The sequence below is a fragment of the Paraferrimonas sedimenticola genome, from assembly GCF_002282855.1.
Lineage (GTDB): Bacteria > Pseudomonadota > Gammaproteobacteria > Enterobacterales > Shewanellaceae > Paraferrimonas > Paraferrimonas sedimenticola.
In genome coordinates this window covers 115344-172461 of sequence record NZ_NRIR01000005.1, presented here as the reverse complement: position 1 = coordinate 172461, position 57118 = coordinate 115344, and the positions used below count along the sequence as shown (strand labels likewise).

Annotated in this window: 57 protein-coding genes, 2 tRNA genes and 1 pseudogene (1 of these 60 running past the window's edge); 16 read left to right on the top strand and 44 right to left on the bottom strand. The window is 51.1% G+C overall.

Going from position 1 to position 57118, the window contains the following annotated elements; translation table 11 throughout:
* Window positions 1-1479, bottom strand: partial view of a TonB-dependent receptor gene (locus CLC93_RS10380; RefSeq protein WP_095505895.1) — the 5' portion only. It extends 1200 nt beyond the left edge of the window; the window shows 1479 of its 2679 coding nt (coding positions 1-1479); the start codon lies at window positions 1477-1479; the stop codon falls past the left edge of the window.
* Between the two features lie 441 nt (window positions 1480-1920).
* Here CLC93_RS10380 and CLC93_RS10375 point away from each other — a divergent pair, with 441 nt between their 5' ends.
* The 6 genes and pseudogenes from CLC93_RS10375 to CLC93_RS10350 all read left to right on the top strand — a co-directional run bounded on the left by CLC93_RS10375 (window position 1921) and on the right by CLC93_RS10350 (window position 10172).
* Window positions 1921-2931, top strand: a complete 1011-nt coding sequence (locus CLC93_RS10375; RefSeq protein WP_095505894.1) for a LacI family DNA-binding transcriptional regulator — start codon at window positions 1921-1923, stop codon at window positions 2929-2931.
* Window positions 2932-3076: 145 nt separating this feature from the next.
* Window positions 3077-3152: transfer RNA gene (locus CLC93_RS10370), tRNA-Phe, on the top strand.
* 5 nt (window positions 3153-3157) lie between these two features.
* Window positions 3158-3244, top strand: a tRNA-Leu gene (locus tag CLC93_RS10365).
* Window positions 3245-3812: 568 nt separating this feature from the next.
* Window positions 3813-5921: pseudogene (locus CLC93_RS17970) on the top strand (S8 family serine peptidase); the annotation flags it as partial.
* Window positions 5895-8846, top strand: coding sequence for a GlyGly-CTERM sorting domain-containing protein (locus CLC93_RS17965; RefSeq protein ID WP_425439850.1), 2952 nt, complete (start codon window positions 5895-5897; stop codon window positions 8844-8846). The pseudogene CLC93_RS17970 and the gene CLC93_RS17965, both read left to right, overlap by 27 nt.
* A gap of 129 nt (window positions 8847-8975) precedes the next feature.
* On the top strand, window positions 8976-10172 hold the full coding sequence (locus CLC93_RS10350) for an EAL and HDOD domain-containing protein (protein ID WP_095505892.1): 1197 nt from the start codon (window positions 8976-8978) through the stop codon (window positions 10170-10172).
* On the opposite strand, the gene CLC93_RS10345 is transcribed toward CLC93_RS10350, so the two are convergent.
* From CLC93_RS10345 to CLC93_RS10330, 4 genes are read right to left on the bottom strand one after another with little or no spacing between them, the layout of a single operon-like run.
* Window positions 10169-10573, bottom strand: a complete 405-nt coding sequence (locus tag CLC93_RS10345; protein ID WP_095505891.1) for a CBS domain-containing protein — start codon at window positions 10571-10573, stop codon at window positions 10169-10171. The genes CLC93_RS10350 and CLC93_RS10345 overlap by 4 nt on opposite strands.
* Window positions 10570-10920: a P-II family nitrogen regulator gene (locus CLC93_RS10340; protein WP_095505890.1), complete on the bottom strand. Its 351-nt coding sequence runs from the start codon at window positions 10918-10920 to the stop codon at window positions 10570-10572. Before CLC93_RS10340 ends, CLC93_RS10345 begins: the two co-directional genes overlap by 4 nt.
* On the bottom strand, window positions 10905-11711 hold the full coding sequence (locus CLC93_RS10335) for a DUF1538 domain-containing protein (protein WP_095505889.1): 807 nt from the start codon (window positions 11709-11711) through the stop codon (window positions 10905-10907). Before CLC93_RS10335 ends, CLC93_RS10340 begins: the two co-directional genes overlap by 16 nt.
* Window positions 11711-12442, bottom strand: coding sequence for a DUF1538 domain-containing protein (locus CLC93_RS10330; RefSeq protein ID WP_095505888.1), 732 nt, complete (start codon window positions 12440-12442; stop codon window positions 11711-11713). Before CLC93_RS10330 ends, CLC93_RS10335 begins: the two co-directional genes overlap by 1 nt.
* A gap of 141 nt (window positions 12443-12583) precedes the next feature.
* On the opposite strand from CLC93_RS10330, the gene pncB reads away from it, so the two are divergent.
* From pncB to CLC93_RS10315, 3 genes are all read left to right on the top strand, one after another.
* Window positions 12584-13819, top strand: a complete 1236-nt coding sequence (gene pncB / locus CLC93_RS10325; protein ID WP_095505887.1) for a nicotinate phosphoribosyltransferase — start codon at window positions 12584-12586, stop codon at window positions 13817-13819.
* A gap of 22 nt (window positions 13820-13841) precedes the next feature.
* Window positions 13842-14699, top strand: a complete 858-nt coding sequence (gene nadE, locus CLC93_RS10320; RefSeq protein ID WP_095505886.1) for an ammonia-dependent NAD(+) synthetase — start codon at window positions 13842-13844, stop codon at window positions 14697-14699.
* A 118-nt stretch (window positions 14700-14817) separates the two neighbouring features.
* On the top strand, window positions 14818-15354 hold the full coding sequence (locus CLC93_RS10315) for a porin family protein (protein ID WP_169902964.1): 537 nt from the start codon (window positions 14818-14820) through the stop codon (window positions 15352-15354).
* A gap of 597 nt (window positions 15355-15951) precedes the next feature.
* On the opposite strand, the gene der is transcribed toward CLC93_RS10315, so the two are convergent.
* From der to CLC93_RS10265, 10 genes are all read right to left on the bottom strand, one after another.
* A complete protein-coding gene (gene der, locus CLC93_RS10310; RefSeq protein ID WP_095505884.1) occupies window positions 15952-17403 on the bottom strand; it encodes a ribosome biogenesis GTPase Der in 1452 nt (483 codons plus the stop codon).
* A gap of 90 nt (window positions 17404-17493) precedes the next feature.
* Window positions 17494-18681, bottom strand: a complete 1188-nt coding sequence (bamB, locus tag CLC93_RS10305; RefSeq protein ID WP_095505883.1) for an outer membrane protein assembly factor BamB — start codon at window positions 18679-18681, stop codon at window positions 17494-17496.
* A 10-nt stretch (window positions 18682-18691) separates the two neighbouring features.
* Window positions 18692-19312, bottom strand: a complete 621-nt coding sequence (locus tag CLC93_RS10300; RefSeq protein ID WP_095505882.1) for a YfgM family protein — start codon at window positions 19310-19312, stop codon at window positions 18692-18694.
* Window positions 19313-19340: 28 nt separating this feature from the next.
* On the bottom strand, window positions 19341-20615 hold the full coding sequence (gene hisS / locus CLC93_RS10295) for a histidine--tRNA ligase (RefSeq protein ID WP_095505881.1): 1275 nt from the start codon (window positions 20613-20615) through the stop codon (window positions 19341-19343).
* 126 nt (window positions 20616-20741) lie between these two features.
* Window positions 20742-21854 (bottom strand): flavodoxin-dependent (E)-4-hydroxy-3-methylbut-2-enyl-diphosphate synthase, encoded by a 1113-nt coding sequence (gene ispG, locus CLC93_RS10290; RefSeq protein ID WP_095505880.1) that lies wholly within the window; start codon window positions 21852-21854, stop codon window positions 20742-20744.
* A 1-nt stretch (window position 21855) separates the two neighbouring features.
* On the bottom strand, window positions 21856-22812 hold the full coding sequence (locus CLC93_RS10285) for a RodZ domain-containing protein (protein ID WP_095505879.1): 957 nt from the start codon (window positions 22810-22812) through the stop codon (window positions 21856-21858).
* Window positions 22812-23585, bottom strand: a complete 774-nt coding sequence (gene pilW / locus CLC93_RS10280; protein WP_095505878.1) for a type IV pilus biogenesis/stability protein PilW — start codon at window positions 23583-23585, stop codon at window positions 22812-22814. The genes CLC93_RS10285 and pilW overlap by 1 nt, the downstream gene beginning before the upstream one ends.
* Before the next feature lie 32 nt (window positions 23586-23617).
* A complete protein-coding gene (gene rlmN, locus CLC93_RS10275; RefSeq protein WP_095505877.1) occupies window positions 23618-24736 on the bottom strand; it encodes a dual-specificity RNA methyltransferase RlmN in 1119 nt (372 codons plus the stop codon).
* Window positions 24737-24843: 107 nt separating this feature from the next.
* Window positions 24844-25854: a LysR family transcriptional regulator gene (locus CLC93_RS10270; RefSeq protein ID WP_095505876.1), complete on the bottom strand. Its 1011-nt coding sequence runs from the start codon at window positions 25852-25854 to the stop codon at window positions 24844-24846.
* Between the two features lie 111 nt (window positions 25855-25965).
* Entirely contained in the window at window positions 25966-27534 is a 1569-nt protein-coding gene (locus tag CLC93_RS10265; protein WP_095505875.1) for an ammonia-forming cytochrome c nitrite reductase subunit c552, read from the bottom strand.
* Between the two features lie 373 nt (window positions 27535-27907).
* Here CLC93_RS10265 and CLC93_RS10260 point away from each other — a divergent pair, with 373 nt between their 5' ends.
* Window positions 27908-28957 (top strand): CNNM domain-containing protein, encoded by a 1050-nt coding sequence (locus CLC93_RS10260; RefSeq protein ID WP_095505874.1) that lies wholly within the window; start codon window positions 27908-27910, stop codon window positions 28955-28957.
* 51 nt (window positions 28958-29008) lie between these two features.
* Here CLC93_RS10260 and CLC93_RS10255 read toward each other — a convergent pair whose 3' ends face one another.
* A complete protein-coding gene (locus tag CLC93_RS10255) occupies window positions 29009-29269 on the bottom strand; it encodes a hypothetical protein (protein ID WP_095505873.1) in 261 nt (86 codons plus the stop codon).
* 3 nt (window positions 29270-29272) lie between these two features.
* Entirely contained in the window at window positions 29273-29911 is a 639-nt protein-coding gene (locus CLC93_RS10250; RefSeq protein ID WP_095505872.1) for a hypothetical protein, read from the bottom strand.
* A gap of 276 nt (window positions 29912-30187) precedes the next feature.
* On the opposite strand from CLC93_RS10250, the gene CLC93_RS10245 reads away from it, so the two are divergent.
* The 3 genes from CLC93_RS10245 to CLC93_RS10235 are packed head-to-tail and all read left to right on the top strand — an operon-like array spanning window position 30188 to window position 34154.
* Window positions 30188-32422 (top strand): efflux RND transporter permease subunit, encoded by a 2235-nt coding sequence (locus CLC93_RS10245; RefSeq protein ID WP_095505871.1) that lies wholly within the window; start codon window positions 30188-30190, stop codon window positions 32420-32422.
* Window positions 32419-33108, top strand: a complete 690-nt coding sequence (locus CLC93_RS10240) for a hypothetical protein (protein ID WP_095505870.1) — start codon at window positions 32419-32421, stop codon at window positions 33106-33108. The genes CLC93_RS10245 and CLC93_RS10240 overlap by 4 nt, the downstream gene beginning before the upstream one ends.
* On the top strand, window positions 33105-34154 hold the full coding sequence (locus CLC93_RS10235) for a 3-oxoacyl-[acyl-carrier-protein] synthase III C-terminal domain-containing protein (RefSeq protein WP_095505869.1): 1050 nt from the start codon (window positions 33105-33107) through the stop codon (window positions 34152-34154). Before CLC93_RS10240 ends, CLC93_RS10235 begins: the two co-directional genes overlap by 4 nt.
* A gap of 17 nt (window positions 34155-34171) precedes the next feature.
* Here the strand turns inward: CLC93_RS10235 and CLC93_RS10230 are convergent, their stop codons facing one another.
* The 13 genes from CLC93_RS10230 to CLC93_RS10170 all read right to left on the bottom strand — a co-directional run bounded on the left by CLC93_RS10230 (window position 34172) and on the right by CLC93_RS10170 (window position 43106).
* Window positions 34172-36436 (bottom strand): S9 family peptidase, encoded by a 2265-nt coding sequence (locus tag CLC93_RS10230; protein ID WP_245837141.1) that lies wholly within the window; start codon window positions 36434-36436, stop codon window positions 34172-34174.
* A gap of 69 nt (window positions 36437-36505) precedes the next feature.
* On the bottom strand, window positions 36506-36931 hold the full coding sequence (locus CLC93_RS10225) for a GFA family protein (protein WP_095505868.1): 426 nt from the start codon (window positions 36929-36931) through the stop codon (window positions 36506-36508).
* A gap of 22 nt (window positions 36932-36953) precedes the next feature.
* Window positions 36954-37340 (bottom strand): glutaredoxin family protein, encoded by a 387-nt coding sequence (locus tag CLC93_RS10220; protein ID WP_095505867.1) that lies wholly within the window; start codon window positions 37338-37340, stop codon window positions 36954-36956.
* Window positions 37341-37343: 3 nt separating this feature from the next.
* Window positions 37344-38168 (bottom strand): SDR family oxidoreductase, encoded by an 825-nt coding sequence (locus tag CLC93_RS10215; protein ID WP_095505866.1) that lies wholly within the window; start codon window positions 38166-38168, stop codon window positions 37344-37346.
* Between the two features lie 71 nt (window positions 38169-38239).
* On the bottom strand, window positions 38240-38851 hold the full coding sequence (locus CLC93_RS10210) for a LysE family translocator (protein WP_141237378.1): 612 nt from the start codon (window positions 38849-38851) through the stop codon (window positions 38240-38242).
* A gap of 18 nt (window positions 38852-38869) precedes the next feature.
* Window positions 38870-39367 carry a DM13 domain-containing protein gene (locus CLC93_RS10205; RefSeq protein WP_211286851.1) on the bottom strand — a complete coding sequence of 166 codons (498 nt, stop codon included), beginning with the start codon at window positions 39365-39367 and terminating at the stop codon, window positions 38870-38872.
* A gap of 94 nt (window positions 39368-39461) precedes the next feature.
* A complete protein-coding gene (locus CLC93_RS10200) occupies window positions 39462-39794 on the bottom strand; it encodes a cupin domain-containing protein (protein WP_095505864.1) in 333 nt (110 codons plus the stop codon).
* Entirely contained in the window at window positions 39787-40203 is a 417-nt protein-coding gene (locus tag CLC93_RS10195) for a GFA family protein (protein WP_095505863.1), read from the bottom strand. The genes CLC93_RS10200 and CLC93_RS10195 overlap by 8 nt, the downstream gene beginning before the upstream one ends.
* Window positions 40196-40711, bottom strand: coding sequence for a GNAT family N-acetyltransferase (locus tag CLC93_RS10190; protein ID WP_095505862.1), 516 nt, complete (start codon window positions 40709-40711; stop codon window positions 40196-40198). Before CLC93_RS10190 ends, CLC93_RS10195 begins: the two co-directional genes overlap by 8 nt.
* A 106-nt stretch (window positions 40712-40817) precedes the next feature.
* The gene (locus CLC93_RS10185; protein ID WP_095505861.1) at window positions 40818-41897 is read right to left on the bottom strand and encodes a dienelactone hydrolase family protein; all 1080 of its coding nucleotides are present in this window, start codon (window positions 41895-41897) and stop codon (window positions 40818-40820) included.
* Window positions 41898-42031: 134 nt separating this feature from the next.
* Window positions 42032-42445: a hypothetical protein gene (locus tag CLC93_RS10180; protein WP_095505860.1), complete on the bottom strand. Its 414-nt coding sequence runs from the start codon at window positions 42443-42445 to the stop codon at window positions 42032-42034.
* Between the two features lie 13 nt (window positions 42446-42458).
* Entirely contained in the window at window positions 42459-42920 is a 462-nt protein-coding gene (locus tag CLC93_RS10175) for a GNAT family N-acetyltransferase (RefSeq protein ID WP_095505859.1), read from the bottom strand.
* 6 nt (window positions 42921-42926) lie between these two features.
* A complete protein-coding gene (locus CLC93_RS10170; protein ID WP_095505858.1) occupies window positions 42927-43106 on the bottom strand; it encodes a DUF1272 domain-containing protein in 180 nt (59 codons plus the stop codon).
* 203 nt (window positions 43107-43309) lie between these two features.
* Here CLC93_RS10170 and CLC93_RS10165 point away from each other — a divergent pair, with 203 nt between their 5' ends.
* Window positions 43310-44368 carry an MBL fold metallo-hydrolase gene (locus CLC93_RS10165; protein WP_095506025.1) on the top strand — a complete coding sequence of 353 codons (1059 nt, stop codon included), beginning with the start codon at window positions 43310-43312 and terminating at the stop codon, window positions 44366-44368.
* A gap of 6 nt (window positions 44369-44374) precedes the next feature.
* Here the strand turns inward: CLC93_RS10165 and CLC93_RS10160 are convergent, their stop codons facing one another.
* From CLC93_RS10160 to CLC93_RS10140, 5 genes are all read right to left on the bottom strand, one after another.
* Complete coding sequence (locus CLC93_RS10160) at window positions 44375-45397, bottom strand: serine hydrolase domain-containing protein (RefSeq protein WP_169902962.1); 1023 nt, start codon at window positions 45395-45397, stop codon at window positions 44375-44377.
* A 17-nt stretch (window positions 45398-45414) separates the two neighbouring features.
* Window positions 45415-46164, bottom strand: coding sequence for an SIMPL domain-containing protein (locus CLC93_RS10155; RefSeq protein WP_095505856.1), 750 nt, complete (start codon window positions 46162-46164; stop codon window positions 45415-45417).
* A 19-nt stretch (window positions 46165-46183) separates the two neighbouring features.
* The gene (locus CLC93_RS10150; protein WP_095505855.1) at window positions 46184-46930 is read right to left on the bottom strand and encodes an SGNH/GDSL hydrolase family protein; all 747 of its coding nucleotides are present in this window, start codon (window positions 46928-46930) and stop codon (window positions 46184-46186) included.
* Window positions 46931-47128: 198 nt separating this feature from the next.
* Window positions 47129-47521 carry a DUF2784 domain-containing protein gene (locus CLC93_RS10145; RefSeq protein WP_245837140.1) on the bottom strand — a complete coding sequence of 131 codons (393 nt, stop codon included), beginning with the start codon at window positions 47519-47521 and terminating at the stop codon, window positions 47129-47131.
* Between the two features lie 104 nt (window positions 47522-47625).
* On the bottom strand, window positions 47626-48870 hold the full coding sequence (locus tag CLC93_RS10140) for a cation:dicarboxylate symporter family transporter (RefSeq protein WP_169902960.1): 1245 nt from the start codon (window positions 48868-48870) through the stop codon (window positions 47626-47628).
* A 108-nt stretch (window positions 48871-48978) separates the two neighbouring features.
* On the opposite strand from CLC93_RS10140, the gene CLC93_RS10135 reads away from it, so the two are divergent.
* The gene (locus tag CLC93_RS10135; RefSeq protein ID WP_095505853.1) at window positions 48979-50262 is read left to right on the top strand and encodes a hypothetical protein; all 1284 of its coding nucleotides are present in this window, start codon (window positions 48979-48981) and stop codon (window positions 50260-50262) included.
* A gap of 101 nt (window positions 50263-50363) precedes the next feature.
* Here CLC93_RS10135 and CLC93_RS10130 read toward each other — a convergent pair whose 3' ends face one another.
* The 8 genes from CLC93_RS10130 to CLC93_RS10095 all read right to left on the bottom strand — a co-directional run bounded on the left by CLC93_RS10130 (window position 50364) and on the right by CLC93_RS10095 (window position 55362).
* Window positions 50364-51356: an alcohol dehydrogenase catalytic domain-containing protein gene (locus CLC93_RS10130; RefSeq protein WP_095505852.1), complete on the bottom strand. Its 993-nt coding sequence runs from the start codon at window positions 51354-51356 to the stop codon at window positions 50364-50366.
* 83 nt (window positions 51357-51439) lie between these two features.
* Window positions 51440-52045 (bottom strand): class I SAM-dependent methyltransferase, encoded by a 606-nt coding sequence (locus CLC93_RS10125; RefSeq protein ID WP_095505851.1) that lies wholly within the window; start codon window positions 52043-52045, stop codon window positions 51440-51442.
* 51 nt (window positions 52046-52096) lie between these two features.
* The gene (locus CLC93_RS10120) at window positions 52097-52561 is read right to left on the bottom strand and encodes a pyrimidine dimer DNA glycosylase/endonuclease V (RefSeq protein ID WP_095505850.1); all 465 of its coding nucleotides are present in this window, start codon (window positions 52559-52561) and stop codon (window positions 52097-52099) included.
* 73 nt (window positions 52562-52634) lie between these two features.
* Window positions 52635-53234, bottom strand: coding sequence for a DUF2238 domain-containing protein (locus tag CLC93_RS10115; protein ID WP_095505849.1), 600 nt, complete (start codon window positions 53232-53234; stop codon window positions 52635-52637).
* 213 nt (window positions 53235-53447) lie between these two features.
* Window positions 53448-53771, bottom strand: a complete 324-nt coding sequence (locus CLC93_RS17960) for a GNAT family N-acetyltransferase (protein ID WP_095505848.1) — start codon at window positions 53769-53771, stop codon at window positions 53448-53450.
* Window positions 53772-53784: 13 nt separating this feature from the next.
* Entirely contained in the window at window positions 53785-54048 is a 264-nt protein-coding gene (locus CLC93_RS10105) for a hypothetical protein (RefSeq protein WP_095505847.1), read from the bottom strand.
* Between the two features lie 214 nt (window positions 54049-54262).
* Window positions 54263-54871 carry a MarC family protein gene (locus tag CLC93_RS10100; protein WP_095505846.1) on the bottom strand — a complete coding sequence of 203 codons (609 nt, stop codon included), beginning with the start codon at window positions 54869-54871 and terminating at the stop codon, window positions 54263-54265.
* 176 nt (window positions 54872-55047) lie between these two features.
* Window positions 55048-55362, bottom strand: a complete 315-nt coding sequence (locus CLC93_RS10095; protein ID WP_095505845.1) for a hypothetical protein — start codon at window positions 55360-55362, stop codon at window positions 55048-55050.
* 252 nt (window positions 55363-55614) lie between these two features.
* On the opposite strand from CLC93_RS10095, the gene CLC93_RS10090 reads away from it, so the two are divergent.
* Entirely contained in the window at window positions 55615-56079 is a 465-nt protein-coding gene (locus CLC93_RS10090; RefSeq protein ID WP_425439849.1) for a fasciclin domain-containing protein, read from the top strand.
* Between the two features lie 49 nt (window positions 56080-56128).
* Here the strand turns inward: CLC93_RS10090 and CLC93_RS10085 are convergent, their stop codons facing one another.
* Complete coding sequence (locus CLC93_RS10085) at window positions 56129-56980, bottom strand: SDR family oxidoreductase (protein WP_095505843.1); 852 nt, start codon at window positions 56978-56980, stop codon at window positions 56129-56131.
* Window positions 56981-57118: the final 138 nt, after the last annotated feature.

Below are 57118 nucleotides of genomic sequence, written 5' to 3'. Positions count from 1 at the left end.
GAAAATTTCGTTCATATAATCGGACATTGGGTCGCCAGTCATTGACGTACCTGGGCCGTGCCAGCTGTAGGCTTGACGACCTTGAGTGCGGTCGTGGTCACGATACTTGATACCCACATCAATTGAGGTAAATACAGAGGCATCAACTGGGAAGTTAAAGTCCAGCTGACCGTACTTCTCTTCGTCTGTGGTTGGTTTGTTACCACCCCAGGTCCAGTTTTGCGCCCACAGGGTACCGTCGGTTGGATCCACGTTGATATTTACGCTTGGCTTGCCGCGCAGGTCAAAGGAATAACCAGTATCCGCCGAATCAACATCAAGTTTGTTGGGGTTCGGCACGAAACTCCAAGAAGTCTCGTTGTAGGTGCCGCCTTTGGCTTTGGTGTAACCCACTTGAGCGTGGGCGCTAAAGCTGTCACCCGTGAAATTGATGTCTAAATCGTAGGCTGCGGTCTCGGTGCGCGATTCGCGGTTGATGAAATCCCACTCGTAGGAGCCGGCTGATGCAACCTCACCAGCGACAATATTGCCGTCGCCATCTTCAACCGTATTAACCAATTGATCCAAATTGTTTTGCGGACGGATCAGCAAGTTGACGTTGGCGTTGTCTGAATCCATTTTTGAATTCAGGACATTGAAAGTGAAATCCCACTCGTTGCTTGGTGCGAATTGAACACTTCCGAATAAGGTGGTGCGCTTGCGCTCTTGCATGAAGAGTGGGTTACCAATATCCCGTGGTGCGCGCTTGCCCATATCATCTTTAGGCGTCCAACCCAGTACTTCGATGCCTTCGCGTTGTACGAAGCGCTCCTGACGGTGGGCGCTAAGTAACACACCGAAGTTTTCGTCATCGTTTTTCCACGAGTAAAGGCCATCGAGAATTGGGTCGGTCTTTTTAGAAACGTCAGAGTAGACACCCTTCACACCAAAGTTAAAGGTGTTGGCATCCAGCTCTAGTGGTCGGCGAGTTTTCATTGAAACCGTACCACCGATTGAGCCTTCGTCTTGCTTGGCAGTAGGTGATTTACTCACTTCCAAGGCGCGTACCAAACTGGACGGCAACAAGGTGAAATTAAAGCCACGCGAAGGGTTATCTAGAATGAACCAGTCGGCTGTGGCCACGTTTTGGCCATTCAGCAAGGTACGGTTTTGATTCGGACCTGAGCCACGAATAGTAATGCGCTCGCCTTCACCGAATTCACGGCTTACCGACACACCGGTAATACGGCTTAGTGATTCGGCGACGTTCTGGTCGGGGAACTTACCAATGTCTTCTGCGGTAATGGCATCAACCACGTTATCCGCAAATCGTTTGGCGTTTAGGTTGGCTTTCAAAGAAGCGCGGATACCGCGTACTTCAATGGTCTCAATATCTTGTGCGCTGGCTGCCTCGTCGGCGACAGCTGGCATCGCAATACTACCTAGTAGCAGAGCTACATTTGCGGCGATCAGGCTCGGTTTCATGGCTGGTGCTCGCATTAACTTCCCTTCCCTATGAACTGTTGTTTTTATTCCTCATCGACCTTGTTGACCTACAAAATGACAACGCTGTCATGAGTTGAACAAAACATACACAAGTTTTCGATGGTGCGCCACACCTTTTAAAAGTTTTATTTGCATTTCGTTTACATAAAAATTTTGTGAAACCGCTTACAAAAATACGTAAATAATTGTTTTAAATAGATTAAAGCTCAGATAGTCACCATTCTAAATTAGGCTGTTCGAATTTTTGAAATAGTGATCCGTTCCCTATCCACCTAGGTCTAAAACCAACAAATCGCTAAAATTTCGCTCATTTTTTCAACGAATGAAAAATTGCAAACGTATGCAACTTGCGTTTGCCATATCGGCTTTTAATACTGTACGGTTACAGCTCGACACCACTTTAAATAGCTCAGCCAAAGGAAATGCAAAGCGGCTATGAAAGTCACCATTAATGACGTTGCCAAACAAGCCGGCGTCTCAATTAAAACCGTCTCTCGAGTCATCAACCAAGAAGCGGGAGTAAAGCAGGCCACCTATGACAAAGTGATGGCTGCCGTTTCAGAGTTGAACTACCAACCCAATGTAGCGGCGCGCAACCTAGCTAGCTCTAGCGCCTTTGCCATCGGTTTTGTTTACGACAACCCAAACGCTTACTACGTGATTGATATGCAGGTGGGCTTGCTGTCGGTTTGTCAGTCTCAGGGATACGAGTTGGTAATTCATCCTTGTCACTCGTCTGAGCCAGATATTGTCACCAGCATCTGTGAGTGGGTCGATCGCAGTCGCTTAGCCGGTGTGGTGCTTACCCCTCCCCTGTCGGAGCGCGAGGACATGATAAGCGCGCTTGAGGCCAAAGGGGTGAGCTTTGTACGAATTGTGTCAGGCGACGGCGAGTTGGCTAACACAGTTTTCATTAACGACCGTCAAGCAGCAGCGGACATTACTCAGCATTTATTACAACAAGGCCATCAGCGCATTGGTTTTTTAAGTGGTGGCCAGCAACACAAATCCACCACTGAACGTCATCGCGGCTATCTCGACGCATTGGCTAGCGAACAGATCGAAGCTTGTACCGAGCTAGCGATCGACGGTGACTACAGCTTTGAATCTGGGGTTGCCGGTGCCAAAGCACTTCTGGCCCTAGATAATCCGCCAACGGCTATTTTTGCCTGTAACGACGAAATTGCTGCAGGAGCCTTATTTGCCGCGCGATTACAACAAGTGGAAATTCCCAAACAGCTGGCGATTGCAGGCTTTGAGGACAGTCCCTTCTCGCGTCAAACCTGGCCAAAGCTCACCACTGCCCACCAGCCCAATCAGAAAATTGCCCAGCACGCTGCTGAACTATTGCTGGCCAATCGCCGCGCCAAAGCCACGCCAGAACAAACCTGCTTTACCCCGGAACTGGTAGTGCGTGCTAGTTCGTGTGACGGTGCTGAGCCATAGTACCGAATCATAGCTTTGGGCCTTTTACATTCGCTTTGACGCAAAAACACCCAATCAAACAGAACAGGATAAGTTTTTGCAGAAAACGGTTGACCTCAAGGGCTAAAAACCGTTTAATAGCGCCCGTTGTCAACGACAACACCTTGCCCGGATAGCTCAGTCGGTAGAGCAGAGGATTGAAAATCCTCGTGTCGGTGGTTCGATTCCGCCTCCGGGCACCACTTTTGCAGATGTGGTGGAATTGGTAGACACGCTAGCTTCAGGTGCTAGTGCCTTCACGGGCGTGGGAGTTCAAGTCTCCCCATCTGCACCACATCAGAAAAGCCAACCTTCGGGTTGGCTTTTTTCGTTTTGGGACAAGTAGAGATATCTTCATCTAGTTTGCCAAGCTACCACGGGCGTGGCCTCAGAAAAATAGCGAACCCAGACACTTCTTTAGTTTTGCCCTTCTCAAGCCAGAGCACTTACTTTAATTTGTTAACTATTTGTGACAACAACGCGAAGAAAGGCTAGTTTCAGACTCAACATCAGAAGAATTAGAATATTTATTCAGTCCCATTTTATAAGAATTTTGACTAATTTTTTTCCCAACCTGGCTAAAACCTCTTTATTGGAAACCTAAAATACAAAGCGCACAAACGTAACCCCATAAAGATAAAAAGTCTTTAAAATCAGAACTTAATTAGATTCACAGTAAAGCAATAGTGCCTAATTCACCGGCTTTCCTGCAATTAGGATTCATCTACTATGCAAGAAATGCATGACTAGTTGATGAAATATGCATTTGAATAATAATTCTCTCGCTTGTAACAATGATAACGCCAACAAAGGTGGAACAATTATACCTATAAATATCAACAAGGCAGTTACAGGGAAATCCAATGAAACTAACCCGAGTCAGTGCCGTGATCTCTGCAGCGCTCTACGCGACTGGTGTCGCTGCTGCAGCGTCTTCGAGTGCCCCGACCCTTTCGGATGCGCGCGTACTCAAGCCGGCCTATCAACCTATCAAGGCCTCGGCTGTCCAAAGCCAGGCGACCAATTCAATCGATACTAGCAAGCTTCAGTCCATCGGCGGTGTTAACCAAATCATCGCTCAACCAAAGCAGAAGTTCGTATGGGAAAACGGACTGTCTGGCGAGCATAGCTACATTGTGCGTCTCAAGCAGCAACCGGTAGCCAGTTACACTGGTGGATTAGCGGATGCGCCAATATCCACTCAAGCGGCAATTCAAGCCAACCAATTATCTAGCATTAAGACCAGTCTGAAGCGCAACAGCGCTGTACAACAGTACCGCAGCGTACTTGAGCAACAACAGACTCAGGTAATATCCAAAGCCGCAGCCCTAGGCGTGTCGGTTGAAGTGGAGCAGCGATACACCTACGCCACCAACGGTTTCAGCGCTCGCATGACCCAAGAGCAAGCCCAGCGCCTAAGTCAGCTTGGCGAAGTGGAGTTTGTGCAACGTGCCAAGCCAATCCAAATTTCAACGGACGTGGGTCCGCAGCACATCGGCGCTGAATCAGCCTGGTTGGGCGACAACGACCACGGCTTGGCGTTCAAGGGTGAAGGCATTATTGTCGGTGTACTTGATACGGGTATTAACACCCAACACCCAGCGTTCGCCGCCACAGGTGACGATGGCTACACGGTGAAAAACCCCTATGGCGAAGGGGTCTACGTAGGTGATTGCGCTATCGAGGGATTTGAGCACCTGTGTAACTCTAAGTTGATTGGGGTACGCAGCTACTCGGATATCACTAGTTACTACGACGGCATTGCACCGGAAAACGGCGAAGATTACCAAGGTCATGGCTCACACGTGGCAGGTACCGCGGCAGGTAACGTGCTGCATCAAGTACCTTATGTCGTGCCTGAAATTGGCCAACAAGGCGATGGTATTAATACCGGTCTGGAGATGGGTACCATCTCTGGCGTAGCGCCTCATGCCAACATCATTTCTTACCAGGTGTGTTTCGCCCAAGGGCTAATCAATGCTTGTGATACTCCGACAGTTTTGAAAGCGATTGATGACGCGATCGCCGATGGTGTTGATGTCATTAACTTTTCCGTTGGTGGTGGCGAGATGCTGCCATGGATCGACGCGACAGAGATGGCTTTTCTCGCTGCTCGTGAAGCAGGTATCGTAGTTGCAGCCGCCGTGGGTAACGACGCCCACCTTCGAGCTGATCACTCTTCGCCTTGGTTGATGGCTGTAGCGGCTTCAACCCATAGCCGCAGTATTTCTGCCGGCGAAAAGCTGCTTTCTAACCCTACCTCAAGCGGTGAAGCCTTTCCCGAGTCAAAATTACACTACTTAACTCAAGCCAAAGGCGTCAGTGATGGTATAACCGGTAAGTTGGTTTACGCTGCTGATTATGGCAATCAATACTGTATTGACGATTTTGCCGAGAACACCTTCGCTGCCGATGAAATTGTGTTGTGTGAGCGCGGCTACGAGCTAGCCAACAATATTGCCCGTGTTGCCAAAGCCGACAAGGTTATGAAAGCCGGTGCCGGCGGTTTCTTGCTGTTCAACAGTGAATCTATCCAAGACTTGTACGACGACTTGTTCCCACTACCAGGTGCCAACATCAGCTATGAAGCTGGAAATGCTCTGGTGAGCTGGAAGCAGACGGCAATCGATCCGCAGATCACTATTGAAGCCAACGCTATGGAGCGTCATATCGACGAATCTAATGCCGATAAGCTGGCCCAATTCTCCTCTCGCGGACCTTCAAGAACTTACGTAGGTAATATATTCCCAAGCCTTACCGCGCCTGGGGTTAACATCTACGCGCCAGACACCCAATCTATGCCATTTGCCGACCCGGGCATGGTTGGCGAGTATAGCTTATAGTCAGGTACGTCGATGGCCTCGCCTCACGTGGCTGGTGCAGCCGCTTTGATTCGCCAAGCCAACCCTGATTGGACCCCTACCCAAGTACAGTCAGCGATTCTGATGACAGCCCAAGCCAAACTCAAATCGGTTAACGTGTTTGGCCAAGAGTTTGATGCGGTTTCCGCAGAGCAAGGTCATGGCTTGATTAACATCGAAGCCGCTTTGAACCCTGGCCTAGTGATGGATGAAACCATTCAGCGCTTTGTCGACGCCAACCCAGAAAACGGCGGTGTAGTAAGCGGTCTAAACCTTCCTCACTTGATCAACTACGAGTGCAACGGCACCTGTACCTGGCTGCGCACGGTAACGGCTACAGAAGACGGTAGCTGGACCGCCGAGACGGATATCAGCGAAGTCAGCTTGGACATTAAAGTAAACCCTTCAAGCTTCTCGCTGAAAAAAGGCGAGTCTCAAGTGGTTACTGTGACCGCATCGGTGATCAACAGTCACTCGCAATCCCATGACATGGAAATTGCAGTGGTCGGCAATGTGTCACTGGTACCTGACCAAGCCCACTTGCCAACCCTAAACTGGCCAATGGAAATGCAACACAAAGCCGTTGCGCTGCCATCGGACCTAAATCTGAGCTTGAATCGCGACTCGGGCAACTATCAGTTGCCAAGAACTCGCTTAGGCTCGATTTCTGAGTTTAACAGCCGTGTGATGGAGCCTGTATTGGCCAATCGCACCGAGATTGTGCTTAAACAAGAAGCAGCGTGGGACAAGAAGGCGCTTAGAGATCCTGAAGCCTTATCCCCTGAATCAAGCTTTGAGTACTGGCTAAGCGTCGGCAGCGATGCAACCCGTGTGGTAGCGGAAATCCAAGAGCGTTTGAGCTCTACCGCCGACTTCATGGGTGGCGAAGCCTATGGTAAGCCGCAACTCTTTATGGGTATTGATAAGAACCAGGACGGAGTCATCCAGTTTGATGACGAAGTAATTTGTGCTTCAATCTCATCTACTGCTGAGAACTTCTGTTCAATCAACTATCCAGACGCCGGTGACTATTGGGTGTTAATCCATAGCCCGTTAATGGGTGTACAAGGTGGTGCCACCGAGTCCTTTGCATTGCTTAGCGGCGTGGTTAGCAACACCGAAACCTCCGACTTCTGGCTAGAAGGCCCTGCGGTAGCCAACTCTTACCAAGAGTACGAAATGCTGTTCAATTGGGATTTCCCAACCAAAGACAGCGAAGTTTACTACTCAATGCTAGACATCGGCAGCGACGCGCAAAACCCAGGTAATATTGGCTTTTCTGCTTTGCGTCTAGAACGCGATGGCAATGATGTCAGCGTTACCCCTTCTCAGTCGGTAGCGCGCCCTGGCGACATTCTCGACTTTGAAGTTAAGGTTGCACCAAACCTAAGTGGCATGGATCGCGCCCTATCGGTACAAGCTCAATTAAGCGATGGTTTGTACTTAATCGAAGAGTCGATTCAAGCGCCAATGGCTTTAGCCGAAAACATCAGCGTGCTAGACGGTACCTTGAGTATCGACACCGAGCAGTTGAACTCTCGCGACTGGGAACGTCGCTATGAGATGACCACCAACGAGAACGACCCTCTGTGTCGCGTGCCCAACTTTGGTCAGTCAAACGCTGAGCAAGGTACTTACATCGATTTCATTACCGACGCTCGAATCTATCCGGACATCGACGGCTCTTGGAACCCTGGCCCTGCGGGCTATAGCGCCAATCCGTATATCGTCTTGTCTGACTACTTTGACAAGCCTCTGGCGATGTACGGTAACTTCGACGCTCGCCCTGCGCTTACCGTCAGTTTCTTAGGCAACGGTTGGTTAGATTTAACCGGCACCAACACTCATGCAACTGTGGGTCCGCGACATTTCGCACTGCATCAACAGCGCAACTTCCCGTTGGACTTGATTGCTCTAAACTGGACAGGCTTCTACAGCGAAGAGCTAGACAGTAGCTATGATCCAGGTGGTGATGATGGACTGATCATCATGCCAATGAACGACCTAATCATCGGCCCACCGGTAACGAGCAGCTACCACTACGCTCACTACACACCGCTTGATACCTTCGAAAATACCGGTATCACAGTGTTGGGGCTGGGTGACTACTTGATTGTCGACTATCGCGGCATGACCACAGCCAAGTTAGCCAACAGCAGCACAGATCCAGAAACTGGTTACTCACTGTGGAACTGGGAAAAAGCCTTTGACGACAACTACAATGCACAAGCATTGGTTCGCATTGGCGAATACGGCTACGGCGATGGTGAGTACGAAATCGTAATGGCGTACAACGATATCGACTTTGCCGATGCTCAACCTAATGGTGTTGTAGGGGTTCGTGGTGTACACGGCTACGTAGGTCCATACGGTCCGCTTGATGGCGAGTTCCGCAGTACCACTTATGCCTATGACAACTTAAACGAGCAACTGAAAGACGACCTAGTTATCTGTTACGACTACGTGGGTCCTGAGTCTTCTCAATTCACGGTTAAGTTTAAAGCGGCGGTACTAGAAACTGCGGTCGGCGACACTCAGTCGGTGACGGTTAATTCTGAGGCGGCAAACCTAGAGTCTGAAACCACCTTGGTGGAGGTACAGGTACCTAGCAACATTCACGTTGGCGAGATGGCCAATCAACAAGTGATGCAAGGCCACACCCTCGAAGGATTGGTGGTTCAGTTTGCTGACTTCAAGAACACCAACAACTCACTAACGGTCACTGGTGACTATATCAGCGCAGAGGTTGTCGAAGTGACGCACGACCAGGCGGTGTTTAACCTGACCGCCGATGCCGATTACACGGGCGAAACCATGGTCACTGTGTCTATTGCTGACAAAGCGCACCCAAGCGATAAGGCGTCAGTGGAGTTCGTGTTGGACATTTTGGTAGACGAGAACAAACCGGCCCCAGCACCTGAGCCTGAGCCTGAGCCTGAGCCAGAAGTCGAACAGCCTTCTTCCGGTGGTTCGCTGGCTTGGATGAGCTTATTCTTGTTAGCCTGCTGTGCGATTCGTCGTAAAGCATTGAAATAAAATAGGTTAATTCCGATCCTTTTAGCCCTCCTAACTGGAGGGCTTTTTTTGTGGTAAAACTCTGGCTAGCGAGCGCTATTGTTCCTCGGTATACTCGATTGCGAGAGTCCAGAAATAATAAGAGTCGCCATGACCGCACTGTGCCAAGCATCCCCTATTCTCGATAAACGTGGTAATACACTTGCCACCGAAATGCGAACGTCAGACAAGCTGGATCGCATCGCTGAACAATGCCCAGACCAAAGTTTTGTCGCCTATATCGAGCGCTTAAAACTGCTCGCTCAAGACAAAAAACTAATGGTTAGTGGTGGGCTGAGCAAAGCGGCTCGCCCCCTGCTCAAAGGCTGGCAAAGCGGCCAGTTAATCCATGGTTTTAGCCTGTCGCAAAGCCCAACAGACGAGCGCATCGAGCAGTTTAAAAAGCTCAAGCAACTGGGCCTGAGTGTGATGGTGGATAAAGTCGCCGTGGATCGCGACTGGCAGCCACTGTACACCCATTTGGATTACGTGCGCTTGGCGGCCGATTCGGTCTCCGGCGAGCGACTGCAAGAAATCATCAATGAGTTTCACCCAGGCCAACCCACTAAGTTGGTGATCACCGGCGTGAACGATTACACCAGCTTTCATCAATTAAAAAGCATGGGTGCTCGCTATTTTCAGGGGCGCTTTTATCTGACCCCAGACAGCGCTAACCCGTCGGAGCTCAATCCCACCCAAACCGTTTTGGCCGAGCTGCTATTTGAAACCAGCCAGGCGAGCTTGGAGCTGAGCAAGATTGTGTCAATTGTCGAGCGCGACGTGGCACTGTCGGTGGCTTTGCTCAAATACGCCAACTCGGCGGCCTTTGCTCGAGAGGCCAAGGTTAATTCGATTCGACAAGCCGCGGTGATGTTGGGGCAGCGAGAGATTAAGCGCTTTTTAACCCTGCAGTTTGTTCTGGCCTCCACCACCGGTAAGCCAACAGCGCTTCTGCATCACTGCCTGACTCGCGCCAAGTTCTGCGAAACTTTGGCGGACTCTATTAACGGCGGTAACGCCACCAGTGCTTATCTGGCTGGCATGCTGTCCTTGATTGATGCAGTGATGGACCGCCCGCTCGAAGAGGCCCTGCAAGGGCTGGGATTGAACGAAGATATGGAGCAGGCCTTGTTGCACAAACACGGTCCGCTCGCCGAACTGCTTGAGTTAGTCTGCGCCTTTGAAAACGGTCAGTGGAACCAATGCGCCCAACAAGCGGCATTGATGCGCTTATCTGTGGTTCAAGTCGCTGATGCCCACACTAAGGCTTACGTGTGGGCTAGCGAGCAAATAAAGGGCAGCCGTTAACGGCTGCTCATTCCCTTAAGCACGATATCCTGGTAGTTCACCACCCCTTGGATCTGATCCTCATCGATCACAGGCGCGGTGTGAATGCCAAAGCGCTCAAATAAGCGCGCACAATAGCGCACGTCCATTCGCCCGCGTACCGACAATACTGGCTTTATCATAATTTCGTAGACATTGACCCGCTCTGGCGCTCGGTCTCTAGAGACCACTTGCTTAGCGATGTCGCTCATTAGCACCATGCCAAACTCGTCGTCCTCGTGGCGTTTATTGACCAACAGCACTTGTACATTGGCTTTACTGGCCACTTCAATCGCTTCAGCGATGGTGTTCATGCCATCCACCAAGGCATAGTCTTGGCTCATGACTTCTAGAACTCTCACTAGGTTCTCTGACTGGTTCATAATTGCTCCTCAATGGATTTGCGCAGACTGGCGACTTGGTGGCTAACGCCCACCGCATCTTCCACCCCAATTTGAATGGCGATCCCTTTGCCCGAACCCGTTTCAAAACCGCCGGTTTGTTCGATGACCTCAAGAATACCCCGTGCTAGGTGCTCCTCTACCACGAACAAAATCACGTCGCGAGCTAGGTCTAATTCCAACCCAAAAAACGACTTGTGCGGGGTAATGCCCTCACCTCTGGCGTGATTGATCACCGTAGCCCCGGTGGCTCCGGCTTTACGGGTAGCATCAATCACAGCCTCGGTATCGGCCTCTTCGACAAAGGCCAAAATTAGCTTGAAGCGCATTGCGAGTCTCCTTGCTCTTCTTGTTTGCGACGACGGCTTAGCCACTGACTAATTTGGGCATAGGTCATCACACTGATAATGGGAAACAGACAGGCGAAGGCAATTAAGCCAAAGCCATCAATAAGCGGGCTGCGCCCTTCGACACTGGACGCCAAGCCCAGCCCAAGCGCTGCCACCAAAGGCACAGTCACCGTCGATGTAGTGACACCACCGGAATCATAGGCCAAGGGTATGATCATTTTAGGCGCTCGTGAGGTTTGGATAATCACCACCACGTAGGCGGCAATAATGTAGTAATGAATAGGGTCACCCACCACAATCCGGTAGCAGCCCAGAGCGATGCCAATCGCAGCACCGATGGCTACTGAAATTCGCAGGCCAGTGACGCTAATTGCCCCTGCCGAAACTTGATTGGCCTTGATGGCTACCGCCAATAACGCTGGCTCAGCAATCGTGGTGCTAAAACCAATGGCTGCAGCAAACAAATAAACCCAGTAGTAATCGGCCCAGTCCAACTGATCCGCCAACACGCCGCCTGAGGTATCAATGAAGTCCGGCGCGGTGAGCTGCTTGGCCATGGTCTCGCCAAGGGGGAATAAGGCCATTTCCAGCCCAACCAGAAACAAGGACAGGCCAATAATCACATACACAAAACCCAATACAACTTTGGGCCAATTCGGTATGCCCTGCTTGAGTACACCCAACTGGAAGGCGAACATCACGGTGACAATCGGCAACACATCCACACAAGTAGAGGCGAAACTGGTGAGAATTCTAGCGAGTACTTCCATCAGCGCAGCATCCCGAAAATCAGCACGAAAATCATTGGCGTCAGACTGGCAAAAGCAATTAAGCCAAAGCCATCTAGCATGGGGTTACGCCCTTTAATACTGCTGGCCAAACCTACGCCAAGCGCGGTAACCAAGGGCACTGTGATAGTCGAAGTGGTCACAGCTCCCGAGTCGTAGGCGATACCAATGATGCTCTTGGGCGCGAAAAAGGTCAGAACAATCACCGCCACATAACCACCGATGATCATCAGATGTATCGGCCAGCCTTTAATGATGCGCAACACCCCAAGCACAATGGCCACCCCCACTGATAGAGCAACGGTTAATCTCAAGCCCCAGGCATAGCTGGATTTGGCTTGGGTATTGTCCGCCACATCTCCGGCAGCAGCCGCCACACTGGCGGCTTTACTGGCGATAGCAGTGAGAGCAGGCTCGGCGATGGTGGTGCCAAACCCCAGTAAAAACGCAAAGGTAAACAGCCAAAACAAGCTGCCTTTTCGAGCCAGCGCTTTGGCCAAGGTCTCGCCAATGGGAAACAGGCCCAGATTCAAACCGAACACAAACAGGGTCAGGCCCATGGCCACCAGCAGCAAACCGATGAGCATAGAAGCTAGCTGAGGCATGGGTTGGTCGAGAACCACCAGCTGAAAGAAGGCAACCACCAAAATGATGGGAAGGAGATTTTTAAAACTCGAGAAAAACGCGCGAATAAAATTCAATAACGCGGGCATCGACAACTCCGATTTGGCGACCACCTAGGCCCGATAGGGAACACTTCTAGACTGAACTGAATTGGCAACCTAGACAACAATTTAATAACATGTATTGCATGCTATGTGAGCCATGTCACGAGCCCATGCTTGGAGGCCATTATGCGCGGTCAATTTCGCCCTGGACGCATTATCCAATCTCTGTTGGATACCGACCTATATAAGCTGTTCACTCACCAGGCTATCTTTGAGTTATTCACCGATACCGAAGTCGCGATGCAGTTTCAGGTGCGTAGCGACGAAGACTTTAGCCCTTACGTTGCTGAAGTACGCGCCGAGGTCGAGGCGCTGTCGGACTTGCGTTTTAGCCAATCGGATATCTGGTACTTGCAGTCGCTGGGGCGTCAACCCGGCGACAAATGTGGCTACTTTAAGCCAGCCTTTATCAACTACCTCAGCCACTACAAGCTCAACCCTCGCCTGTGCCAAATCAGCGTCAACAATCAAGCTCAGCTTGCCATTGAGGCTAAGGGCAGTTGGCTAGACGTGATTCACTTCGAGGTATTTGTACTCACTATCGTCAGTGAGATTCGCCACCGTCATTGCTTTCCTGAGGCCAGTATTGAGCAGCAAAAAGAGTGTATGGCCCACAAGGTTGCTGATTTTTTAGACAAAGCCAAAGCCATGGATTTGGACTTGTCTGGGTTGCAAGTTTTCGATTTTGGCACGCGCCGTCGGGTTAGCTACACCGCACACTGGGAGATGATAAATTACCTGCGTCGCGCCCTACCTAAAGACGTGTTTGCCGGCACATCAAACATGCATATTGCTCGCGAGATGCAGCTCGACTCCTTTGGCACTCAAGGCCACGAATGGTTTATGGCGCATCAGCAGTTGGCGGTGCTGCACAAATTCCAACGCAAAGCCCTGCGCAATTGGATCCGCGTGTATCAGGGCGACCCCGGTTATGCACTAACCGATACAGTGGGGATGGACGCGTTTTTCAGAGACTTTGACCGATACTCGGCCAAGCTCTACGACGGGCTCAGACAAGACTCTGGTGACCCAGCTCTGTTTGCTAAAAAGGCCATTGCTCATTACCAGAGATTGGGAATCGATCCGCGCACCAAAGCCATTATTTTCAGCGACGCACAGGATTTGAATCAGGAGCTTCTGAACTTGTATCAGGAATTTGGCCAACAAGTTCAAGTGCAGGTGGGCATAGGTTCCAAATTTAGTGCGGATATTCCCGGTTGTAATGTGCCATCCATCGTGATGAAATTGGTGCAAACCGACGGCTATCCGGTAGCGAAGTTGTCCGATTCTCCGGAAAAATCCAGCTGCCTCAGTCAAGCCTTCGAAACCAACCTAAAAGAAACCTTTAACTACCCCAAATAGCGGGCAAAAGGACTGGAGTATTATGTCTGACACGCAAGCGCTTGCGGCAGAGATCGCTGCTATTCAAGCAGAAATGCAAGTAAAACCGGAAATCGACCCAGCTGCCGAAGTGCAGCACCGCGTTGATTTTATTAAGACCCAACTGCTTAACTCTGGCTTAGATTGTCTGGTACTTGGGATCTCCGGTGGCGTGGACTCCTCCACTTGTGGCCGCTTGTGCCAAATCGCGGTAGACCAGCTCAATGCCAGCATAGACGAGAAACGCTATCGCTTTATCGCGGTACGCCTGCCCTACTCGGTGCAAGCCGACGAAGACGACGCTCAACGCGCACTGGCCTTCATTCAACCAGACGTCACTTTGACCATTAATGTGCAAGCCGGCGCTGATGGCATTCACCAATCGGTCATGTCAGCTTGTGCCGATGCCGGACTTGAGAGCGTCGCTGAGTCTCACGCTGATTTCTGTAAAGGTAATACTAAGGCTCGAATGCGTATGGCAGCGCAATTCCAAGTCGCGGGTCTGTATCGCGGTTTGGTACCAGGTACTGACCACAGCGCTGAAAACATCATGGGCTTTTACACTAAGTTCGGTGATGGCGCTTGTGACTTGGCCCCGCTGTTTGGTTTGAGCAAACGTCAAGTGCGTGCGCTAGCTGACCACTTAGGTGCCTGTGCCGAAACCGTTGGCAAGGTGCCTACAGCCGATCTCGAAGACAACCAGCCTCAACTCGCAGACGAGCAGGCCTTGGGTGTAACGTACGACCAAATTGACAATTTCTTAGAAGGTCGTGAGGTTGAGGCGGATGCCCAGCAGGTGATTTTGGCCACCTATCGCCGCACTGCTCACAAGCGCGAACCCATTCCGGTACCAAGCGCTTAATACCTTTCCGGGCAACTCATAGAGTTGCCCTTTTTGTTTGCCTTCCTCATTCGCACTGGCCTAAATAGAGTTATTTCGACTAAGTTTTAGCCATAGTGTTTGCTTTAAGGAGCCTCCTGTGAACAGAATCAATAGCGTCCTTTTGCTTGCTAACTTGTTGGTATCCACCAATGTGCTTGCCAACCCTGCCGAGAAAAACCGCATCGGATTTCGCGCCGAAGCCAGCTATGTTGAAACCCACACCGACCAGCTTAAAACCGCGCGAGGCTATGGCATTGGTGTCGCTTACGACCTGCATAAATACTTTGCTGCGTACGGACGTCTCACTGAAGTCACCGCGAAAGAATCTGGCTTTGATTTGGATTTACGCGGGATTAATTTGGGTGTTCAAGTGGGCTACGATTTTCCACTCGCCACCGACACCTACTTAAAACCCTATCTACACGCAGGCTACTTATTCCCTAAGCTGTACGCCAAAACCAGTGGTAGCAAGGAGTCTATTAGCATTACTCAAGCCCCCATTTACGGGCTTGGCTTGCGCCTAGATGTTAGGAAGTTCACAGTAGCACTAGAATACGCACGCTTTGATTTCAAGCCAGAAGATCTCAAGCTGAAATCGGATCAAATGATGGTGAGTTTGGGGTGGGCGTTTTAGGTCACTTAAACCACTAACGAATTCAATGGAAGGATACGAGAGATGAGACAGCTGCACCGGATTGCTTTGCTAACCGCTTTGATATTCACGGCCACCTATTGTTACTTAGTTGGTTCGATGACCAAGGCGATATCCGTGTTACTCATTGGAGCAGGAATAGAACTCTTGTTTTGGATAAAGCTGTTTAGTGCTGACAGAAAGGAGTGAGTGAATGCTTAGTTTACTCGAAAGCCCTTTCGCGCTCTTAGACTCTATGCGGCGCTCAAAAACACTGACCATTATGATCATTATTCTGGTAATACTGTTTGGCAGCTTTTTTCTTTTTCTCTATTACATGGCCGGTAAGCAAGCTTAACGAAAAATCCCGCTTAAGAGCGGGATTTCATTTATGTGCTTCAGTCATTTAAGTTTCGTCGTCCTCGTCATCCTCAGCTTGACTGGGGATCTAGCAACTTGCCTATGGCGGTTGGCTAGATTCCCGCTTTCGCGGGAATGACGGGCCTGGGCGGGAATGACCGGCCTAGGCGGGAATGACGGGCCTAGGTGGGAATGACGGGCCTGGGCGGGAATGACAGCCTTGGGCCATTGGCGCAGCTGTTAGCGACGACCTTTGGCCGCGCGCAAAGCGCGACGACGCTTGTGCTGTTGCGCTAAAGTCAGCTTCTCTTTCTTGCCTTCAAACGGGTTATCGCCTTCTTGGAATTGAATTCGAATCGGGCTACCAACAATCTGCAGCGAACGACGGAAGTAGTTCATCAGGTAGCGCTTGTAGCTGTCTGGTAGCGACGATACCAAGTTGCCGTGTACCACTATGATTGGTGGGTTATAACCACCGGCGTGGGCGTATTTAAGCTTGATACGACGACCTTTGGCCATTGGTGGCTGGTGATCGTCTGACGCCATCTTCAGAATACGAGTCAGCATGGCGGTGGATACGCGCTTGGTCGACGAATCGTAAGCTTCTTCTACCGACTCGTACAAGTGACCAACACCTGTGCCGTGTAGCGCTGAGATGAAGTGCAGCTTGGCAAAGTCGATAAAGCCCAAACGACGGTCCAACTCGCTCTTAATGCGATCTTTGGCATCAGTGTCCATGCCGTCCCACTTGTTGACCGCAATCACCAGTGCGCGACCGGCGTTAAGCGCATAGCCCAACAAGCTTAGGTCTTGGTCTGAAATGCCTTCTTGAGCATCGATAACCAACAAGACTACGTTGGCATCTTCAATGGCTTTAAGGGTCTTAATCACCGAAAACTTCTCGACAACGTCATGCACCTTACCGCGGCGACGAACCCCAGCAGTGTCAATCAGCACATAGTCGCGATCTTCACGGCTCATCGGAATGTAAATCGAGTCACGGGTGGTGCCTGGCATGTCATAAACCACCACGCGGTCTTCACCCAAAATGCGGTTGGTCAGGGTAGATTTACCCACGTTTGGCTTGCCAATGATGGCCAGCTTAATTGGCAGGTTCGCCAAGCGCTCGGCTTCGTCTTCCGCTTCTTCAACGGTTGCCAGTGCTTTTTCTACCGCTTCAAGCTCGGACTCGCTTTGAGCTTCTAGCATCTCACCAATGGAGTGCTCCAGCAACGCGTTAACCCCGCGACCATGAGCGGCAGCGACTTGGTGTACTTCGCCCAAACCTAGCGACCAAAAATCCGCTGCGGCAGAGTCAGCATCAATCCCGTCGCACTTGTTAGCCACCACATAAGTAGTCTTCTCACGGGTACGCAAGTGCTGGGCAATAGCTTCGTCAGCAACAGTCAAACCGGCGCGAGCGTCGGTCATAAACAGTACCACGTCCGCTTCTTCAATCGCCGCCAGCGATTGCTCGGCCATCTTAATTTCGATGCCCTCTTCGGTGCCGTCGATACCACCGGTATCAATCAGAATGAACTCTTTGCCGCCAAGCTCCGCCTGACCGTACTTGCGGTCACGGGTTAAGCCCGGAAAATCCGCCACTAGGGCGTCGCGGGTGCGAGTTAAGCGATTGAATAGGGTTGACTTGCCAACGTTTGGACGGCCAACCAAAGCCACCACTGGAATCATGTTACTGCCTCAACTGTTGCCTATCTCTAGGCCAAAATAAAAAAGCCCCTGGAATCACTTTCCAAGGGCTTGGCAAAGTGCGAATTCGGCTTACTGGATTTCGATCTCGGCGACCTTACCAGCACGGGTTTGCAGAATCAACTTTCCGTCCATTACAAGCGGTTGCGCGTAAAGCCCAGAATCGTCAACTTGCACTCGACCAACGATTTCACCGTCAGCCTGATTAAACACGTGTAAGTAGCCTTCAAAGTCACCGGCAACTACATAGTTGCCAATGGCTTGCGGCGCGGTTAGCGAACGGTTGGTCAGCTCAGAGTTACTCCAAAGCTCCAGACCGTTGCGACGATCAACCGCATAAACGCGACTAAAATCATCGACTAAGAACAAAGTGTAGCCGTCCATCGCCAATTCGTTAAAGCTCGAATACTGACGCGCCCACTTAACTCGACCGGTGCGAAGCTCTAACGCTGACAAGTTACCGTTGTAACCGACAACATAAAGGGTATCGCCAACAATCAGTGGCTTAACGTCAATATCGGCCACTCTGTCTAGCTCGTTGTTACCCTTTACTTGCAAAGTGGGTACTTCCCAAGCGACTTGACCGTTGTTCACCACCAACACAGAAACTTTGCCATCGGCGCTGCCGACAAACACACCGCCTGAATCGTAAGAAGGCGAGCTAGTACCGCGCAAGGTCAGCGGCGGAATCTGCGCTTCGTACTTCCAAGCTTCTTCACCATTATCGACGTTCAAAGCCACAATACTGCCAGCACCAGTGTGAACAATCACCAATCCTTCGGCCACTAGCGGCTTCGACAAGAGTTCGCCATTAACACGGGCCAGCCATTGGTTTTCGCCAGTTTCTTGGTCAAACGCGGCTAAATAGCCAGATTCGTTCCCAATAAACACCTTGTTGCGGGCAACCGTAATGCCCGCAGCCACTTTGGCGCCTTTGTTTTTTGCCAATGGAGAGTCGCGAAATACTTCGGAGAAGTCTTTTTCCCAAAGGGTATCGCGGGTCTCCTTGTCAATTGCTCGCAGCTCACCAAAACGGTCAGCTACAAAAATCTTGCCGTAACGCACTGCGGGTCGCAGACGGGAATAATAGTCCTCTACGCCATCACCAATACTGGTGTCCCAAAGGATTTTAGCCTCTACCTTTGCGTCAATTTCTTGCAGCTCGGCAATCGGCTCTTCTTCCACATCATTCGATGAACATGCGGTTAGGGCCGCAACTGCGACCATAGCCCCGACTAGGGGGTTACGCCAAAACTTCATGCGCTACTCCTTAGCCAGCAACGTTTAGATTGTCCAATTTCATCTGTAAGCTCGCTGCCGACATAGTTCCTGCGTCGATCGCTGCTTGATAAGCTTTTGCTGCCTCTTCAGTATTGCCTTGGCGAACCAAAATGTCGCCGCGCACTTCCGCAACCTTTGCGTCAAAAGACTCAGCCTTAACGCCGTCTAGTGTGGCCAGAGCGCCATCTAGTTCGCCTTGCTGGGCTTGAATACGGGCGTAGCGAATAGATGCTACTTCTGGCAAGCCGCCGCCCACTTTAGAGTCCATTACTTGTTTTAGTGCCGTCTTAGCTTTGTCCAAATCGCCATCAGCTACCGCGGCTTTGGCGGCAAGCAGTTGCAATAGTGCGTCGTAGCCAGGTTCCTTGTGCTCGGCAGCAAAGGTCTCAGCGGCGCTGACAATGGCAGCATCTGAGGCTGAGTTGGTTACGATTTGTTGGTAGGCGGCAGAGGCCGCTTCAGCAGAAGCCTGCTGACTGTCGGTGTAATAGTTCCAACCGAACAGACCGCCCAAACCCAGAGCGGCACCCAATACGATAGAGCTACCGTACTCTTTCCAAAATGTCTTGATCGCTTCGACTTGTTGTTCTTCTGTACTGTGTATTTCCACTTGGAAATTCCTTCTTAAAGTCTAATTCTTAAATACTGTCTTTGATGACCTGAGCCACTTCGCTCAAAGCCACCGAACGCTGAGCTTCGTCGCGACGCAATGGCTTAACCATCACTTCGCCGCGGGCGATTTCGTCTTCGCCCAAAATCAGCGCCACTCGCGCACCGCTTTTATCAGCGCGCTTCATCTGTTTCTTAAAGTTGCCACCACCGCAATGACTCATCACCTTAAGCTCTGGCGCTTCATCGCGCAATTGTTCGCTTAGGGCAAACGCCGCCGCTTGACTGCCTGCACCCATCGCCGCAACGTACACATCGGCAATCGCGGGCTCTGACTCAACCAGCTCCAGTTCTTGCAGCAACAATACCAAGCGCTCCATACCTGAGGCAAAGCCAACTGCAGGGGTTGGTTTACCGCCAAGCTGGTTAACTAGACCGTCGTAACGGCCGCCAGCCAGCACTGTCCCTTGAGCGCCAAGGCTTGAGGTTACCCATTCAAAAACGGTGCGATTGTAGTAGTCCAAACCGCGCACCAAACGAGGATTTACCACGTATTGGATGCCAGCTTGGTCCAACAGTTCACACAATCCAGAAAAATGGGCTTTAGTGTCTTCGCCAAAGAAGTCCATCAGCTTGGGCGCGTCACCCAACAAAGCCTGTGTTTTAGGGCTTTTGCTATCCAGTACACGCAGTGGATTGGAGTACATACGACGTTGGCTGTCTTCGTCCAACGACTCTTTGTGCTGTTCTAGGTAAGCCACCAACGCATCGCGATAGGCAGCACGCTCGTCGCTATCACCTAGGGTGTTTAGCTCTAGGGTCACGTGTTCGGCAAGGCCGAGTTTTTTCCAAAGGCGCGCTGACATTAGCAGCACTTCGGCATCAATATCAGGGCCGTTCAAGCCGTAGACTTCTACCCCAAATTGATGAAACTGACGATAGCGGCCTTTTTGCGGGCGCTCGTGACGGAACATAGGCCCCACGTACCACAGGCGCTGCTCTTGGTTGTACAACAAGCCGTGTTGATTGCCCGCGCGCACGGTAGACGCGGTACCTTCGGGGCGCAATGTCAGGCTATCGCCGTTGCGGTCTTCAAAGGTGTACATCTCTTTTTCAACGATGTCGGTGACTTCGCCAATGGAGCGTTTAAATAGGTCGGTACTTTCGACAATTGGGGTGCGAATTTCGCTGTAACCGTAACTGGCGGTCAACTCGCGAATGGCTTGCTCCAATTTGTGCCAGGCTGGCGTTTGAGACGGCAGAAGATCGTTCATGCCGCGGATTGCCTGAATTTGTTTGGCCACGTTGAGTCTCTAATTCAAAGGTTTATGTAACGCTGATGCGCCATTATAGGGGCTGGCGTTACAAACGTAAAACCCAAGCCAAGCGCCGTCGCTCAAGGGCTCGGCGCAGTTGTGCTTGGGTCACAATTATTCGGGTTTTAAGGTAGCGATGGTTTGCTGTACCTGTTCCGCTTTGGCGCGGATTTTGGCTTCTAGCTGGTCTACCATTTGCTCGTTGTCGATGCGCTCTTTTTGACGCTCGCCATCCACGTAGAAGCCGGACTTGCGGTTACCGCCGGTCAAGCCCACATGCGACACCAAGGCTTCACCGGGACCGTTTACCACACAGCCAATAATCGACACGTCCATTGGAGTGGTAATGTCTTCTAAGCGTTCTTCTAGCGCGTTAACCGTGTTGATCACGTCGAACTCTTGGCGCGAACACGACGGGCAGGCGATAAAGTTGATACCGCGACTGCGAATGCGCAGCGACTTTAAGATATCAAAGCCTACCTTCACTTCTTCCACTGGATCGGCGGCAAGGGATACGCGTAGAGTATCACCGATACCTTCGGACAACAGCATTCCCAAACCAATCGCCGATTTCACCGCACCAGAGCGGAAACCACCGGCTTCAGTAATGCCTAAGTGAAGCGGCTGCTCGATTTGCTTGGACAGCAAACGATAAGACTCTACCGCTAAAAAGACGTCAGAGGCTTTTACACTGACCTTAAAATTGTCGAAGTTAAACTTGTCCAGGTAATCCACGTGACGCATTGCCGATTCCAACAAGGCTTCGGGCGTTGGCTCGTGGTACTTTTCCATGATGTCGCGCTCTAGCGATCCACCATTTACTCCAATGCGAATTGGAATGTTCTTGTCTTTGGCGCAATCCACTACCGACTGAATACGGCTAAGGTTACCAATGTTACCTGGGTTAATACGCAGGCAATCGGCGCCGTATTCTGCGACTTGCAGTGCAATGCGATAGTCGAAGTGAATGTCAGCGACTAGCGGTACATTCACTTGCTGTTTGATTTGTTTAAACGCCTCGGCGGCATCCATGGTAGGCACAGATACGCGAACGATGTCGGCACCTACGTTTTCCAGATCCTTAATTTGCGCCACAGTGGCGGCCACGTCCGTGGTGCGAGTATTGGTCATCGACTGCACAGAAATCGGCGCATCGCCACCAACCGCAACAGAGCCAATCTGAATCTGTTTGGTTTTACGACGTACAATCGGATTTTCGCTAAACATGTTAGGACTCACTTTGTGGGTAGCTAAAGCGCGCTACCGTATCTTGATAACTTGAAAGATCGACGGTCTCACCATCGATACTCAGGGACACGGCTTGTGGTGCCCCAATAACGAATTTTAGCGGGGTCTTGGCCGCTAGTTCGATCTCATGACCGCTCTTCTTTAGTCCGTTGACTATCATAGCGCCATCAGCATCGCTAATTTGCATCCAGCAATCAGCCAGCAAGCGCAAGCTCACTAAGGCTTGCTCAGCAGCGGATTGCTCAAGTTGAGCAAGGTTCTGCGCCAATTCAGGCTGCTCAGCTACTTCTTCCAAGCTTACCGTATGCGGCGGCTCTTCCGTTTGCGGCTCTGCTTCATCGCCTTGCTCTTCAGCGGGCGCTGCTGGAGTTTCTTCCTCGTCACTCAGTTTTTGCTCGATGGCATTGGCCTCGCGCAGCAAAGCCTCAGCTTCGTCTAGCAGGTTAGTATCCTGCTCCTGAGCAGCAATCTCTTCTTGAGTTGGCTGGGAGAAATCAGGGTTTGCCGCCTGCTCTGAGCGCTGCAGCCACCACAACACAGACAACCCGATGAGCACCAGAATGATGATGTAGCTTATCCAGTTAACTCTTTGCTCAGCGGCCTTGTTGCTGGTTTTGCGCGAAAAGCTCTTCATGCCGTGCTCGGTGTGAACCAGCTGCTCTTGCAAGCGTTTTTGCAATGGGGCTAATTCTAAGTCCAAGGCGCGGGCGTAGTTGGTCACATACCCTTTGACATAGGTGTTGTTAGGAATGTTGTCGAAGTGGTCGTTTTCCAAGTCTTTCACCAGCGCCTCACGCAACTTAATGCGACTGCCGACCTGGGCTTGGGTTAGACCTTGGCTCTCGCGAGCCTCGCGCAGCATTTGCCCGATGCTGGCCGGGGAATCCTGAGGAACTTCTTCCTGGATATCGGAATCAGGAGTGTTTTCGCTTGTCATTAATTTCGTTCTGCTCGGTATTGCTCAGCTTGTTGCGAACGAGGGAACTTGGCTAACAGTAAGATCCCAAATCGCTTTGACGCTTCCAAGTCGCCTAATTGGCGTTCGATATCCACGCCAAGCATTAAGCTTTGCGGTGTTTCACCAGCGAGGTCGTGGTATCGATCCAATGCAGTTTGGGCACTGCCAAAGTCGTTTTGTTCCACCGCAATGTTGACCAATTCAATCAGGGCAACGCTGCGACGAGGCGCGTAATTCAGCGCTTGTTCAAAATATTGGGCGGCTTTGTCTAACTTGCCTGCCGACTGACTACACAAACCCAAGTTCTCATAGGTTGAGGCCATTAAGGTGTAATCAGGTGCTTGCACCGCTCGCAACAACAACTTTTCGGATTCATCGAATTCTTGCTGACGGCACAGATACACGCCAAAGTTGTTCAGCACATCACCGTTGTTTGGCTCCAATCTCAGTGCCTGGCGATACGCGTCTTTGGCGGCCTCATGCTCGGCAACAGTCTGAAAATAGTAAGCTCGCCCTAAGTGAACTTCGACGACTTTATCATCCAGTTGCAGCGCTTTATCCAAATTGAATTTGGCACGCTCTACTTCGCCCTGTTGCAAATAGGTCAGCCCAAGCCGTACTCGATCTCGTGCCGCAGCCTTTAAATTGGGCGCTTTCTCCGCCACCACCTGGTCAGTACCAGAATACGTGGTTTGGGTTACACAACCGCCTAAAAAAGTCACCGCCAATCCGGCCAATAAAAGGGCTCTCATCCTGTTTTGCTAACCGTCCGTCCGCTAGAAATTTAGTCCATTGTGACCGAAATTTGGTTCTGTTGCATGCGTTTTTTGACCATTCTCTTGGTGCGGTCACGAACATCACCAACCAGCTGTCCGCAGGCCGCATCAATGTCGTCACCACGGGTCTTGCGCACTATGACCGTGATGTCGTAGTCCATTAACACTTTGGAGAAACGATCGATGCGAGAGTTGGACGAACGCCCGTATGGCGAACCCGGGTATGGATTGAACGGAATCAGGTTAATTTTGCACGGCGTGTCTTTCATCACTTTGGCCAATGCATGGGCGTGATCCGTGCTGTCGTTGATGTGATCCAACATCACGTACTCGATAGTCACACGCTGTCGGTTGGCGTTTGATTTAGACAGATAACGACGCACTGAGGCCAGTAGCTCTTCGATGTTGTATTTTTTGTTGACCGGTACAAGTTCATTGCGCAACTCGTCGTTCGGCGCGTGCAGACTGACCGCAAGGGCCACATCAATCATGTCCCCCAGTTTATCCAAAGCCGGAACCACACCCGAGGTGGACAGAGTCACACGACGTTTGGATAGCGCAAAGCCCAAGTCGTCTAGCATGATGTCCATCGCTGGCACCACATTGGCCATGTTCAACAATGGCTCGCCCATGCCCATCATCACCACGTTGGTAATAGGACGCTTACCGGTTTCCTTTTCTACGCCGAGGAAGCGAGCGACACGCCACACCTGACCAGAGATCTCAGAAACACTTAGGTTGCGGTTAAAACCCTGTTGAGCAGTCGAGCAAAAGGAGCACTCTAGCGCACAGCCCACTTGGCTGGACACGCACAAAGTGGCGCGGTCGTCTTCTGGGATATAAACGGTTTCTACTTCCTGATCGCCGACAGACATGGCGAACTTAATGGTACCGTCGCTGGATTCTTGGTAGCTCGCGATCTCAGGAGCTTCGATCACTGTGGTGGCCTTGAGCTTGGCGCGTAGCTTCTTATTGATGTTGGTCATCTGATCCACATCATCAACGCCAAAGTGATACAGCCATTTCATAATTTGGTCGGCACGGAACGGCTTTTCATCCATGTCGCTCAATAGCTGGCGCATACCATCGCGATTGAGATCCAAAAGATTAATGCGCTTATCGCTCATACGAGACACCTCAAAAATTCTGTCAAAGCCGCCCAGGCTGGGCAATTAGCTGGGCTGATTGGGCGGCGAATTGTACAGATTTTAGCGCACTTTATCCAGAGTCACCGCTAGGTTATCAGCCCCTCATAATCGCTTTCAGTCACTTTGCGCAGCGTATTTGCCACACTTTGGCGACTGTACTGGGCTTGGCGCTTGACGTAGTCGATGAAAGTGAAGGCGGATGGCGGCAGGCTGCGATTCTTCAAATAGACCACATTGTAGTGGGCGTAGACCTCAGGCATACCTTGAAACCTTAGGACGTCCAACTCCCCCGAGTGAATCAGTTTGGCTACCGCTAACATGGGTACCAGTGCCACCATATCGCAGTGCGTCAGCGAGCCTTTGAGTGGGTGGAACTGCTCGAAACGAATAATCCCCTGCTCGTGTGGCGCGCGCTTTTCAAACAGCTCAGACAGCTCTTCGAGAATTTGCGGCGGAATACTGCGAGGCAAAGCGAGTGGATACTGGCGCAGATCTTTTAGCGATACGCTGGCCTGAGCTAACAATGGATGATCGGCACGGCAACACAAGACCGCCGGACTTTTTGGCAGAGGTTCAAACTCTAATTCCTGCTTTTGCTCCAGGTATGTTGAACGAGTCTCAGCGATGAATAAGTTGATTTGGCCTTCGAGTAACTTGGTGTGCAGCTGTTTCCAATTGCCCACCACTAATTCGGTATCCACGCCCGGGTAATCCCTAAGAAACTCGCCGACAATCGGACCGATTAGACTCACCGAAGGTATCGGGCTGGCACCGACTTTGATTTCGCCGGTCTCTAGCCCTTGCATCAATTTGAGCTCTTGTTGCAGTGCTTCTGCTGCCGCAAGTAACTCGCTGCCTCGCTCAACCACCAAACGACCGTAATCCGTAAGCTCTACTTGCTTGGCGTTGCGCTGTAACAAAGGCACCCCAAGCTGAGATTCCATGGCTTGAATGCTGCGCGACAGACTAGGTTGAGCTATGTGCAGCTTACTCGCCGCCCGGCTGTAGTGCTTTAGCTTGGCCAGAGTTATTAACCGCTTAATCTGTAAAAGCTCCATCACCACTTCCGCTTTGTTGTTGTTTTTGCAACCAACCATAACGGCAATATACAGCCGATACAAGCGTTAATAAGGCCCTGAAACCAATAGAGTAAAAGCACAAAAAAACGCGCCCTAAGGCGCGTTTTTACTAAGAACTTTCAAACCGGCTTATTGGTTGTGAATGGTCTTTTCTTGTAGCTTGTGAGGCCATTGCTTGTTAGCACGCTCTTCGATGAACTTGGTCTTTTCTTTAACCATGGCACCGTAGTTTAGGCCAGCTGCTTTTTGAGCCGCTTGCTTAGACGCTAGGTCGTCCATCTTGTAAACCGGCAGGTCAGCAGGCTTCTTCAACAAGCTGGCCGCTTTAGCTTCTGCTAGCTTCAGCTCGCCTTTGGCTTTGTTTAGAAGACGCTTGGCTTCTTCTGGGTTGTGAGCGTGGATACCGTGAGAGGCAGTCGCGCTGTCCCAGAACCACTGAGCGTTACGAATGTGAGTGGTTAGCTCAACCATGTCAGCATCTTTCTTAAGCGCAGCTTCGTAGTTAGCTTTGGCTTCAGCGATGTTCTTGCCAGACTCTAGACCTTCAACACCTTTAGACTTCCAAATCGCTTGGGTCCAGAAGTGGATTTGAGTCAGACGTACATCAACACCGTCTTTGGCGTCGAAACGCAGCTTGTTGATTTCTGCTTTGCGGTCAGACAGGATTTCTTCCATGTCAGACGCTTCGTGACAGCCGGCACAGTCTTCTGGCAGCTTAGCGAAGTCAAAGCGTACGTTGTGGTCAGTGTACTCTTGGCCTTTGCTGTTGGTTTGCTTAGGCGTGTGACAAGTAGTACAGGTGAACTTCTCGTGATCGTAATCGTCGTCACCAGCCATTTCGTGGTTGCGACGGTCTGCCAAGTTTTCGTACTCAGGGTGCTGAGTCTTAAGCATTGGCGCACCAGAGATGGCGTTGGTCCAGTCAGAGAAACCAATCATGTCGTAGTAAGCAAGACCTGCTTCAGCGGCGTAACCTTTGTACAGTTCGGTCTTAGCACCACCTTTGCCGATGTATTGAGTTTCAACACCTGGCTTCCACTGGTCCCAAGGGAACTTAACTTTCTTGTCATCGGTGCCGTCGAAGTAGTACTCAACGTGACACTGACCACAAGCTTGGTTGCCTTGCTCAGCGTGAGATTGCTTGTCAAACGGACGGTCAATAGCTTCCATAGCGCGTGCAGCGTATGGACGCGATAGACGTAGCTCAGACTCGCCTAATTCGTGACAGTCAGCACAACCGATAGTGTTGGCCATTTCGTGGCCCCACTTACCGAATTTGTTGTTTGCGAATTTGCCTTCGCCAACTTCGTCGTACATGCGAGCAACGTCTGGAGACTTACAAGACCAGCAAGACGCAGCCATTGGACCGTCCATGTCGCCCATTGGGCCGCCAGTACGCAGCGATTGGATCACGTCGTTCAGTGCAAAGTGGTGACCGCGAGCGCGGTTGTAGTCTTTCGCGAAACCGTAACCAGCCCATGCGATAACTAGGTTTGGATTGTGCAACAAGTAATCTTGTGGAACGCCTGAAGCAGGGTTGTTGTCTTCGGTAGAAGCCCAAGTCTTGTGTTGCTCAGGGAATTTACCTTGCCAGTTGTCGCTGTTATATAGGTCAGTCTTGGCCGGAGCCGCAACCGCAGACATACCGCCTAGGGCTGCAGAAACGGCCGCGGCGATAAAGATTTTTTTTAGTTTCATGGAACTTTCCTATGAAAATGTGCACCAATGGGATGAGACATTTATACCACCCTCTAGACTTCGAAAAATTGGCCCGTTTTGTGATTTGTGAAGGGGGTTAGGAAAGATATTACTTAAGGGGTAGATGGCGAACAAAACCCTAATATAAACATGATAATAGGATCCCAAACCGTCAAACACCCGTTTTGAGCGGCGTGATCGCGGTCACAGTTAGATCGAGATTCTCAAAGCCGCTCAACATGCCGTTAAAACCTCCTAAAATATCTGTCATATTATTTGTGATCGCCGACGGTTTTAAAAACATTGGTAAAGATCACAACACAAAGTATTATGTCCACTGAAAAAGCAATAAGAGGCTAGCTAGAAAGCTTTAATGTTCCTTCTCACAATTTACGTGCTGATCGCTATCGGCATCTCCTTTATGTGCAGCATATTTGAAGCCGTTCTGCTGTCCATAACCCCAAGCTACGTAGCTACCCTTCGCAAAGACAAACCGAAGACAGCCGCGCGCATGTCCAAGCAAAAAGACAATGTTGAAGCGCCGTTGGCTGCAATTTTGACCCTTAACACAGTCGCTCACACTGCAGGTGCCGCCGGCGCTGGTGCACAAGCGGCCAAGGTGTTTGGCGATAATATGCTGGGCGTGTTCTCGGCAGTGCTAACTCTGATGATTTTGCTGCTGTCAGAGATCATTCCAAAAACCTTAGGTGCCAATTACTGGCGCGCGCTGGCACCGGCGGTGTCGCTGGCATTGGTGTGGCTTGAGCGTTTGATGTGGCCTCTGGTTTGGCTGTCTATGCAGATTTCCAAAGTATTGGGTCGCGCCGAGCAAGGCCATTATGTCCGCCAAGAGTTGTCGGCAATGGCTGACGTTGGCCTGCAACAAGGCGAGCTTGAAGAGCACGAATCCAAGTTTTTGAAAAAGATGTTGGATGCCAAAGCAATGCAAGTGACGGCGGTGATGACTCCACGCACCGTAATGTTTGCCCTAGACCAACAAACCAGCCTCAAGACCTACAGCGACAAGTACGTGAACTCGCCGTTCAGTCGAATTCCTGTGTATCAAGATGAGCCGGATAACATTAAGGGTTATGTGGTTCGAAACGACATACTGCTCGCAGAGAAAAGCGAGCCGGACGAAGTACTGGCCAGCTTGCGCAAGAATTTAGTGGTCATCCCTGAAACCGCGCGCATTCTGGATGTGTTTGAATTGCTGATTAAACGTCACAGCCAAATTGCCATGGTGGTGGATGAGTACGGAGACACTCAAGGCATCGTCACGCAAGAAGATATCATCGAGTCCATGTTGGGACTGGAGATTGTCGATAGCAATGATCCGGTGACCGACATGCAGCGCCTAGCGCGCAAACTGTGGCAACACAGAATCAAAGAAAAAGGGATTCGTCTGAGCGACGAAGACTAAAGCGACCAAAACAAACACAGAATGCTTAAGTAACAATGACAAAAGATCGGCTCAACTGAGCCGATCTTTTTTGCGAGTTTCTAGTAACCAATGCACCCCGATACACAACAGGGTCAAACTCGGCATCAAGGGCAAAAACCAACTCCAAGCGGTGTCGAATACTCGTCCCCATTGGGTCATTCCAGAGTCGATAAACACACTGTTTGGGTTTAAGTGCCAGTCGTGCAGAGTCATGGTTACGCTTATCGCCAGACTCAACCAAAAGCCCAGGCCGATACCTACGGTCACCGATGGATTGAGACGATTGGCCATGGCTTACATCCACATTTTCTTCATGCTTTCTGCAAACTCCATGAACTTCTCTTTCATGGTTCGCTTGAGTTTGATTTCCAGACTGCTAAGAACATTCACCCCCTCAATAATGATGGTTGGCTGACCTTCACCGCCGTAGTTACCGGCTCGATTTTCTACACTACCTACCACACAGCTGGCTTTGGTGATCACGTTGACGTTCTCAGGCACGAAAATCTCGTCGCTAGCCAGCAGGCTGTATAGCTTGATGCGCACCACAGGGTGTTGAAAGTCCGCTTCGCTAAAATCGATGGACGCACCACTGAGAAAACTCCACATCTCGATTTCCTTAGCAGGTACAAAGCGCCCGCCTCGAGTGTTACCAGATAGCACATTGATGATCCGGTCTTGCTCTTCCACGTCGGGCTGATATTGATAACCCAAGTTTTGCGCTTTGTTGCGCTGGTAGGCATCGTCTGCGGTCAGGGGCAAGTCTTCAACCAGACTCATTAAAAACTGCGGGTCGTCACTGCCCATTGCTTCATCGAGCCGCCGCTCAAAAGCTTCCGCCGACAACTCGTTGTGACTGTAATTCATGATCAGCTGATCGATGACTTGATCGCGGACTGCTTTGATGGGTCTGTCTTGAGCGTTAACCGGCATATTTAGAAAGCCTCATTGTTTTCAGTGATTTTGTTGCCACCTAGAACATTTAAACTCTATCAGAACAACAGATACTCCTAATAAGCAAAGCCCATTCCAACTTTTATTTAATTATTATTCAACAACTTATAGCTGTAACGTATTTTTGAGATTAAGCGATTGGACACTTATTGGTCAGATTAACCAAATTTTTACACAAACACCCCATCTGAGTTACAGTTGAATCAAGCATTGTCGTGCAACAAAGTAGCGCTCACTTGGGTCTATCCAAGCAAGATGAACAATAATCACAAGCACATAGCCCAGCCGTGGTTTTCGGCACTACAACACGGCCGACTTTGGCCTTGGGTGTTGGCGTGGCTTGCCGTCTTGGCTATCAGTGTTGTGCAAGCTTCTCGCATTCAAATTCAAACCGATATTAGCGCCTACTTTGACCCCAAAGCACCAACCACAAAGGCGTTTGATGCCGCTAGTGAGGCTTTTGATCTAAAACCTCAGCTCTTGCTGTTTTTATCGCAAAAGCAGGCATGGCCAAACTCCAAGGCACAGCAACAACTGCCTCGCTTAATCCACCAAATCGAGCAACTCGAGGGAGTGGAAAGCACAAGCGGTTATGCCGCCACGTTGGGCGAACGCCCTCTAAATCAGTGGCCCGCAGGCCTGGCGAAACACTTTATTAGCGAGGATAAGAAATCCATTGTGATTAGTATTCAGCCACAAAGCTGGCTGGATGCGGACAAGCGTCGCCTCAACCAGTTCATGAATCAGCTGGATAACCTAGTTGACCCCTTCACCGACAAGCACGTGCTAGATTACGCCTACAGCGGTGAGCTCACCATGAACTGGCAGTACGCCAAGGTAATCCGCACCGATCTTTCTCGATTTGGCGCGGGGCTACTGCTGTTATTGGCTTTATTGCTTGGCTTTGTCATTCGCCATCGCACTTGGCTGGCCACTATGCTGGTTTGCGCCTTGACTACCTTGGTAATGAGTTTGGGCTTTGCCGGCTGGGCGCAGTTATCCTTGGCCGCCATCTCGGCGTTTGTACCTGTGGTGATAGTCATTTTGTCACTGGCCTACACTTCGCACCTGTACTTCTCATGGTGTTTCTTTTTACCCCAGATGCAGGGCCAACCGGTGGCAGCCCTTAACGCCAGTCTGAGAGAAAACCTCGCGCCGCTATTTTGGGGAAGTCTGACTACCATTCTTGGGTTTCTGGCATTAACCATGAGCCCGTCTCCGCCAATCGCCCATTTCGGCTTGCTCGTGGCTTTTGCGGTAGCGGCTAATTTTGTAGTGAGCTTGGGCATCATTAGTGTGGGTCTGGGCTGGGTCTATCGTCGCCGCGACCAGGTGCCGCAATCGCCTCTATGGAATCGAAAGGTGCTGAGTAACGGGGTGCGTCTAAGTCAAACCTATCGCAAACCCATGCAGTGGCTGGCAGGGATTGCCACAGTTTGCGCTATTGGCCTAACCAGCCAGCTTAATTTTGACGACAACCCACTGTCCTACTTCGACAGTGACAACCCCTTTAGCCGAGGCAAGCACGCCATCGACAAAGACTTTTACGGGGTCAATACGGTGCATTGGTTGGTCAGCGCCAAGCCAGACCAAGCCACAACCAGCTTTTACGACGCGGATTATCGTCGCGACCTGCGCACGTTAGTCGAGTACTTAAACGACCATCCTAAGGTAAGAGCCACGCTTTCTATGCTGGACGCGGCTAACTCCGGTGCCGGTGTGATTGGTTTGGCGATGCAATCCCGAGCTCGCCAATTGGCATTAGCCGAGCAGACTAAGCTCTACAACGAATCGTTAGGTGCCACGCGACTCACACTGTTTTTAGAAGACACCACGTCTAACGAGTTATTAGAGCTCGAAAGAGAACTGAACACTTGGCTGCAAGGGCAATCTCTGCAAGTGGAATTGAGCCCCTTGTTGGGCCGCACATTGCTGTTTGCCCAACTCAGTAAGGACAATACCCAACGCATGCTGCAGGCCTTTGTACTGGCATTGAGTTTGGTATTTTTGGTGGTGTTGGGGCTGCGCCGCAACCTTTACATCGCATTTGTCGCAGTACTGGCGAACCTGATTCCACTGCTGTGGGCCTTTGCCATTTGGCGCCTGATGGGCGGACAGATGAGCTTGGGCGCCGCCGTGGTAATGGGGATGATATTCGGTGTGGTGGTGGATGACAGTTTCCATGTGCTGCTTAAAACCACCCCATACCGCTACGGTTTTCAACGTCGCCGTCGCTTGATGCGGTTAGCCCCAGCGATCACCCTTACCAGTTTGGCACTGGTGGTTGGCTTTGCCCTTGGGCTTTTGTCCGAGTTTGCGCCCATTGGCCAGCTCGGTTTGCTATCCGCCATGGTCATAGGTTTCGCTTGGCTGTTTGACTTGTGGCTTTTGCCGCAACTTTTGCCCAAGCAAGCGCAATACAGTCGCACTAATCCCTTAGCTCAAAGTAGTCACTCCGCCAGCAGTGGAGCCAAAGGAGGGCCCCAATGACTCAAATACCTCGTTGCTTTAACCCGCCGCGCAAAACGCGTCCACGCCAAAGCGATCATCCGATTGAGCGTTGGCTAGCGGAGTTTGGTCCAATGCATTTGGAGTTTAGCGATCCTCAGGCAGAAGCCTTGGCGGAGCTAATGCCACTGCTGTCCTGCGGTGAGCAATCAGCTCAGTTGGTGTTTCAGCAAGCTGCAGATGAGAGTGCCGACCAACAAAGCCAGCTAGCACTCAACGAAGTGGAATTTGACGAAGCCCGTCACGACATTGCCCTGACTTGGGTACAAGAGCAGCTGCCTTGGTTGAAGGTATCTCGTCAGGCTCAGCGCCGGGCTCAGGTGTTTTACGCTCGCCTAGGACGCATCGAAGAGGCACAACAGCAGTTTGCACGTATTGCTAGCCTGGATGCCAGCGTCACCCAAATCATGAAAGCCATGCGCGGCAGCGAGTTAGGCAGCCAACACCCCTTCAGTATTTTATGCAATCTGATTATGCGCGATGAAGCCAAGCACGTGTATGTGGCTCGTCACCAAGCACAGCGACTGAACGCCTCGGCCGAGCTTTTGCACGAACAAGGTCAGCTAATTCGCCAGCAGTTGTGGCAAATGCTGGCCCATCACGGCCACGCCTTTGAAGCCCTTGGGGTTGATTTAGATACCATTCACAACAAGGTGGTGAACTCATGACGGTAAAATTTGCTCGCCACAACTTAAACTTACTGGGTCTGGCCCATGCCCTACCCGGCGCGGCTGTGGACAACAAACAGTTGCTAGCAGCGCTTAAAGCGCTTGGCCTTAAACGTCAGGCGCGCTTAGCCAGTGCGATATTACCTCAGCTTGGTATTCAAAACAGACACCTAAGCCGCTCACTGGATAAGCCACTGAGTGAGGCTAGCCCCAACGGTATCGAGCTTGGTCAGGACGCGCTGACTCGGGCTTTAACGCAGGCGAATATCGATGTCAGTCAGCTGGGTTACCTGATAAGTCACACCACCAGCCCGCACACCCAAGTACCGCCCAATGCCGCCTGGCTTGCGGATGCCATGAGCCATTTAGGCCCGTACATGGAGCTGCGCCAGGCTTGTTGTGGTTTTGCCAATGCGTTGCAAAGTGCCAGTGCTTTTTGCGCTGCAGACCAGCAGCCGATTGCGATTGTGGGTAGCGAAACCGGCTCTGTGTACTTTGACATCAACCCCGACTTTGTCGATCGCGGCCAGCTGGTCAATTACCTGCAAATGGGTGATGGTGCGGGTGCTGCGGTGGTGGCACCGGCCACTAGCGAACAACAGCTGCTCAGCGATATTTACATAGGCCATATTGGCAAAGGCATGCAGCCAGGCTTTTGTTTAAGCGGTGGCGCGCGCGATTACCACAACGGCCAAGTCGCTCGCTTTGAGCACGACTTTAATTCGGTGCGCGCCTCAGGCCCTAAGCTGTTCGAAGCCGGCTTGAATGCCATCGTCTCACGTGGCTATTCGCTGGAGGATTTTCGCTATATTCTGCCCCATCAGGCCAACGGCCATATCGACGAGCAGCTGGCGGGTAAACTGGGGATTTCCCCTAATCGAGTGATTAATACCGCCAAGCACCTGGGTAATTTAGGCTCGGCGGCAATTTGGGTGGCGCTGTCGCAAAGTCTACAAGACCTGCCGATTGAGCGCGGAGATAAGGTGTTAGTGCTGGGCGCCGAAGCCACCAAGTATCTCTACGGTGGCTTCGTTTACACCCACTAGGCTATACAACCACTAGCTTAGAGGTGGGTCTTAAAGTAGTTCAGGCGCAGATTGGCCACGTGGTTCTTAGTGGCCTCGCCGCGAATACCGTGCTTTTGACCTGGATAAGTCATCAAATCAAAGGCGATGTTCTTCTTTTGCATCTCGGCCATGAATTTCACCGAGTGGTCAAAAAATACATTGTCATCGGCCATGCCGTGGATAAGCAGCAACTTACCGCTAATGCCATCCACATATGGGAACACGCTCGACTTCTTGTACACCTCGCCCGGCGCTTTCGGGTGACCTAGGTAGCGTTCGGTATAAGCGGTGTCATATAGACCCCAGTCGGTCACCGGTGCCCCACTCACCCCAACTTTAATCAGCTCTGGTGCTTTGGCCATCATCATGATGGTCATGTAGCCACCGTACGACCAGCCGTGGAAACCGATGCGCTCTGGGTCGACGTAATCCAAAGATTGCAGGTACTTAGCCGCAGCAATTTGGTCTTCCACTTCAACCGTACCCATGGCGTTTTTCACACCAGCTTCAAAGGCGACACCACGGTTGTAGCTACCGCGACCGTCCACTACTAGCACCACAAAGCCTTCGCGGGCGAACATTTGGTTTTGGCTTAGCTCCCAGCGGTTGGCCACTCTATGCCCGTGAGGACCGCCGTATGGAGTCAATACGGCAGGGTAGCGCTTGCCCTTCTCCATGTTTGGCGGGAAGAAAATGCGGTAATCCAGCATGGTGCCATCGGCACCTTTTAACTGGCCAAATTCGCTGGCGGCGTGGCCTTCTAAATACTCGTGATAAGGATGGCTGTCATCCAGAGTGTTGGCATTTAGGAAAGTCACCAATGAGTCGTCAGCCACATTGCGCAGCGCCACTTGCGGCGGTGTGTCTTGGGACGAGAAGGAATCTAGGTAGGTGCGAGTGTCCTTGCCCATGGCTACCGAGTGCCAGCCAGGCTGCTGGCTGATGCGCTCAATACTCGCAGGGTTTGGCGTAAGCGAAGCGCGGTACAAATGCTTCTCGGTAGTGCCGTCCTTAAAGCCCAAAAAGTAGACATCACCATTGGCCTCATCCAACTGTACTAGCTTGTCGACCACCCAGTCACCGCTGGTCAAAGCACCCACTAGCTCACCGCTGTTTTGATACAGGTATAGATGTTTAAAACCACTGCGCTCAGACGCCCACACAAATTGCTCTGTGTTTTTCAGTGGCTTTAAGTCTTTGTGCAGGTTGATCCACACCTCTGTGGTTTCATTTAACAAGGTCTTTTGGCTATCGCCATTGGCACTGTAGGCAATCAAGTCCAGCTGCATTTGATCTCGTGGCATGCGCTGCACCAACACATTGTCAGAGCCGCTCCAATTGACTCGAGCCAGATAAATATCCTGCTCTTCGCCAAGATCCAGCCAGTTGACTTGCTTGTCGTCTATTCCGACCACACCCAGCTCAATTAAGACGTTGTCGCTACCGGCAAATGGGTAGCGCTGAGCGATAGTAGTGACCGCGCCGTCGCTGTCCATTTCATAGCGATTGACCATTTTTACCGGTGACTCGTCGATACGAGTAAAAGCGATTTTCGACTCGTCTGGCGACCACCAATAGCCGGTGTATCGGCTCAACTCTTCTTGCGCCACAAACTCAGCCACACCATGGGCAATGGTGTCGGTGGCACCCGTGGTTAGGCGGGTTTCGCGTCCAGACTCCACGTTAATTACGAACAAATCGCGGTCGCGAATAAAGGACACAAAATTGGATTTCGGACTGAATTTAATGTCAGTTTCAAAGGCTTCGGTGTTGGTCAAACGCTTCACCTCGCCCGCTAACGGCTTGAGATACACGTCACCGCCCAGTGGGAATAACAGCGCATCACCACTCTCGTTCCAGCTGTAGCTGACAATACCGCTGCCCTTGATGCGCTGGCGTTCGCGACGGGCTTTTTCTTCTTCGGAAAGCACCTCTTTGGCACCGCCAAGAAGCTCAACACTGTCCACCAGCATCTGTGTCTTACCATCGGCGATATTGTACTCCCATAGGTCCAACTGCTCTTTGTTGTCTTCTTTACCGCGCAGGAAAGTTACACGGGCGCCATCGGGGGACATCTTGACCTGATTCATGCCAGGACCAGACAGATTTGGACTACCCAGCAAGCGCTGCATAGTCAGATTGTTTTCAACGGGGGCAGGAGTTTGTGAAGCGGGTTTAGAGTCAGAGCTTGTGTCGCCTTGCGAACAAGCGCCCAACATCAGCCCGGCCATCCCAAGCCAAGCTAATCGAGTGAAACGCATAATTATGCCTTGTTGTTGTTATCTTTATTCGAGCGCCCATGCTAACCAAAAGGCAACCTAAAGCGCAAACTAAGGTGCTTGTGTTAGGCGGATATTTTTTTCGGGGAAGGCGTCGAATTCGGGTAAGTCACCACTGCTGGTATCCCAGGCGGCTTTGAAGGCACAAAATACGTTTTGGGTTGGGCGAACTTGCGGGTCCTCATCGAGGCTGCCCGCAGGTACCACAGTGTTACCGCCTTGCTGAGATTCCCATGGCAGACAACTGCCGCAGGTTTTACAAAACGCTGTGGCGAAGTGACGAGCTTCACTGACCTCGTAGCGACCGATATTGTCCTCACCCGTGAGCCAGCTGAGTTGGGTACTGCGAACAATCAGATTGGAGGCGTGGGCACTACCGGTGAACTTCTGGCAACGACGACAGTGACAAAACTGAAAAATCAGAAATGGCGGTGTGACTTCAAATGTCACCGTGCCGCACAAGCAACTGCCTTTCATGTCTCTCTCCTTTGGTAAGTCGTTACCACAAAGCCAATACGGGCCGTCGCGGCGGATTTTCCAACGCCAACGCCGCTTGTATTTGTTCGGGCTCATATCCCATGATCACTTGCCGATTGACCAGCATGGTAGGGGTTACGTAACCATTCAGTCGGCGCATTTGCTGGGCCGCTACCTCTGAGTGGTCCACGTTCATTTCCACGAAAGCAATGCCGTTTGCCTTGAGGTAATCCTTGGTCTTAAGGCAATAAGGGCAAAAGTCCCGACTGTACATAATGACCTTGGCATCGAGTTCGGCGTTGTAATCTGGTGGTGGAATCAAACGCAACATCAAGCCTTCCCACTTCCAGGCGCACAGCAGCGCAACCAGAAGCAGGGTAACAATCGATAGCTTGGCGTTGGTGCTCATAAGCTACTCGTCCAAAAACAAATCGCGCATCAAAGGGGCGTCAGGGTCAACTCGGTATTGCTCAAAGTCGGTTTGACCTTGAGCTCTTAACAGGGCTTCGTCAATGTGCGCCTGACCGCTTAGGCTCAAGTCGTCACAGGCCAGTATCGCCATCGCCGCATCCGCCATGATCTCCGGGGTTCGGGAGCGTTTCATTAGCGCCGGATCCAAAGCAAATTCAATGGCCGCAGTGGCAATTGTGGTTTGCGGCCACAGACAACTGGCAGACACTCCGTGCTCACGAAGCTCTTCTGCCAAGCCCAGAGTCAGCAGAGTCATGCCGTATTTGGTCATGGTGTAAGGAATGTGTGGCCCGAGCCAATGAGGCTCTAAATTCAAGGGTGGCGATAGAGTAATAATATGGCCAATATCGCTTTGTTTTAGATAGGGAATAGCCGCTTTTGAACAGGCCAGCGAGCCGCGCACGTTAATGCTGTGCATCAGGTCATATCGAGTTAATTTGGTTTGCTCGGCACTTATGAGCGAGATAGCGCTGGCGTTGTTCACCAGCACATCGATACCGCCAAATTGCGCTACTGCGGCGTCAAAGGCCTCTTTGACCTGAGACTCTTTGCGAACGTCCATTTTCACCGCTAGCGCTTGTCCGCCGGCCTGACGCACTTCTTCAGCCACTGTGTGGATGGTGCCTGAAAGTTTGGGGTGGGGTTCGTCAGACTTGCCGGTGATGATCAGATTGGCGCCTTGCTTGGCACAAGCCAGCGCGATGGCGCGGCCGATACCTCGACTGGCACCACTAATGAATACGGTTTTGCCGTTAAGACGACTCATGGGGAATTCCTTTTAGGCGCGTTTGTTAGAATTTTTATTAAGGATATCAGGGGATTTGGCTTTGTGCGTAATTAATCCAGCAAACCCAGCATCTCGGCTACCACAGGTAGGATGCTCAGCACTAACAGCAGGGCCATGCTCCAATTGAACAAGCGTTGTTGACTGGGCTTGCTCAGCCAGCGTTTGAGTAGAACACCAAACACTAACCAGGCCCCTACGCAGGGAAACGCCACCAAAGCGAAGGCGGCGACAATCCAGCCCACTTGCCACCAAATATCGGCGCTGATGCTGGTATAGGCGGCAACCGCGCCGGTAGCCATCACCCAAGCCTTAGGGTTGACCCATTGAAAGGCAGCAGCCTGCAAGAAACTGAATGGTGGTTTGGACTCGCCATTGAGACTGGTGGGTGCGCTGTTGGCAATTTGCCAAGCCAAGTACAGAAGGTATAAAACGCCGACAATTTTTATCAGCCAGTGAAGGAACTCAAAACGCTCAAACACAGCGCCAAAGCCAAGCCCCACTAGCAACACCATCAAGGGAAAGCCCAGGCAAATGCCGCACAAATGCGGCAAAGAGCGCTCCACCCCGTGATTTAACCCAGAGGTCATGATCATCACATTGTTCGGCCCTGGCGTGACGGTCGAAGTAAAGGCAAAGGCGAAGACACTGATAAACCATTCCATGGCTTTGGTAGCTGACTCCTATTGAACACTTGGCTCGCTACGAGCGTCTTGATAGCTCGCAGCGCTGATGAACTGACTAAAGGTTTCGCACCAAACAATCACAGTGCTGTACTCACGCACATCGACTCCCTCTGGCACAGACACCGAAAAGTTGTTGAAGGTCTTCACCGGGCCCACGTGCTGCATACTGGATTTAAGCGCATTAAAATCTGCCTCGGTTTCCACAAAGGTTGGCGAGAGATAAAGCTGGTAATCCGGCCCTGGCGCCAAGTCACCCAGCAAACTCACCATGTGCGGCCCTACCAGCACCACCCCCTCGCCCCAGTGCAGTGGGTCGCTGTCTTTAAGATCCCGTTTAAAGCGCCCTTCAAACCACACTTCTCTTTGGTCTTGAGTCACTTGGGTATCCGATGGTGCCTCTGGTGCAATTAGGATCGGCAACATATAAATCCCTAGCGCAAAACCGATAGCTAGCACCACTGAATGGCTGACCAAAAGTCCTAACCAAGATTTCATTTGCACACCTTTGTTGTTTTTTATGGCTCGTGTTGAAGCTAGACCGGTTTGATGACCTTTGCGTTACATGCATTCAGCAAACCCGGGCCAGCACTTAATAGAAGAGTGCCAGCCAGACGGTTGCCTCAGTCGCTGAAGTGGCTGAGACTCGGTGACGCTTGTGGGCCGGAATATTAATGTGCTCCCCGGGCGTTAAGCGCACCACTTCGCCATCGTCAAAGGTCAACTCCCCCCAACCGCTAAGCACAGTCACCCACTCGTGCTCGCTTTGGTCGTACCAAAAATCCGGCGCTGAGGCGTGACCATGGGATACAATTCGCTCCAGTCGCATCCCGGCTTTCTCTAGCAGAATATCCACCTGCTCGTCGTTCGACTTAGCTGCGATCGCTTGAAACAAATTTCCAATCGCTGCACTGTCATTAGCCATCACTGCGGCCTTTTGCGTAGCGCGGGTGCTCATCGGCCACTTTCAGCCAAGACACCTGTGACTCGGTATAAATGTGATAGTCAGGTGACACCAGCTCAGGGTTGTCCAAACTGGCCACACTCATAGTGATGTATTCGCCATGGTCTAAATGCCGATAGGTAATACTCGAACCACAGTCGGGGCAAAAACCACGACGCACCTTGTCGGAAGAGGCAAACTCCTTTAGCGGCCCACCAGACCAGACGACTTGCTCGACCTTAAAATCCATCCACTGAGTAATCACAGATCCCACCCCCACCTGGCATTGGCGGCAGTGGCAATAATCACTGGCAAAAGGCATAGCAGTGGCCTGATAGCGCGTACGACCGCACAAACAGCCGCCGCTTAACACCACAGCATCTTCACTCATGGTACGCCTCACTCAAAGTTTCAGTTTCGGTTTTGTAGTGGCGCATGCCACGAGCTTTGTAGTTCGATAAGGCACCCGGATGGTCCATGTCACAAGTGTGCACCCATACTCGTTTAGTATTGGGCAGCTCCCAGGCGGAGCGCAGCGCTTGGCTTAGTAGAAAGCCGCCTAATCCTTTGCCGATGAAATCCGGCGTCAAACCAAAATAGCGGATCTCCACATCACCGCCATCTTGCATTTGCAGTTCGTAGTAGCCGGCAATTGTACCTTTGACATAGCCCACATAGGTTCGAAGATTAGGATCGTTAGCGTACTCCTGCCACTCCTCGTCGGTCATGCTGAGCTTGTCTTTCCACTGCCAAGCCGCGCCGACGGCCTGATACAAATGACGATTGAGCTGAAAATCGGGAACTTGAGCTTCAAGTATCACCATGCCTTTGTTGTCGGTCACGGCGTTAAGCTCATCGGGTGAGCACATTTCTAGGTAGAAAACTTGGGACTGTTTCATCAAGGGCTTATTCGAATTTATGACAATAAGCTCTATGGTGTCTTGCCGATGGAAGGGTTGCAAGCGCCGCCAACAGCCGGCGGCGCTTTTTCAACAGGTTAGAGGGTTAAAAACTCTGATTGGCGGTTTGCGGTGCAATACCCCAGCTGTCTTGCAAAAACTGGTAGAAGTCCTGCCAAGACTGCTCTTTAGCGGCGACATTTAAGCCGTTGGTATAACCATCGTCGTGGGAACACTGGGAAAACGCACGAATAGCGCCCCACACTGTGTCCACGTTTTGACCTGTGGTCTGCTCGATATTGTCACCTTCTTTAGTCCACAGCATCTGACAGTCTTTGGTGACCACAGCACCCTCTACAAACGCTTGCGGGTAAGGTTGCTCCCAACCGTGTCCTGCCCCAGCGTATACCTTTAAGTCGGTATCGACACCATGAGCTTCGAGCTTCTCGCGAAACGCCTCACACTTAGGGATCGACATGGACTCATCAGCCTCGCCCATCATGATAAGTACCGGGCTACCCTCGACTCTAAAATCTTCAAAATCAAAGGAACAACCAGCGTAGAAGGAGGCATAAGCGCTGAACCTTGGCCCCTCTTTGCCCAGCACACCCTCGGCAACCGGCTCAAACATGGAGTACAAGCTGGCCGCCGCACCAAGGCTAAAACCAGTAACCGCTACCTTGTCACCTTGGATCATGGGGTGTTGCTGCAAAGCTTCGAGGGCTTTTAGACCGTCCACCATTTGGGTATAAACGCTGGCTTTCTTGACTCGCTCTAAATAGGGGTCGCTTGAGCGAAGATCTCGAGCGACAAAAGTATCAACCGCAAAGCCGGCGATACCGTGTTTAGCCAAACGGTTAGCCAAATACACACTACGCCCGGTCCAATCACCGCCGCTGCCGTGCAGAATAACGACAGCAGGCACTGGATTGTCTTTAGAAGCTTGTGGCGGCAATACCAACAAGCCCCCTGAAGTTTGCTGCACGCTATTCGCGCCGCCATCCATCACATCCTTACCGGATTTGGGATTCCAACTTTGAAAACCCACCACACCATCGGGTGCCGTGCTAAAGTCGCTTGGGTAGTAGACGTTGACCACTTCTGCTGGCTTGGGCCACAACTGATACACCCCAACGGCGGCGAATAAAACCACCAATACTTTTCCAATACGCGCGAGCCAAGACATGCACTTCTCCTTTTGCCGAAATGCTCAATTTTAGATTTGTACACTTCAGAGTAACCAGTAGCTCACTGCCGTCTAGACTAACGAGCGGTTAAATCGTCGCCAATTTGAGAAAAGGCAAAAAGTAGCAAAACTAATCAGTTGCGCTGAAATTCAAGGCGGTACTGAGACTCTTCGCCGCGTCGGGCCGCATTGCGATACAAAAACACTTGAATCAAATACACGCCACTTTGATCGACTTGAAGATCGAGCTGGTTGCCGTCGGTTGGGCCTATGTACCAGGCTCCGTCTTTCATCGACTCAGTCTCAGGCGCATAGACATTGAAGTAGGTGGATAGATTGGTTGGCGTCAGAGTGAGTTGAAAACGATCACCTTTGTTGAGCTCGATGAGATACCTTTGCTCGCCATATCCTTCGACACTGCCCTCAATGATAAATGGGCTTTTTTGCCATTCTAGCTTGGTTGCGAGCGGCGCATTTTCCTCGCTCACAGCCTGCGCCACAGGAAACGACAAGAGTATGAAAGTTAGTAAGGTTAAAACCAGTTTCATCGAAAACTCCCAATCATTCTTCAGCTAGGTTAATACTCAAAATTAACCTGTCTTTGTGTTGAATACCGTTTTCCCAAATGGGCTGGGCGTACTGCTCAAGAAAATAGTCCTTTTCTATGTCAATCACTCGAAAGCCCGCCCTTTGATAGAAGCCGAGTTGATGACCAAAGGTGCCGGTGCCCAAATACAATCGAGAGAAACCGGAGTGGCGACAGTCATTGATAACATACTTCAACAATTGGGCGCCAACGCCCTGTCCTTGCAGTTCGGGCGTCACGGCAATATTCAGCAGCTCCGCCTGCTGGCCCTGTGGTTCAACCAGACAAGCACCAACGAAGTCATGCTCATTCATGGCAGCAAACCCCAAACACCGGCTTCGGTAGGCTTCTACTTTGGCCACGTCAGGATCGGCTTCTAGCAACAGACTTTGCGGTATACGCACTGTGGCCACACTTTGCAGCAACAATTGCTTCATTGGCAATCAATCGGTCTCTATTCGTTTGGGACGCATTACTAGCTCACCACCGCAATTGGGGCACACTTGGTCCATTGCATCACTGCACACCACGCAAAAAGTACACTCAAACGAACAGATATAAGCGTCGATATCGTCCGCAAGTTTCAGTTGGCAACGTTCGCATTCTCGTTTCATCGCAAGCATTGCAGTTCCTTAACTCACTGTTTTCCCTAAGTCTCAACATAAGAGCTAATGCTTGGTTTAGCCAGCCCAAACACTTAATTACACTTGACAGTTTACTTTTGTGAAAGCTTATGTAAACTATGCAGTGTAATTAACAGCCGAGTTCATTTGATATGAAGCCTGTCATTCGATTTAAACCGCTACTAGTGTTGGGAGCCCTAATCATGTCTCAAAGTATTTCCGCTCAATCTCTTGATCACAGCACCCTTCATCACAACGTGCAGGGTTTCCAAAATGTCGGCATGCAGCCCAAGCAGGCCGGTAGTTTCTTCGGCGCAATGAAAACTTGGTTGACCGCTGAGCGCAATCAGCCTAAACCTCAAGTTGAGCTGCCAGTGCACTCCATTGATATGGACGAACTTCAGGCCACCGAGCAAGACCGTGTCTATCGATTGGGTCACTCCAGCATGCTGCTAAAGCTCGATGGTCAGCTAATTTTGCTCGACCCTGTGTTCAGCGAACGTGCCTCCCCTGTGAGTTTTGCGGGCCCAAAGCGCTTTCACCCTGCGCCAACTAGCCTTGAACAATTACCGTACATTGACTGGGTAATGATCAGCCACGATCACTACGATCATTTGGACAAAGCCAGTATTAAGGCACTCAAGAACAAGGTTGGACACTTTGTCGTACCACTGCGGGTGGGCGATTACCTGCGTGACTGGGGTGTCGCCGATGACAAGATTGTTGAATTGGACTGGTGGCAGAGTTTTAAAGTCAATGGCATTGAAGTACACGCTACCCCAACCCAGCATTTTTCTGGACGATGCCTGCTAGATCGCAATCAAACTCTGTGGGCCAGCTATGTTATCCAATCGAGCCGACAGAATATTTATTTCAGCGGTGACTCGGGCTACTTCGATGGTTTTAAAGCGATTGGCGAGCGCTTTGGTCCCTTTGATTTAGCCATGGTGGAAACCGGTGCTTACAGCGAGCAATGGGCAGACATTCACATGCTGCCAGAGCAAAGCGTGCAAGCGGCGAAAGATTTACAGGCTAAAGCCATGCTGCCGATTCACAACAGCACCTTTGATTTAGCCATGCATGATTGGTACGAACCTCTAGAACGCGCTCGCACCCATGCCGCGGCACTGATTCAGGCCTTAGTAACCCCAGAAATGGGACAAGGGCTAGACTTGAGCAACTTGCCAGCCCAAACCCCTTGGTGGCATGCCTACATGCCAGCTGAAGCTCAAACCACGGGAGAGCTGGCGGTTAGTCGCTAGTCAACATCAGTCAATTGAGAGCGCCAACAGGTGCTCTCTTATTTTGTCGTGGGGCGCAAAGGCACGCGTCATGTCCGCCGTGGTCCAAGACACGTTCTCTAACACCACTAGAGTCAGCCGCTTTTGCGGGTAGTGGGTCATGGTGGACACATAACCTGGCACATAGCCGCTATGGCTGAACTCAAGTCCGTGCTTAGTCTCAGTCCATTGCAATCCTGCACCATAGTTGAGCTCTCCCCAGCGATGATCTCGAGTGACACTGTTTTGGGTTAGCTGAGTCTGGCTAACTCCAAGCTTGCCAGTGTGCAAGCACTCGGACCAGGCCACCAAATCGTCCGCACTGGCCACCACACCTCCACTGGCCACTCGGCTCGGTGGCCAGTAGCTCATCAGCAAAGAGCGCTGGTGATTGACGTCTTCTTGCCAACCACTGACTAAGTTGGCGGCCGATTGGACGGATTGGTTCATTGTTGGAGCAAAGGCCGAGCCCATGTCGCATAGGGCAAAAGCCTGATTGAGCTGTGCGGCAAAGCTTTGTTGGTCGACCTTGGTCAGCGCTTTGCCCAACAAATCGTAGCCCCAATTGGAATAGCGAAAAGTTGCAGGCTTAGCGGGATAGATGGGGCGCTCTGGGGCTATCACGCCTGAGCTGTGATTGAGTAAGCCCGCCAAAGTCACCGAAGTTTGATAGGCAGGTAAGCCCTCAGCCCATTGCTGCGCGCTGTCAGACAGTGACCAGTTGTTTTGATTAGCATGAGCCAATACGAGCGCGGCTGTCATTTGCTTGGTGATAGAAGCAATCACAAACTGGCCCTCAACGGGAATACCCTTTGAGTGATAACGGGCCAACACTTTGCCGTTTTGAGCAATCATAGCCACGCCGCTAAAGGGGCGGCTGGTGTCAGCTTCAATCCAGTTTTTTAGGGTTTGGTCGTTTAGCTCAGTCGCATTGACTGTACTAATTAAAGCTGTGCCATAACTAACGTTGCCAAAAGCAGCCCCGAGGCACAGCCCGATTAACCATGGCATTCCTTTGCTCATAGACTTCACTCGATCTTAAACACCGCGCTGACCGCAGCACTCACGGGCAGGGATTTGGGGATAAACATGGGCGTATTGTCGTGGGATTCTGCTGAAGATGCCAGCGCATAGTCTCGACGGGGTGAGTAGTCCGGATTCGGCCCGAAGCTAGCCATTAAGCTGTCAAAGGCTCGTCCTTCGCCTACCGCATAGATAGACACCACCTTAGCACCTAAGCTGCTGGCCAGACGATTGGCTTTTTCACGGGCCTTTTTACCCGCCTCCTGCTCCAACTCAGCTTTGATTTGTTCGCGATTGGAGACATCGAAACTGCTGTGACTGCGTGCCATGTGATTTATCACCACTAGGTCGCTCATCAGTGATGCGTACTTGTCCAAATTGTCCAAGTGCAAAGTTACCTCGCGAGAGACAGAGTAACCAATGATTTCAGTGGGCTTACTATCGCCCGCACGACGCCATTGTGCATTCTTTTGTAAATCGGTTGCTTCGATAACCGACTCATCCAATCCATGCCGCTTCACTGCCACCAGCACCTGCTCTAGCGCATTGTTAACTCGAGTGGCGGCGACTTCTGAGTCGGCGTGATTGCCCCTCAGGCTCAAATGAATTTTAGCCATGTCGGGTTTAACCTGACGTTCCGCCTCGCCATTACCAATCACGAAGGGAAAATTCGGTAGCTCCATGGCCTTTGCGCCAACACTCGTCACGCTTAAAACGCACACACCCAGTACTACAGCAACCAATTGTTTTATCATGCAGATTCCTTACTTTGCTTTAATCTTGCCTGTGGTTGGACTGCAAATCGCCCTCTCGGTTCAGTATCAACTGGGCACTGAAGCTTCCCCACACCGAATAGGCCCCCTCTCCTGGGTGAAACCCATCGGCGGCAATATGACTGGGTTCAAGTCGGTAAGGGACGCTTGAGAAGAGCGCCGAAGGATGAGGTGCCATTATCAACTCAGCGCGTTGGCTCACTTGCTTTGCCCGCCAACCCAGCCACCAGCGCAACGGCTGCGGCAAGGCGGGGAACGCGTGCATGGGTGGCAGTTCAAAAAATACCAATTGACTGGGATTGAATTTCAATTGGATTTGCTCAAGCAAGGCCCTTAACTCGGTATCGAAACTGGCCAAGGGGGCTAACCGCGTTACGTGATTCACCCCGAGAGAGAGCAAGACCCAATCTTTTGCAGAAGCGTCGCACTGCTGGACTTTGGTCAGCGCGTCACGACAGTCATCCCCGCTGGTAGCCATCACTTGCCAGCTTACCTTGCGATGCGGAGCCAGTGCCGCGGTCATCTGCCCAACCAGGGCTTGTGATTGATGAGTCACCCCAACCCCAGCTGCCGCCGAGTCTCCGAGTATCAGCACTTCAAGGGGCTCGCCTTCACCGCTAACACCGCAGCGCTCTCCCTCTGCTTCTTCTAGTTTTGGGGTACGCCAACGTACCCACACACCTTGTAGCAAGAGCACAGGTAGCAGCATGATTCCGCAGGTATACCAGAGCAATTCTTTCACTTGCATGGGCCAAAATTCAAATCAGACGGTTTCTAAAAGCTTGCACAGAATCGTCAGAGTCTCAAGCGTTCGTCTTACCAATGCTTTTGCAAAATAGACCAACCGAATCTCGGCTCGGATCGCTCACCATGTATGAGCGACGGTCATGATTGGAGGAATGCTGACGGTTAATATTGACAGTTCAACAAGTGGACAAAGTATCAGTCATTGGTGCCTCATCGGTCGAACCACAAACCAACTGGCCAACACCAGCAACCCAAAAGCCGTATAGCAAACCACAAATACCCACTCAGGCGCTTGGTAATAAATCAGCTTGTGCAGCCAATGCTGGATGAACGAACCCGCATAAGTATCACCACCCGCGGCGCGTCGAAACTGCATTTCCCAAATGGTTAACGGACAGATAACTCCCAGCCAAGCTTGCACCACCACATAGCCAATAGCGGCCAGATGAAGGATGCGGAATTTAAGATTGCGAACCCAAGCCCAGCCTCTCAATGCCCCAAGGTAAATCGCCAGCAAGCCGCCTATCACAAAGGCGATAAAGCCGGTGTGTATTACCAATAAAGCATCGGCGGCAATTAGGTTCCAATTCACATCGATCTCCGCTTGTTTCCGTCGGAAGTCTAAACGGCTCAATGACCGTGGGCCTTGGATTAGCGCGTCAGCGGGCAACTCGATATGAGAACATACACCCCGCCTTATTCAAATTGTCGCTGGCTTGTCTTAGCTGCGCCAGTATTGACAGGCGACTTTCCTACTGACTCTCTAGATCTAAACCAACGACTGAACATAATCGCGGTAAAGCCATCACAAGTGCAGTTAGTCGCGGTCCTAAACATGTCAGGCAAGCCGCCGGACAAAGCCAGCCAAGTGGTGATAAATAGCGTTTTCTCATCGCCGGTTAAGCCTAATAAAGCCGCGAACAAGGTTGAGCTCCAAAGCGCCGTGCCCATTCCTGCCGGTAGCCCTGGTGCAGCAATAGTGAAAATCACAATAGCCGGCCATGCCACGAGCAGTGCGGTCCAAGTCAAAGAGACATCAAACACCACAGTCATGATAAACGGCGCGTAAGCCACATAAGCCAGCGCACTGGTATCGAGATTGATTACGCTGCCGATTGGGATAACAAAATTAGACACCGAAGGGTCGGCACCGAACTTCTTAGCGTTTTCTAGATTTACCGGCAAGGTCGCCAATGACGAGCAAGTGCCCGCAGCGAACACAGCGGTTGGAAAGAAATAGCGCTTCAACACTTGAGTCACCGACTGTTTTGCCAACAGCTTAACCGCCACCAACTGGTATAGCGCCAGCCAAACCACACAAAGTAAAAAGGTGTACAGCGTCATCAATAGGTAGTACTTAAGGCTATCCGCCGCACCGATATTTACCCCTAGAGTGATACCCAAAAAGAGTACAATCACCGGCATCACGCGCGACAGCCAAGGCGTGGCCTTGGCCATTCCCGCTTCAAACTTATCCAATAAGCGCTGCAGAGGTGGCACTTTATGAGCCAGCAATCCAGCGATAATTGCCACAAGAATCGCCAATATCGGCATGGAGGCACCAGACTCGCCATCTAGGGTAGACAGCATGGTCAACGCTTCTTGCCAAAGGTCCCCTTCGGTTGCGCTAAAACGAATGTCGAATAGTAGCGAGGACAGCATAACCCCAAGCAAGCCTGCGCAAATTGAGGTCAGTAAATACCAAAGGATAACACCGCCGGCAAGACGCCCACCCTGTCCGGTGGAAATCAGTTTGCCCACCGCTGGACTTAAAGCGATGAATATCAATACAGGCACTAAAGTGATAAAGCCACTGAGCGCCGAGCGAGTACCAGCCGCCACTGGGCGCATGGATTCTCCGCCAATGCCACCAAGCACCAAACCCACTAACAGAAACAACAGCGTCCAGACATAATTGGGAATCCGGTGCAGTACAGCCATAGCCATCTCTTATTATTTTCAGCGATTTAATTAACTCCCAGCCTAGCGCTTTTTAGTACATTTGTGCAATTATGTCATAACAAATCGAATAACAAAGAAGCTGTAAACATGAGCCCAAAACCCATAATCACCCACCACTGTCCCATCCAAAAACTGGGGCAATCGCCTTACCATCACTTTTTTGGCTACTACAACAAAAGCACCTGGAGCCGCGATGGCCGCTACATTTTGGCCAATCGAGTGGACATGATGACTAAGGACTTGGGCTTGGAGGACTGCGCAGAGGTTGGCTTTTACGCGGCCGATAATCCCAATGGTGAATTCACTTCACTAGGACGCACCACAACTTGGAATTGGCAGATGGGTTGCCAGTCCCAATGGCTCGACCAAATGCCAGGTCGAAAAGCCATCTTTAACGTGCGTGATAACAACCCAAACAACCCCTATCCAGATTTTGCTTCTGAGATTGTTGACGCTGACTCCGGCGAGCGCCGCCGCCTGCCGCTGCCGGTATACGTTACCGCTCAAAACAGCCAGTACGCCTTGTGTGTAGATTATCGTCGTTTGTTTATCACCCATGAAACCATTGGCTACCAAGCCCCAGAGCAATATACACAGATGTCGCTAGCCCCTGAGGACGATGGTATCTACTACATGGACTTGGCGACCGGCGAGTACCGTTTGGTGTGCACCTATCACCAGCTAACAAACTTCCACCCCGTGGCTTCGATGGATAAAGCGGCCCATTGGGTATCCCACATAGAGATCGCGCCCGACTTCAAGCGCGTGTTGTTTTTGCATCGTTGGAGCGAGCGAGTAGAAGACGAAACCTGCTTCTTGCACCGACTGATTAGCATGAATCCAGATGGCAGTGAGATGTACCTGTTGGAGTGCTCAGATCATCCAATCCCGCAATTGCAGGATGACTTTGACGCCAACGCGGTCGGTACCTTTGATTACGAAAAATCCGAATGGCAGATATCTCACCCTACTTGGCAAGGCAATGAACACATCATGGTGTGGGGACCGCACCAAGGCAGCATTCACTACCATCTATACAAAGATAAAACTCAGCATGCCGATGTCGTCGGCGAAGGCGTATTAGACGAGAATGGCCACATGACTTACTCGCCGGACGGCCGTTGGATGGTAAGCGACACCTATCCCGACGACACCACCCATGAGCGAATTTTGTTTTTGTACGACATGAAAACCGATCAGCGCTACGACATCGGCAGCTTTTACGCCGATCCCAACTTAGGCAAAATCAATCGCTGTGACTTGCATCCGCGCTGGAACCACGATGGCACTCAGGTGTGTATCGATTCGGTACACGAAAACCAGCGCCAGATGTATTTGATTGATGTGAGTGAGATTGTCGGAAGACAATAAACAAACAGCGATTAGCCTTTTGGGACTGCAGTCCATCAGCCAGCGCTGTGGACTGTTACCAACTAAGCACGGGTGTCAGTGTGTGACTTTCTCCTTTTGAGCTAAGCTCCGTCCTCCAAGCTCATCACAATTTTTCCGACTGTACGCTGTTGCAGCATTTGCTCCATCGCCTGAGGCACTGATTCTATGTCGATGCTCTGCAATTGCGGGACACGTAACCGGCCTCGCTCTAACCACAGGCTAAACGCCGTGCCAGATGCCACTAGCTGAGCTTTGGCGGCATCGCCATTGCGGTGGCCCGCACCAAGACTGAGTTGGTGGAAGCTTAGTCCTTTCATAAAAGCTTCGTGATAACTCAACGGCCTTACCGTATCAACCAGCTCCACCAACTGCCCCTCAAAGCCCAGCGCGTTGGCAGCAGCAATATCGTTGTCAGGACCCACAGTATCCAGCGCAATAGGCACGCCCATCTGATGCGTGATTTGCAGCACTCGCTCGGTTACTGACTCGCTGTGATAGTCGACCACCTCTGTCGCTCCTAATGAGCGCACAAACTCGACATTGGCAGCCGAGCAACTAGCAATAATAGTGCTCAAGCCTACCTCGGCGGCAATTTGCACCGCAAAGCTACCGACACCGCCTGAGCCTCCGGTAATCAAAATGGCATCGTGCTCCTCGATTCTGAGCTTGTCGAATAAGGCTCGCCAAGCCGTCCAACCGGCACAAGGTGTGGCAGCCGCTACGTCAGCTGCAACATTTGGATGCTTAACCAAAGTGTCCGCCGCTTGCACCGAGTACTCGGCAAAACCGCCACAAGGTCGAAACATGTTGCCGTGACACAAGACTCGATCGCCTATGCGCCATTGACTCACGCCAGCGCCAAGCTCAACGATATGACCGCTGACATCTAATCCCGCTACCCAGTTGGCATCCATGCTTGGTGCCATACTTTTCCAAAGCGCGATTTTAGCGTCGACAGGGTTAAGCCCACAGGCGTCGACCTTGATCAGTACGTCGCCCTCGCCGGCGCTTGGACGCTCAATTTCAACCAGTTGGAAGGTATCGTGATTAGGGTTAAAAGTGACTGCACGCATGCTGATTGTCATTCCATCCTTCAGTTAATATCTCCATTAACCCTAGTACAAGCTTGGGATCTAAGCTGTAGTAGCTGAAAACCTTAGGTTTGAGGCTTTTGTGCAATCAGGTAGCAGTGTTTTTCGGGTAGCTGGTCGAACTCTAGGTGCTTGAGTTGACAGCCAAGCGCCCTAATGGCATCGACGAAACCGTTAACTCCTAGAGTGGAATAATAGATTTCAGGTCCCATGGCGCTATTGCAGTGCTCGTCAGGCAAGTCCAATCCACCAAAGGAAAATATCAGTACGCCCCCGGGTTGAAGCCCTTCCACCAGCTTTTGCAATACGCTTTGGTGGTGTTCTAAAGGTAGGTGCCAGAGGCTGTCCCAAGCGCTGATTAGTGCGTAAGACTTTGGCAATTGCCATTGGCAGATGTCAGCGTGATACAAGATGGCGTTCGAATAAGCGCTACGAGCCTGCGCTACCATCTCGGCAGAGATATCCACCCCTTCTGGGGTTAGTCCTGCCGCTTCAAATAATTCAAACAAACGACCACTGCAGCCACAGCCCACATCTAAGGCGTGTCCTTTGCTCTCGAGAAATGCGACAGCTTGTCGATGCTGAGTTATGCCGTTATTGCGATCAAATGCTTCACCCAACCACAAGTGGGTAAGTTGGTCGTAGGCGAGTCCAATGTCTTTTGGTTTCAATATGGCAGCTTTACTTATCGGGTACGGTCATTGCTTTTCGAATATTTTAGCTCAGTCGAGCCAAGCTGGCGGCAGTCGCTTAGTCCATCGCGCAAACCCAAGTTTCTCTCCGCGATAAAAATTGCGATAGGCCTGCACTGGGTCTCCGTCGACCTTGTATTGGTCTGGCATGGCTTGGGCAAATGGCGTCAACCCTCGACGCTCAAAGGTTAAGGGTTTTATCGCCTCTAAAACCGCAATCGACTTGTGATCTTGGGGTTTGTCAAAGCGATAACGGTACTCTTTATTGAGTGCTTTAGTGAGCGCCACCAACCATTCGAAGTTATCGTACGAGTCTTCCACCCACAGTACGCAAGGGTGTTTTACATGAGTCGACTTGTACGGCGTTTCAAAACCCTTTTTGTTGAGCGCGGTGCAAAGCAACTGCACGCTCTCGAGTATCATTTTGTTGGCGTGCTGGTCGCAGTGGAATCGCGCGCAGGTTTCGATGTCCTGATCCAGAATAAAAATGTTCACGCTAGCTCGCTTCCCCCAATTGTCTGTGGTTGGACTAAGTTACGGGAGCTTCGAGCTAATGGTTTATTCTCGATTAGGATGGAGTCGTTTTGGCGATGCGTTGCAGCTGCTTATCGTGCCTGCGAGACAGACAAATCAACGCGGTAATAGCGCCAATCAGCGCAAACCACATGTCGGACTGAGTATCCCAAGCATAGCCTTGGGTTCCCAAAAAGGCTTCCGCGTCTTCGCCGGTCGCCGCTGCTACCCACCACTCGAGTAACTCGTAGAAAGCGCTAAACGCCAGACACACAGAAACGATAAACAAATTGCGCCAGGCAGCGCCGTTAACCACTTGTAGGCGAATTAGGATTTCGCGGGCGATTAATGCAGGCACGAATCCTTGAAAAAAGTGCCCGACCTTATCGTAGTTGTTGCGCTCAGCCCCGAATAACCCGTCAAACAAAGGGACTTCGGCGTAAGTGTAGTGGCCGCCCACCATCAGTACCACGCAGTGAGCCAAGATCAAAACATAAAGTAGTGGTGTCAGCGGGAATCGTTTGTAGGTCGTTGCCAGAATGGCCGCGCCTATCAGAGCGGGGAGTACTTCAAGAAACCAAGTGAAGGTATCTTTGGGATTTATCCCAGACCAAATGAGCACCGCGCTAAATATGAGTATCCAAGCGAGTTTGATAGGAGATCCTTAACCTAAGCGCTTAGGCGGGCGCTAGCGCAATCGAGGTTAATAGCAAGCCAACAAATAGTAGCGACATAAGTGCAAACATGACGCGAATTCCGGACTCTATTCGAGGCGTGCGGTTGTTAGAGAGGGCTCGCCTAGAGACACCCAAACTGGACAAAGCTTCAAGCATATTGTTCATTGGTCGTCTCCTCAGATTGCAGCGTGTTAGTTGTTCAACTCCAGCTTAAAACCCGAAACGTCGTAGGTAGTACCATTGATTACTAAGCTGTTTTTAAGCCGACGTTCAAAGCGAAATCCGCTTCGCTTTAACAAAGCTTCGCTAGCCAAGTTACCCGCTGTAACCCACGCGGTCAAACTTTTAAAATCAAGGGCTTGTGAAAAATGGATTAATGCCAGCAGTGCCAATTTTGCGAAACCCTTGCCTTGAAATACCGGGGCTAAAATAAACCCAACCTCCCCTTGCTGCGGGTCTCGCGCCAATACCTTAAGGCTTATCAAGCCTATTTGGCTTTGGTCCAAATAAACCATTGTGTGATTTAAACTATTCCGAACGGGAGCGTCTAATAAATTCTGGATGGCCCAATAGTCGCCCCCAAAATTGACTGAGTCCTATGGTCTTGCGGATCCGCTCGGCCCAGACTACTCCAACGAGCGCTCCGAACAACAAGATCCCCAAACCCGACATGGGACTAGAAACCAAGCCCACATACACAGCCCATACGGCGATAACAAAAGATACCAAGATTGGCGAGCAGGCCACCGACATCCATAATAGCGCCTGAACGAAAAATGCAATCGGCTTCATAAGAACTCCTTTTCCAATGAAAGAGCGTCTGAAGAGGTACATCCTTACCTTCTAAACTACACGCCCTAAACCAACAAAATCAATAAGCTAATAATTCTTTGCTATTTCCCACAACAGCTCTAACCAACCCTCGCTGTGGGCGAACTTCAACATTTCATCATTTGTTAGATTTACACAAAGCGGCGTTTTGGTACAGCCCCTTATGCGCTGAAACTCATAGGTTAAAATAAGTGGTAATCCCGGACAGCACACTGCTTACCGCTACTGCCGACAAAATAAGCCCCATCACTCGACTGATTAAGCTCGCACCTGCGCTTCCAATCAATCGGTGGACAAAAGTGGAGGACAACAACAACACCAGCACAATCGCCAATACGACAAGCATCATCGCGGTCACTTGCACCTGCTCAACAATTGAGAACTTGGCATTCTCGGTCTGCAGAACCGCTGCCAATATCGCGCCAGGACTGGCAATCGATGGGATGGCAAGAGGAAACACCGCAGCCTCGGTTTCAGAGGAAATCATCTTAACCTCCTGTTCCGGTTTACTCTCACCGAAAATCATGGTCAAAGCAAACAAAAACAAGACGATGCCTCCAGCGATTTCAAAGGCGGGCAGCGGTATTCCAATGGCTTTGAGCATCGGCTCGCCCACCACTACAAAGAACAGCAAAATTAACGCCGCAATCAATACGGCACGCACGGCGATTTTGCGCTTTGCCTTCTCGCTGTAGCTACTGGTCACTGCCATAAATACTGGTACCGTACCTATCGGGTCAATAACCGAGAAGAAAAAGATAAACACAGCTACAAAATCGATCATACGATGCATTCTCCTTGGTTATTGTATGTAAAGCAGGTGGGAGGCGCATTCTATGGAATCACTGGCCGCGTCAACAGGATCGATAAAACCTATCACTAGAATAGTTGGGGGTTTGTGCTTCGGTGTAAGCTTAGGTTCAGAAAAACTAACAAAAAGCCCGCTGAGTCAGCCATTTGTCAGCCAGCATTACCAAGACCGGCGATAGATAGCAGGACATATACTACACACCCAAGAACAGCTGACACTTGACCTAGTGGCTTGCGATGATAGAAGAGTCCGAGGGGCAAACTCACCAAGGCGAAAGCCAAACTGAGGATGGCTGGTAGGCCGTATATGTCGATAGCTAGCGGAATGCCGATGAATGAAGCAAACACGGCCGTGACAACGCCTAGCGGCACCAACATCAGAGACATCACTCCGACTTGAGTGAACAAGCTGATTACGGTTGCGAGTAAGGTCAGTGCCAATAAAGCTATCGCTATGTTTCTCATGCCCTTCCCTCCTTGAGCTTTGCCAACTATTACATTGGCTTAGTCAAACATTCAACGCCAACTCGCACTCACACGCCAGTACCGATCTGCTCCAATGCCTTGCTGTAAGCGACTTTGCTCAAACACAATTGGAAATAACTTTAGTTTGATCCAGTTGAAACCAGGCGCCGTAACCTCTCTCGGAACACACTCCAACTACCACTTTATAGGAAGAACAAAATGCTGACTCAATTCTCAAAGGCTGTAACTGTAATGGTTGCCACTCTAGTGCTGGCAACTGCGGCCCATGCCAACATGTATGGCAAAAACAAAGACATCGTGGACGTGGCGGTTGAAAATGGATCCTTCAACACTCTAGTGGCGGCGGTACAAGCGGGTGAGCTGGTAGACACGCTCAAAGGCGATGGCCCTTTCACCGTGTTTGCTCCTACGGACGAAGCTTTTGCTAAGTTGCCAGAGGGCACAGTCGAGATGCTACTCAAGCCAGAGAACAAAGATAAGTTGGTAGCGGTACTGACCTATCATGTGGTCCCAGGCAAAGTGACAGCGGCGGACGTTGTGAACGTAGATCGCGCCACCACGGTTCAAGGCCAAGCGATCATGGTAAACGCTGAAGGCGGCAAAGTGATGATCAACGACGCGCAAGTGCTTGCTACCGATGTCAAAGCCAGCAACGGCGTAATTCACGTGATTGATACTGTGCTGATTCCACAGTAAGCACAGGCATCAAAAAAGGCGCGATTAGCGCCTTTTTTGAATCACCCATCTAGCGATTCAATCGTTCCACAAAAGCTCGAAAACGCGTTGGTGACCTGCCCAGAACCATACTCAACACATTGGGGTTACCCAAAAAGCCACACTCGTCATAGTGCTTGTTCATGATTTGCATCTGTTTGACTCTATCTTCGTTGAAACCTCGAGCCCTAGCCTTGTCAGCCACTTGCTCTAGGGTCACCGCTTGAGCGCTAACCGGGCGCCCAATCACATCACTGATAATCTCGGCCATGTCCTGCTGACTCAGGGATTCAGGACCTGCGAACTCGTATGTCGCATAAAGGTGCCCAGGGGTGGTAGCAATGATTGCCGTCGCTTCGGCCAAATCCTTAAGATCCACCACATTGAATTTCACCTGGGTATTAAACGGCATCGCATGCACACCAGTCTCTACCACTGTGTTCCATATCGGTAATAGATGCTGCATGTAGCGAATAGGCTGCACTATGGTGTAAGGCAACATGGATTCAATCAGCACTTCTTCAGCGTCTAACTTAAGGCTGTGGTGACGCACATCGCGACGCAGCGGGTGCATTACCGAGTAATAAATAAAGTGCTCAATCTGGTGTTTTTTGGCCAACTCGACAAAACACTGGGTCATGGCCTTCTCGTCGGGATGCATTGGCGGGCCAATGTGAACCACCTTTTGGCAGCCTTCCATCGCCGAATCGATACTCGGGCCGTCGGCCATGTCGCCAACGGCATACTCACTGGCGCCTAAGGCCTGTAGATCCGGCCACTGAGATTCTTGGCGAATAAAAGCGCGCACTGTTTCGCCTTTTGCCACTAAAGCCTTTAGAACCTCTCGCCCAGTTTTTCCATTAGCGCCTGTCAGTAACAACATTTCGACTCTCCTCGTGTACGGCCGAAGTCCAGCATTTCAGTAGGTTAATCGTGACTTTGACTAAAATTTGCAGCTTAGGCTTTGACGGACAGCAATAATCGTCGATCTCAGTGAGAGACAAATCAGCGCCAAAAAGTG

Coding starts and splice junctions, on each gene's coding strand:
- CLC93_RS10375 (WP_095505894.1), top strand. CDS start 1,921: ATGAAAGTCACCATTAATGACGTTGCCAAACAAGCCGGCGTCTCAATT.
- CLC93_RS17965 (WP_425439850.1), top strand. CDS start 5,895: ATGACAGCCCAAGCCAAACTCAAATCGGTTAACGTGTTTGGCCAAGAG.
- CLC93_RS10350 (WP_095505892.1), top strand. CDS start 8,976: ATGACCGCACTGTGCCAAGCATCCCCTATTCTCGATAAACGTGGTAAT.
- CLC93_RS10345 (WP_095505891.1), bottom strand. CDS start 10,573: ATGAACCAGTCAGAGAACCTAGTGAGAGTTCTAGAAGTCATGAGCCAA.
- CLC93_RS10340 (WP_095505890.1), bottom strand. CDS start 10,920: ATGCGCTTCAAGCTAATTTTGGCCTTTGTCGAAGAGGCCGATACCGAG.
- CLC93_RS10335 (WP_095505889.1), bottom strand. CDS start 11,711: ATGGAAGTACTCGCTAGAATTCTCACCAGTTTCGCCTCTACTTGTGTG.
- CLC93_RS10330 (WP_095505888.1), bottom strand. CDS start 12,442: ATGCCCGCGTTATTGAATTTTATTCGCGCGTTTTTCTCGAGTTTTAAA.
- pncB (WP_095505887.1), top strand. CDS start 12,584: ATGCGCGGTCAATTTCGCCCTGGACGCATTATCCAATCTCTGTTGGAT.
- nadE (WP_095505886.1), top strand. CDS start 13,842: ATGTCTGACACGCAAGCGCTTGCGGCAGAGATCGCTGCTATTCAAGCA.
- der (WP_095505884.1), bottom strand. CDS start 17,403: ATGATTCCAGTGGTGGCTTTGGTTGGCCGTCCAAACGTTGGCAAGTCA.
- bamB (WP_095505883.1), bottom strand. CDS start 18,681: ATGAAGTTTTGGCGTAACCCCCTAGTCGGGGCTATGGTCGCAGTTGCG.
- ispG (WP_095505880.1), bottom strand. CDS start 21,854: ATGTTTAGCGAAAATCCGATTGTACGTCGTAAAACCAAACAGATTCAG.
- CLC93_RS10285 (WP_095505879.1), bottom strand. CDS start 22,812: ATGACAAGCGAAAACACTCCTGATTCCGATATCCAGGAAGAAGTTCCT.
- pilW (WP_095505878.1), bottom strand. CDS start 23,585: ATGAGAGCCCTTTTATTGGCCGGATTGGCGGTGACTTTTTTAGGCGGT.
- rlmN (WP_095505877.1), bottom strand. CDS start 24,736: ATGAGCGATAAGCGCATTAATCTTTTGGATCTCAATCGCGATGGTATG.
- CLC93_RS10270 (WP_095505876.1), bottom strand. CDS start 25,854: ATGGTTGGTTGCAAAAACAACAACAAAGCGGAAGTGGTGATGGAGCTT.
- CLC93_RS10265 (WP_095505875.1), bottom strand. CDS start 27,534: ATGAAACTAAAAAAAATCTTTATCGCCGCGGCCGTTTCTGCAGCCCTA.
- CLC93_RS10260 (WP_095505874.1), top strand. CDS start 27,908: ATGTTCCTTCTCACAATTTACGTGCTGATCGCTATCGGCATCTCCTTT.
- CLC93_RS10255 (WP_095505873.1), bottom strand. CDS start 29,269: ATGGCCAATCGTCTCAATCCATCGGTGACCGTAGGTATCGGCCTGGGC.
- CLC93_RS10250 (WP_095505872.1), bottom strand. CDS start 29,911: ATGCCGGTTAACGCTCAAGACAGACCCATCAAAGCAGTCCGCGATCAA.
- CLC93_RS10245 (WP_095505871.1), top strand. CDS start 30,188: ATGAACAATAATCACAAGCACATAGCCCAGCCGTGGTTTTCGGCACTA.
- CLC93_RS10240 (WP_095505870.1), top strand. CDS start 32,419: ATGACTCAAATACCTCGTTGCTTTAACCCGCCGCGCAAAACGCGTCCA.
- CLC93_RS10235 (WP_095505869.1), top strand. CDS start 33,105: ATGACGGTAAAATTTGCTCGCCACAACTTAAACTTACTGGGTCTGGCC.
- CLC93_RS10230 (WP_245837141.1), bottom strand. CDS start 36,436: ATGCGTTTCACTCGATTAGCTTGGCTTGGGATGGCCGGGCTGATGTTG.
- CLC93_RS10225 (WP_095505868.1), bottom strand. CDS start 36,931: ATGAAAGGCAGTTGCTTGTGCGGCACGGTGACATTTGAAGTCACACCG.
- CLC93_RS10220 (WP_095505867.1), bottom strand. CDS start 37,340: ATGAGCACCAACGCCAAGCTATCGATTGTTACCCTGCTTCTGGTTGCG.
- CLC93_RS10215 (WP_095505866.1), bottom strand. CDS start 38,168: ATGAGTCGTCTTAACGGCAAAACCGTATTCATTAGTGGTGCCAGTCGA.
- CLC93_RS10210 (WP_141237378.1), bottom strand. CDS start 38,851: ATGGAATGGTTTATCAGTGTCTTCGCCTTTGCCTTTACTTCGACCGTC.
- CLC93_RS10205 (WP_211286851.1), bottom strand. CDS start 39,367: ATGAAATCTTGGTTAGGACTTTTGGTCAGCCATTCAGTGGTGCTAGCT.
- CLC93_RS10200 (WP_095505864.1), bottom strand. CDS start 39,794: ATGGCTAATGACAGTGCAGCGATTGGAAATTTGTTTCAAGCGATCGCA.
- CLC93_RS10195 (WP_095505863.1), bottom strand. CDS start 40,203: ATGAGTGAAGATGCTGTGGTGTTAAGCGGCGGCTGTTTGTGCGGTCGT.
- CLC93_RS10190 (WP_095505862.1), bottom strand. CDS start 40,711: ATGAAACAGTCCCAAGTTTTCTACCTAGAAATGTGCTCACCCGATGAG.
- CLC93_RS10185 (WP_095505861.1), bottom strand. CDS start 41,897: ATGTCTTGGCTCGCGCGTATTGGAAAAGTATTGGTGGTTTTATTCGCC.
- CLC93_RS10180 (WP_095505860.1), bottom strand. CDS start 42,445: ATGAAACTGGTTTTAACCTTACTAACTTTCATACTCTTGTCGTTTCCT.
- CLC93_RS10175 (WP_095505859.1), bottom strand. CDS start 42,920: ATGAAGCAATTGTTGCTGCAAAGTGTGGCCACAGTGCGTATACCGCAA.
- CLC93_RS10170 (WP_095505858.1), bottom strand. CDS start 43,106: ATGCTTGCGATGAAACGAGAATGCGAACGTTGCCAACTGAAACTTGCG.
- CLC93_RS10165 (WP_095506025.1), top strand. CDS start 43,310: ATGTCTCAAAGTATTTCCGCTCAATCTCTTGATCACAGCACCCTTCAT.
- CLC93_RS10160 (WP_169902962.1), bottom strand. CDS start 45,397: ATGCCATGGTTAATCGGGCTGTGCCTCGGGGCTGCTTTTGGCAACGTT.
- CLC93_RS10155 (WP_095505856.1), bottom strand. CDS start 46,164: ATGATAAAACAATTGGTTGCTGTAGTACTGGGTGTGTGCGTTTTAAGC.
- CLC93_RS10150 (WP_095505855.1), bottom strand. CDS start 46,930: ATGCAAGTGAAAGAATTGCTCTGGTATACCTGCGGAATCATGCTGCTA.
- CLC93_RS10140 (WP_169902960.1), bottom strand. CDS start 48,870: ATGGCTGTACTGCACCGGATTCCCAATTATGTCTGGACGCTGTTGTTT.
- CLC93_RS10135 (WP_095505853.1), top strand. CDS start 48,979: ATGAGCCCAAAACCCATAATCACCCACCACTGTCCCATCCAAAAACTG.
- CLC93_RS10130 (WP_095505852.1), bottom strand. CDS start 51,356: ATGCGTGCAGTCACTTTTAACCCTAATCACGATACCTTCCAACTGGTT.
- CLC93_RS17960 (WP_095505848.1), bottom strand. CDS start 53,771: ATGGTTTATTTGGACCAAAGCCAAATAGGCTTGATAAGCCTTAAGGTA.
- CLC93_RS10105 (WP_095505847.1), bottom strand. CDS start 54,048: ATGAAGCCGATTGCATTTTTCGTTCAGGCGCTATTATGGATGTCGGTG.
- CLC93_RS10100 (WP_095505846.1), bottom strand. CDS start 54,871: ATGATCGATTTTGTAGCTGTGTTTATCTTTTTCTTCTCGGTTATTGAC.
- CLC93_RS10095 (WP_095505845.1), bottom strand. CDS start 55,362: ATGAGAAACATAGCGATAGCTTTATTGGCACTGACCTTACTCGCAACC.
- CLC93_RS10090 (WP_425439849.1), top strand. CDS start 55,615: ATGGTTGCCACTCTAGTGCTGGCAACTGCGGCCCATGCCAACATGTAT.
- CLC93_RS10085 (WP_095505843.1), bottom strand. CDS start 56,980: ATGTTGTTACTGACAGGCGCTAATGGAAAAACTGGGCGAGAGGTTCTA.